Origin of the sequence: Pedobacter sp. UBA4863 (genome assembly GCF_002399615.1) — a bacterium.
Taxonomy (GTDB): Bacteria; Bacteroidota; Bacteroidia; order Sphingobacteriales; family Sphingobacteriaceae; genus Pedobacter.
This window is the reverse complement of the sequence record NZ_DHDZ01000015.1, coordinates 74,651-132,321: the sequence shown is the minus strand read 5'-3', so window position 1 is coordinate 132,321 and position 57,671 is coordinate 74,651. Positions and strand designations below refer to the sequence as shown.

Below are 57,671 nucleotides of genomic sequence, written 5' to 3'. Positions count from 1 at the left end.
AATGATGAGGGCTTTTTGGTTTAATTTTATTTTTCACAGCACCTCTACCTTAAGTTGATGTATATTAAGTCTTTAACAGCTATCAAGAACTTACATATGGTATTTTTCAATTGCTCAAAAAATCTTTTAAGGCTAAAAAACGTTAATTCTTAGTAAATTAGTCCTGTATTTTATTTGGAGCAAAACCTTAGCTAAAAAAGCATTGAAGCTTTAGGAAATAAGATATCAAAAAATAATAAACACCATATACATGAATAACTCTAATAACACCTACAGTTTCGGAATGATTGGTTTAGGAACTATGGGTAGAAACCTATTACTGAACATGGCAGATCATGGTTTTTCGGTAACTGGCCACGATAAAAGTGAGAAGATGCTTGCCTTGCTAGAAGAAGAAGGCAAAGCCCATAATCTAAAGGGTTTTGCTAAAGTAGAGGACTTCATTAATAGCCTTCAATCGCCAAGAACCGTTATTTTATTAGTTCCTGCTGGCAAAATTGTTGATGATGTTATTGCCGAAATAACACCATTATTAAACGAAGGCGATATTATTATAGATAGCGGAAACTCCTATTATACAGACACCAACAGAAGATCTAAAGAGCTAAAAGAAAAAGGATTGCATTTTTTTGGGATGGGAATTTCTGGTGGCGAAGAAGGTGCACGTTTTGGTCCTAGCTTAATGCCTGGCGGCGAAAAGGCGGCTTATACCGTGGTAAAAGATTTGTTAGAAGCCGTTGCTGCGAAAGTAAACGGTGAACCTTGTGTGGCTTACATTGGCCCCGGTGCAGCCGGTCATTTCGTTAAAATGACACACAATGGTATCGAGTACGCCATTATGCAATTGTTGGCAGAAACTTATGACATTCTTAAAAATGGCCTAGGTTATAATAACCAGCAAATTCAACAAGTATTCGAAAAATGGAATAACGGCCGCTTGAAATCATTCTTAATGGAAATTACCAAGGATGTATTTTTATTTAAGGACGAAAAAACTGACAATCTATTAGTAGATGAAATTAAAGATCAGGCAAAATCTAAAGGTACCGGCAAATGGACCTCACAAATTGCAATGGATCTAGAAGTTCCTTTAAATACAATTGATGCTTCTGTAGCGGCAAGAAACCTCTCTAAACTTAAAGATTTGCGTGTAGCATTAGAAAACTCTTTTGGCAAAGCTACTTCCCTTGAAAATAACGAAAGCTTTGAAACCCAATTAGAACAAGCATTTTATTTTGCCATGGTTTCTGCCTATGCACAAGGCATGCACCTGTTAAGCAAAGCTTCGCAAGAATATGGCTACGAATTAAATATGGCCGAAATTGCCAAAATCTGGAGAGGTGGCTGTATCATTCGTGCAGCGTTTTTACAAGACATTTACGAGGCTTATCAAAAACAACCCAATTTACCACATTTGTATCAAGACACAGCTATTCAATTAAAACTTCAAAGCGGATTAAAAGACACCAGAAATGTAATTGCCTCGGCTATTAGTGCCGGTATTGCGGTACCGTGTTTTGCTGCTGCAATTACTTATTTCGATACGTTAAAAACTGGCAGAATGCCCTCGAATTTAATCCAAGCACAACGAGATTATTTTGGAGCACACACCTTCGAGCGCATCGATAGCGAAGGTGTATTTCACGCAGAATGGAATAAATTAAGTTAAAAAGTAGAAATTCAAAAGTTAAAAATAAACAACTACAGATACAACGATTAATAATACTTATCAAATAAATTTGTGCATCTGTGGCAAAAAATAAAGCATAATAAAAGCTTTAAAAAATGAAAAAAGCAAGTAAACTTAATCCAACCATATTTGTAATATTTGGTGGCACTGGCGATTTAAATAAACGCAAGCTAGCCCCTGCTTTATATAATTTATACACCGAAGGTTATATGCCTGCCAAATTTTCGATTATTGGTACCGGCAGAACCGCATTTACCGACGGAGATTACCAAAAAGAGCTGCTGCACAGTGTTAACGAATTTTCTAGAAACGGAAAAGTAGTAAACGATAAATGGGATGTTTTCAGCAAAAATATTCATTACAGCGCTATCGATATCAAATCTCAACAAACTTTCGAAAATCTTAAAGTTGAAATAGAGAAATATCAGGCTGATTTTGGAGAAAAAACACAAGTAATTTTTTATTTGGCAGTGGCTCCTAACCTATTTTCGTTAATTGCACAATGCCTGCATCAATACAATTTAACAGGAAACGAAGACAATTGTCGTATTGTAATTGAAAAACCTTTTGGTAATGATTTAGATAGTGCTAAAGAATTAAACCTATTGCTAAGCGGTATATTTACCGAAAAACAAATTTATAGAATTGACCACTATTTAGGCAAAGAAACGGTTCAAAACATGATGGCTTTTCGCTTTGCCAATTCATTATTTGAGCCTTTGTGGAATAGAAATTACATTGAACACATTCAAATTTCGGTAACAGAACAATTAGGCGTTGGCGATAGAGGTGGTTATTACGAAGGCGCAGGTGCTTTACGTGACATGATTCAAAACCATTTGTTACAGTTACTATCAATTGTAGCTATGGAAGCTCCTATTTCTTTCAATGCTGATGAGATTAGGGATAGAAAAGTGGAAGTATTAAGAGCAGTTCGTCCGTTTAAACCAGAAGAAATTAGTTCACATGCCGTTCGTGGTCAGTATAGCAAGGGTTGGGTTGAAGGAAAAGAAGTACCTGGGTATCGTACCGAAAAAGGAGTAGATAGCCACTCTAACACCGAAACTTTTGCTGCAGTAAAATTCTTTATTGACAATTGGCGTTGGCAGGGCATTCCTTTTTACCTGCGCACAGGCAAAAGAATGAACCAAACTTCCTCTATCATTACTATTCAGTTTAAGGATGTTCCTCATCATATTTTCTCTAATAACGTAGCCGAAACATGGCAACAAAACCGGCTTATCATTAGTATTCAACCAGAAATGAGCATTAGGTTACAAGTACAGTCTAAACGCCCAGGCTTAGATATGGTACTAAACCCTGTAGATATGGTGTTTAATTACAAAGGTACTTACGAAAACGATTCGCCCGAAGCTTACGAAACCTTGTTACTAGATGCGATGACTGGAGATCAAACCTTGTTTATGCGTGGCGATCAGGTTGAAGCAGCTTGGGAGCTGGTAATGCCTATTATACATTCTTGGGAAAATAAAAAATCATTGAGCTTTCCTAATTATGCTGCCGATAGCTGGGGTCCAGAAGAGGCAGAAGCCTTAATTGCTAAAGATGGTTTTCATTGGTTTACTTTGCCAATTAAAAATTAACTAATAAAAACATTTAACTACACAAAATACTTGGCAGAGAGCTTTTTCTCTGCCATTTCTATTAAAAAATCAGTTAACCTTAACAAACTTTCTTTCTACGGTGCCCATTGTGATTAAAAATTGCGCCAACATGTAGGTTGCCATCACTAGTAAATCTCCTATTTCTAATCGTTCTACAAATTTATTATAAGCTAAAACCGAATCTGAAACAATAAAGAAAATAGCGCCTGTTAAAATCCATGCAAAACTTTTAAAATTGGTTTTGCCATACCTTAATGCTGCCATTATACCCATTAGGGTAATTACAAATGAATACACTAGCACAGGTATATTCATATTGCCCAAATGAGGGTGCAACAAGTAATAATACGACAAACAAAAGAAGCCGAACACCATAAAAATTGGCAAAATATATCTTTGTTGTACTTCCATTTTATTGGTACTATCTAAATAAAAAGCCGCAATATAAAACAGGTGTGCAATGAGAAAAGAGCCCAAACCTAACATAAAATAAAGCTGGTTGCTGTTTACAAAAAGTAAAAATACATCGCCCAATAGCGAAAAAAACAAACCCGTTATTATTTTACCTGTAAACCTGCTTTTACGCTTTATTGTAAAATAAAGGAATAACATTAACGACAAGGTGATTAATGGCTTTGTAACCAGCCTAATTTCCTTTAAATTATTAGTTACCGCCAAAAGCTCGGCGAAAAAAATAATTGCAAAGGCAAAAGTAAATTGAGGGTATTTTTTAAGCATTTTTATATTCAGATTTAATGAAAAGGAAATAAACAAACATCAAAAAATGAAAGGCAAACAATGCCATCAACCAGTTTATATTAAAATCTAGTTGATACATAAAACAGAGTGTAAAAGCCCCTAAAAAATAGCGCAACCACTCTACCACTACAAACCAATGCTTTTTCTCTAATAATGCACCACAAGTGATCATGCTTAAAATAGAAAGGGCAGCAATTAAAATGTTAGGCCACAAAGTCAGTTTATCAAAATAAAATAACTGATATGAACCTAAAGCCAAGGCTGCCAAAAACAACAAAACTGCATAAATCATTACTTTAAAAGCAGTTTCGGTATGAAACTTTCTATAATTAACTACATCTATTTCTGGTGCCGATTGAAAACCTCCCAATTTTTCGGGAAACCAGCCAGGGGGCTTTAAAAACACTTTTATTTTGTCGGTAATACTATCCGATTTTTTTGCCGTTTCAATTAAATCTTGCCAATAGTGTAAGTTTGCCCAAATGGGATTCCAACTTGCTAAAGGTTTTGTAATGCCATAATATACCTCTTCTTCTTCCTTTTGAAAGGTACCAAACAACCTATCCCAAATAATTAATGTACCTGCGTGGTTTTTATCAATATATTTTGGATTAGAACCGTGATGCACCCGATGATGCGAAGGTGTGTTTAAAATATACTCTAAAAACCCCATACTTTTAATGGTACGGGTATGTATCCAAAATTGATAAAGCGTGTTAAACGAACTTAGCGTAAGAAAAATTAAAGGATCGAAGCCAACTAATGCCAAAGGAAGATAGAAAACCCACGAAAACCATCCCTGAAACCACGACTGACGTAAAGCTACCGTTAAATTATATTCTTCGGACTGATGGTGTACAATATGTGCTGCCCATAACGCATTAACTTGGTGGCTCATTCTATGAAACCAATAATAAAAGAAATCTACCCCAATAAAAAGGATAATCCATGTCCAAATGGTATTGGCAATTTCAAATAAGCGCCAATGTTCATAAATGTACAAGTAGCCCATAAAAAGCACTGATTTCATAAACAAGCCAACCAATTGAGAACCAATTCCTTGACTAAGATTGGAAATAGAGTCGTTTAATCGATAATATTTTAGTTTCTTATAAAAAGTATAGGCTAGTTCAATACCTATAAGGATAAAGAAAATGGGCACCGAGAGGGCAATATAATTGGTCTTCATTGCCCTAATTTACTTATTTATTTGATAAACAAGTAAGTAAATTAAACGAAATAAAATAAAATCACTAGGTTAGGTAACTCTCAAAATATTTAATGATTTTACCCATTTATCTTTTTCGCAGCACGTACAGATAGCTTTAACACTTGGTTCCAAAAGTTTTGTTAACCCACAGAAACTACAAGAATAGTAATCTTTATACTTAATTTCCTGATGTTTATCGGCAAATAAAGCCGGTAATATGGGCAACCCATATTTTACCTCATTTTCTTTGTAGTAAAAAACACTGATACTTCCTGTGGTTTCTAAAATTGCCAATTTAACTTGCCCTAGATGCGAAACATTTTTTTGCCGTAGCTCTGCAAAAAACTCATCTTGCGCCAATGTTTCTTTTTTGAAGTTTTCGATAGTAAATCTACCATTTTCAATTAAGCAAGTGCATTTACCTTCTAAAAGTATTTCAAATTTCTTGCTTTTGTTTACAAAGTACGAGGTGGTTTTATAGGCAATAATTACTACTATGAAAACTGCTATTGCCGATAACATACCTACTTCTCGATAAAACATAGGATCACCAGCGGCCGAACCTAAACTAATAATGACCACCAATTCGAAAATGGAAAGTTGTTTAACTCCTCTTTTACCCAACACACGCAAACTAACAAGTACTACAAGGTACATCAGTAAAGTACGAAACATAATTTCGGGAATGAAACTCCAGTCTTCATTGCCCATTAAAATTTGCTCTACTTCTTTTAAGTTACTTGCCATCTTTCTAGGTTTAGGTATAAAACGTAAGAAAAGATGTTTTGTTTAAAATTAAGGATTAACCTCTAGCGGCCATCTTAATCATTCTGTGGGCTAAATCTTTCCCTAAATACCTATCAATAATTCCGTGAACTATATACAATATAGGAGTCATTGCCAAGGCAATTATAAATTTATAGGTGTAACCCACCAAACCAATTGCCGCCACCATTTGCCAGCTCCAATGGTATTGTGGATTAAGATAGAAAGCGATGAAAATAACCACAAAACTATCTATTAACTGAGAAAATACGGTGGAACCAGTGGCCCTTAACCAAAGAGCCCTTTCGCCTGTAAATTTCTTTATTTTATGAAAAATCAATACATCTACCATTTGCCCCAATAAAAAGGCGGTGATAGAGCCAACAATAATCCACATTCCTTGCCCAAAAATAGCATCAAAAGCTAGTGGCATACTTAATTGTTGCCCATTTACTTCTTGTGTTAACCAAAAGTCTGCAGGCTCTAGTTTTATGGCCATCCATACTACAAAAAAGGCAAAACCAATTAAAATAGCTGTTAATATAGAAAAAAAACGTACTTGCTTAACACCAAAGTATTCGTTAATAATATCTGTCATGATGAAAACAATTGGCCAAGTAAGTACACCAGCAGACATATTAAAAGAGAGGTTAGGCACATCAAATAGGTTGATGTCAAACTTTTTTATGCCTAAAACACCTTCAACAGAAAAAATTTTCACGCCAATAAACTCCGACATAAGAGTGTTTGCAACGAAAAATGCTCCCAAGATCAATAATAGTCTGCTTTCTTTGGTTTTATATGTCATAGCAACTAAAATAAAAAAATAATTTAGTCACAGAGGCACAAAAATTACAATAAACAAAAAAAATAGTTTCGAGCTGTACGTCTGTGACTTAAAAACTACAACAATTTTAGCTATTTTCGTAAACAGATGACAACTATTAACTCTAAACTACCTGCTGTTGGCACCACCATTTTTTCGGTAATGTCTAAACTTGCCACAGATCATCAAGCCATTAATTTATCGCAAGGCTTTCCAAATTATGGTACAGACGAGAAACTAATATCGGCCATATACCAAGCCATGACAGATGGGTTTAACCAGTATGCTCCTATGCCCGGCCTGTTATCTTTAAGAGAGTTAATTGCTGAAAAAATCGAGCATTTTTATAATGCGAAGTATAACCCAGAAACAGAAATCACCATTACAGCTGGCGGCACACAAGCCATATTTACAGCAATTAGCACTTTTATTACCGATGGTGATGAGGTGATTATTTTTGAACCTGCTTACGATTGCTATGCACCTACCATAAAGTTATTAGGTGGCGTGGCAAAACCTTTTGAGCTACAAGCACCCGATTACAAAATAAATTGGGAAATGGTAAAAAAGCTTTTTACAGCGAACACCAAAATGATCATCATCAATTCGCCACATAACCCAACCGGCAGTATTTTACAAAAAGAAGATATTGATGCTTTGATCCAGTTAACAAAAAATACCGACATCCTAATTTTAAGCGACGAAGTGTATGAGCATATCATTTTTGACGGACAACAACATCAAAGTGTAGCTTTATATCCCGAGTTGGCAGAAAGAAGCTTTATTGTAGCTTCTTTTGGTAAGCTTTTACATACCACCGGCTGGAAGATAGGTTACTGCCTCGCTCCTGCTAAATTAACGTCCGAATTTAGAAAGGTGCACCAATTTAATGTTTTCAGCGTTAGTACTCCTATGCAAGTAGGCATCGCTAATTATTTAAAAACAACCAATATCTATCCAGAAATACCCGTTTTTTTTCAGCAGAAAAGAGATTATTTTCAGCACTTACTTCGTGAAACTAATTTTGAACTACTGCCCTGCAAAGGCTCTTATTTTCAATGTGTAAGCTATAAAAATATTAGCAACGAAAAAGACAATGATTTTGCCCATAAATTAGTAACAGAATTTGGTGTTGCATCTATTCCTGTATCAGCATTTTATACCAGAAACTTAGATTATAAAGTATTGCGCTTTTGTTTTGCCAAAGAAAATAACACCTTAGAAAAAGCGGTAGAGAAATTAAAAAAATTGTAGATAGAAATAATAACAATTCGCTAATGGAACCACATTACCTCAATATTAAAAACCTAAAGATTACAATTTTCCAAGCCTATTTATTTTGGGAAAACATTGACAAGAATTTGCAAAATATAGGTTTGCGCTTACAAAGCGGTGTGCGTGAAAAAACCGATCTAATTGTATTGCCAGAAATGTTTAATACAGGGTTTACCATGCGTGCTAAAGAAATGGCAGAAGAAATGGATGGCAAAACCATGCAATGGATAAAAAATACTGCTGCCCATTACGATTGTGTAGTAACAGGAAGTTTAATTATCAAAGAAAACGGAAAATATTACAACCGCATGGTTTGGGTAAAACCCGATGGCGAATATCAGCATTATGACAAACACCATCTTTTTGGTCTAGGTGAAGAAGACAAACATTTTACGGCCGGAAGCGAGCCTGTAATTGTAGAACTAAAAGGATGGAAAATTAGATTAGCAATATGCTACGATTTACGTTTCCCTGTTTGGCTACGCAATAAAAACCCAAATTACGACCTGCTACTGTTAGTAGCAAGCTGGCCAGACAAACGTTCTTCGCATTGGAGAGCCTTAATTCATGCAAGAGCTATCGAAAACCAAAGCTATGTAATTGGCGTAAATCGTGTTGGTCACGATGGCAACCAAATTTACCACAGTGGACATTCGATGTGCATAGATCCTTTTGGCAATACCGTTTATTACAAACCTGAGGACGAAGACCTATATACCTTCAGCATTAATTATACAGAATTGGAAAAAATTAGGAGACAATTTCCTTTTTTGAAAGATTCTGACGATTTTGACATCAACTAACATAGTGGATGTACAACAGACGGAAATTTATACAAACCACTGCGCTATCTGCCGCTGCCGTAGCATTAAGCAAAGCCTGCACTATTAAAAATAGTGGTGTAAACAAACCTATTGTTATTGCTACCTGGGATTTTGGCGTAGCGGCAAATACCGATGCATGGAAAATTTTAAGTAAAAATGGTAATGCCTTAGATGCGGTAGAAAATGGCGTTAAAGTAGCAGAGGCTGACGTTAAAAATCAAACTGTGGGCTATGGTGGCCGTCCAGATAGAGATGGCATTGTTACCCTAGATGCCAGCATAATGGATCATAATGGCAACTGCGGTGCGGTTATGGCACTTCAGAACATCAAACATCCTATCTCTGTAGCACGTTTAGTAATGGAAAAAACACCTCATGTAATACTTGCTGGAGATGGAGCCTTACAATTTGCTTTAGAACAAGGTTTTAAAGCTGAAAACTTACTAACCAACCTCAGTAAAAAAGAATGGAAAGAATGGCTAAAAACAGCAAAATACAGCCCAGTAAGCAATATTGAGAACCAATCCTATCAACAAGCTGCGCCAGAAAAACTACCCGGCAATCAGTATAATCATGACACTATTGGCATGTTGGCTTTAGACGCTCATGGAAACTTAGCTGGTGCCTGCACTACTAGTGGCATGGCTTATAAACTACACGGCCGTGTAGGTGACAGTCCGGTTATTGGAGCTGGTTTATATATTGACAATGAAATTGGTGGAGCAACATCAACGGGTGTTGGCGAAGAAGTAGTGCGCAATGTAGGCTCTTTTTTAGTAGTAGAGTTGATGCGTCAAGGCTATTCGCCCGAAGAAGCTTGTAAAGAAGCAGTAATGCGGATTATCAAAAAGAAGAAAGATAGCGCCAAAAACCTACAAGTTGGCTTTTTGGCCATCAATAAAAACGGAGATTACGGTGCTTATGCGATACAAGAAGGCTTTACTTTTGCAGTTTGCGATAACCAAAAACAAGATTTAATTGTTAAAGGCAAAAGTTACTATTAACCCCTAAATCCCCTAAAGGGGACTTAATAACTAGATGATATAATTATGAATCATAATAACAAAAGCCCCTTTAGGGGTTTGGGGTTAGAAATCTGTGCCAATTCTATCCAATCGGCTATTGCGGCAGAACAAGGCGGTGCAGACCGCATTGAACTTTGTACCAATTTAGCCGAAGGCGGCACTACACCAAGCTACGGACAAATTAAATGGTGTGTCGAAAACCTTAGTATCGAAGTCTGGCCGCTAATGCGTCCGAGAGGTGGAGATTTCCTTTACACGGATGCAGAATATGAAAGTGTTTTAGAAGACATATTTTTTTGTAAAAAAATAGGTTGCCATGGCATAGTTACAGGAATACTAAATATAGATGGAAGTATTGATGAAGAGCGTTGTGCCAAAGTTATAGCAGCGGCCTCTCCTATGCCTGTAGCATTTCATCGAGCTTTTGACATGAGCAACAATTTAAGTAAATCTTTAGAAACTATTATTGCTTTAGGCTTTGTAAGAATTTTAACTTCTGGCGGAAAGGAAAATGCTTTTGTTGGCGCAAATGAATTGGCAAAATTGGTTTTACAGGCAAATGGAAGAATTGAAATTATGCCAGGAGCTGGAATTAACGCTCATAATATTTCGGAAATAACAAAAATTACTGCTGCTAAAAGCTTTCATACAACAGCTAAATCAGTTGTAGAAAGTAAAATGCAATTTAGGAACGAAGCAAGTAAAATGGGCGGTAAAGATGCTGATGAGTTTAGCCATGAACAAACAGATGTTGCCAAGGTAAAGGAATTGTCTAGAATATTGAAAGAATTATGAAAAAGCCTTTTTAAAATTGAAATGTTTTTTTAACTGTTATTAAACATCTTTAAAATGAGATTAGTTCTATTTTTTTTATTATCTCCCGTTTTTGCATGGTCGCAAAATACAGCCCCGAGTTTTGCAAAAGGAAATTTTACAGATGACTACGGCATCAAATACACCATTAACGATACACTTTGGATACAACATCCAAACATCAAATACCATATTATTAAGTGGAATGAAAAAAAGCAATACCTAATTGCTAAGAATGGCTCTGGCCACAAAGCTGATGAAAGCAAATATACTCGTATAGATTTGATAACTTTTGAGGGTATGGCACCTTGGCAATGGGGATTTTGCCTTACTTCTTATAAAGCCAAAACTGATATAGAAGCAGAACAAACTGCCACTGCTGATAGAAAAAATCCAAAAAAAGGCTGCAACGGTTTTCCATTTTCGAGGATGAAGGTGGTTAACGAGCAGTGATTCTTCGTTTCGATAATAGCAAAGGTTTTTGTGTAATAAACCGGATTGAAGTGGTTATCCTTTTTGGAGTAGGAATTGCTTAACATCGTAAGTTTTGAAAACTTACGATGTTTTTTGTAGAAATGATAACAAAAAGATAATAACGAAAAGCCGGAGTATTGGTACAAAAGAACAACGACAAATGCTTTTCCAATTAATATTTTGCTCCTATTTATTGCCCATTAAAATTTGCTTAAAAAAACTATCTTTGCACAAAGATGAAGCATATACGTAATTTCTGCATAATTGCACATATAGACCACGGTAAGAGTACTTTGGCCGACCGTTTATTAGAATATACCAATACCATTTCGCAGCGTGAAGCGCAAGCGCAGTTGTTGGACAATATGGATTTGGAACGTGAGCGTGGCATTACCATTAAAAGCCATGCCATACAGATGAACTATAAATTAGATGGTCAAGAGTATGTGTTTAACCTAATTGACACTCCCGGACACGTAGATTTCTCTTACGAAGTTTCGCGTTCTATTGCTGCCTGCGAAGGGGCATTGCTCATTGTGGATGCTTCTCAGGGCATACAGGCACAAACCATTTCTAACCTTTATTTGGCTTTAGAACATGATTTGGAAATTATTCCAATTTTAAATAAGATGGATTTACCTGGTGCCATGCCAGAAGAAGTAAAAGATCAAATTATTGATTTAATTGGCTGTAAACGTGAAGAAATTATCCCTGCATCTGGTAAAACGGGTATGGGCATTCCTGATATTTTACAAGCTATTGTTGACCGCGTGCCTGCGCCAGTTGGCGAACCAGAGGCACCGTTACAAGCCTTGATTTTCGACAGTGTTTTTAACTCTTTTAGGGGCATTATTGCCTACTATAAAGTAGTAAATGGCGAAATTAAAAAAGGTGACAAAGTAAAATTCATTAATACTGGTAGAGAATATTTAGCAGATGAAGTAGGTATTTTGAAGCTGGAAATGTCGCCAAGAAACTCGGTTAAAACAGGTGATGTAGGTTATATCATTTCGGGCATTAAAGAAGCCCGCGAAGTAAAAGTGGGCGATACAATTACTACGGTTGGCAGGCCATCTTTAGAAGCGATCCAAGGTTTTGAAGAGGTGAAACCAATGGTATTTGCGGGTATTTATCCGGTAGATACCGAAGATTACGAAGAACTACGCGAGGCAATGCATAAGCTGCAATTAAACGATGCTTCTATTGTTTTTGAGCCAGAAAGTTCTGCGGCTTTAGGCTTTGGTTTCCGTTGTGGTTTCTTAGGAATGCTGCACATGGAGATTATTCAAGAGCGTTTAGAACGTGAGTTCGACATGACGGTAATTACCACGGTTCCCAACGTATCTTACAAAGCTTATACTACTAAAAGCGATGAAATTGTGGTAAACAATCCATCAGATTTGCCAGACCCAAGTAAGCTAGATAGAGTTGAAGAGCCTTTTATTAAAGCAAATATTATCACCAAGGCCGAGTTTGTTGGTCCGGTAATGTCGCTATGTATCCAAAAGAGAGGCATTATTGTAAATCAATCTTATTTAACTTCTGACCGGGTTGAGCTGGTTTTTGAAATGCCAATGGGCGAAATTGTATTTGATTTCTACGATAAGTTGAAAACCATTTCTAAAGGCTATGCTTCTTTCGATTACCATCAAGTTGGTTACAGAAAATCTGATTTGGTGCGTTTAGATATGTTGCTGAACGAAGAACCAGTAGATGCGCTATCTTCATTAATTCACCGTAGCAATGCCTACGACTTTGGTAAAAAGATTTGCGAGAAACTGAAAGAGTTGATCCCTCGCCAGCAATTTGAAATTAAAATACAGGCTTCTATTGGTGCTAAAGTTATTGCCAGAGAAACTTTAAGTGCTTTACGTAAAGATGTAACTGCGAAATGTTATGGTGGTGATATCTCTCGTAAACGTAAATTATTAGAGAAACAGAAAAAAGGTAAAAAGCGTATGCGCCAGGTGGGTAACGTAGAAATTCCACAGACGGCGTTTATGGCTGTTTTAAAATTAGATTAATTTAGATTTTAGTAATTAGATTTGAGATTTGAGACATAGTTCGCAATCTTACATCTCATATCACAAATCTTACACCTCATATCTCATATGCAATTATTAGACGGAAAATACGTATCAGAAAAAGTTAAAGTACAAATAGCGGAAGAAGCTGCGCAATTTTTAGCAGACACAGGCAGAAAGCCTCATTTGGTTGCCATTTTAGTGGGTAACGATGGCGGTAGCGAAACTTATGTGGCTAGCAAAATGAAGAACTGCGAGAAAGTTGGCTTTAAATCTTCTTTATATCGTTATGATCATACTGTAACCGAAGCCGAACTTTTGGACAAGGTTAGAGAAATTAACGCTGATGCTGATGTTGACGGTCTAATTGTGCAATTACCTTTGCCTAAGCATATCGATCCGGAGAAAGTTACCGAAGCCATTGACTCGAAGAAAGATGTAGATGGTTTTCACCCTATTAACTTAGGTAGAATGATGCGTAATTTGCCTTGCTACATTCCGGCTACACCTTACGGTATTTTGTTAATGTTGCACGCTTATAATATTGATACCACCGGAATGCACTGCGTGGTAGTTGGCAGAAGCAACATTGTAGGCAGTCCTATGAGTGTTTTAATGGCCCGTAATGCCAATCCGGGCAACTGTACGGTAACATTAACCCACAGTAGAACTAAAGATTTAAAGGAGCAAGTTTTGCAAGGCGACATTATTATTGCTGCTATTGGTAAAAAGAACTTTATTACTGCCGATATGGTAAAACCAGGCGCTATTGTGATTGATGTAGGTATTAACAGAGAGAGTTCTACTGAAACTAAATCTGGCTTTAAACTTTATGGCGATGTAGATTTTGAAAATGTAGCACCTAAATCTTCCTATATTACGCCAGTTCCGGGTGGGGTTGGTTTAATGACTATTGTAGGTTTGCTTAAAAACACATTGGCATCGGCCAGAAAAGAAATTTATCCATAAACTTGCGTTTTTATGGCCGCTTGCTTACAAGCAGAAGTTTTTTTTACAGTTCCAGAAACTGTTTAATTTTTAACAGAACGTATGTTATTCCTTAAACAGTTTCTCAGAGATTTTCTTCAATTAGCAAATTGATAATTCCATCTACCATACCTACTTTAGGTACAAAAATTTGTTTAATACCGGCCCATTTCATTACCGTTAAATAAATTTCGCACGCCGGAATAATTACATCGGCCCTATCGTGATTTAATTTTAAAATAGAAATGCGCTCTTTTAACGAATAACCACTTAAATCGTTATACATGCTTTTTAACTTCAAAAAAGTTAAGGGCATATCTTCCTTTTCGCCACTCATTTTAAACAGCTTGTTTATATTTCCCCCTGTACCAATACCTGCCATTTGCTTTAAATCCTTGGCATGTTTCTTAATCCATTCTTTCATCTCGTTCCAGGTTTCTTCTTTATCTTGGTTATCAAGTATGCGAATAGTGCCTAAATTAAATGATTTTGAAGCGACAGGTTGCTTGTTTACAAAAATAGAGAGTTCGGTACTACCGCCACCAACGTCTATATACAAATAGCTTTTTTTAATATCTAAATTTTCTTCGATATGGTTTGAGTAGATAATGCTGGCTTCGCGTTGCCCTTCTACAATTTCGATGTCTATATTGGCTAGTGCTTTAATTTTTTCGATCACCAGCTTTCCATTTGTTGCTTCACGCATGGCAGAGGTAGCACAGGCCAAATAGGCTTTAACCTGATAAACATCCATCAAATTCCTGAAAGCCATCATCGTTTTCACCAAATCGTCAATTTTTCTATCAGATAGCTTTTGTTCTAAAAAAGCATCGTCGCCTAAACGTAACGGAACCCGTATTAAGGTGTTTTTCTTAAAGCCATTTCCTTTTTCATGCTGGTTAATATCGGCAATTAATAAGCGTACTGCATTTGAGCCTATATCTATGGCGGCGTATCTTAACATTATTAGTAGTTGTTTTTTAGATAATTGTAAGTTTGAAATTGTGCCCTAACCTTAGTATTAGCGTTATTTTTACGATAGCGATTATCATTGTTCTTGTTAATAATCCTAGCCTTTACATTGTCTTGTAATTGCAGGTTAATAATATCTTGTATTTCTTCTTTAATATCTTTATCCAATACCGGGAAGCCCACTTCTACCCTATGTTCAAAATTGCGTGACATTAAATCGCCAGAAGAAAGAAACATGTTGTCCTTACCAAAAATAAAAACACGGGCATGCTCCAGAAATTTATCTACAATACTAATTACCGTAATATTTTCACTAAAGCCTTTTATACCCGGAACTAAACAACAAATTCCCCTTACAATAAGCTGAATTTGTACTCCAGCGTTGCTCGCTTCGTATAATTTCTCAATAATGCCTTCATCTGCCAAGCTATTTACTTTAAAAAGAATATAAGCTGGTTTGCCTGCTTTGGCCTGCTTAATTTCTCTTTCAATTAGGCTGTACAGTTTAACTCTAGAGTCTATTGGCGAAACAATAAGATGTTTAAAACCTTTTGCAACAGTTTTTTTGTTTAGCGCATTAAACAGTTTTAAAAGCTCTAAAGTAATTTCCTTTTTTGCGGTAAAAATACTGTGATCGCAATAAATACGTGCCGTTTTTTCGTTAAAGTTACCTGTTGACAGGTTGGCATAATAAGTTACTTTCCTTTTATCTACACGTTTTATCAGGCAAATTTTAGAGTGTACCTTAAAATCTGTTAGGCCATAATTTACATTTACGCCGCCCTCTAATAAGCGGTTTGTCCAAAAAATATTGGCACTTTCGTCAAAACGAGCTTTCAACTCTAAAAAACAATTGACCACTTTGCCATTTTTAGCGGCATTAATTAAAGCGTTAATTACTTTTGAGTTCTCGGCCAAGCGGTACAAAGTGATGTTAATTTCTGTAACCTTTGGATCTATTGCGGCTTCGCGTAGAAAAAGAATAATATAGTCGAACGATTGGTAGGGCAAATGTACGGCATAGTCTTTCTCCGCTATTTTTTTGAACAGGCTTTCGGTTCTATGTAAGCCCTTAATTTTAAGCGGTACGGTTGCAGGGTATTCTAAACTTTTATCGCCCACATTCGGAAAAGCAATAAAATCTCCAAAACGATGGTATTTATTACCGGGTATCAGCCCATCGGCACCAACCTTTAGCTTACTTACCAAAAAGCTCAACATTTCCAAGGGCATATCACTGTCGTAAAGTAACCGCATAGGTTTGCCACGCTTGCGCTTATCTATACTTTTTTTAAGCTCTTCAATAAATTTATCACTGATATTTTTGTCTATATCCAATTCGGCATCTCTCGTTAACTGAATAGAATAAGCCTGTATTTCATAATAGTTAAACACATAGAAAATATCATCCAAACAATATTTAATAATATCCTCTAAAAGGATGATAAACTTTAAATCGTTGGTTTCTGGAAGCACTAAAAACCTTGAAATGTTATCGGGAAGCTCTAGAATAGCATATTTTTTATTCTTGCCCGAGTTATTGGAAAGCTGAACGAAGAAGTACAAGGCCCTATCTTTTAACTCAGGAAAAGGCTTGTTTACATCAATCATAATTGGCACTAAATTCGATAGAATTTTATCCCTAAAATGCTGACGAACAAACTCTCCTCTTGCTACGTTAAGCTGCGTATGATTAAGTATAAAAATTCGTTTTTGGGCCAGTTCTGTAATTAAAGTATGTTGGAAAAGTGTTTCGAAACGACGCTCTAACTTTACTACAAGGTTTTTAATCTCTTCTAATACTTTTTTGGGATTAAAGCCCAACAAGGCCTTCGCTTTATCGTTTAAGTTAACCAAACGATTTAAAGAAGCCACCCTTACCCTATAAAACTCATCAAGGTTAGAAGAAAAAATAGAAAGAAACCTAATACGCTCTATTAAAGGTACAGTTTCATCTGCCGCTTCTTGCAACACGCGTTCGTTAAAATACAGCCAACTTATTTCTCTATTTAAAAATGGAAACTTCTTTTTGGTCATTGGGCTAATTACAAAACCTAAAAATGGTTTTTCAAATTGAGTGTTTTAATGTTAATTAACAATTAAGTTCAAGTTAACAAAAATTGATTATTTAGGAATTTAATAAGTAAAAACTTAGGTAAGTGAGCCCTAGCTAAGCCAGACTGTTAAATAGCAGTATCGTTTTTAGCCGATTTCGCATTAGAACGTTTTACCGCTCCAGTTTTTACAGATTCCTTTTTAGCCACAACTTTAATGGATGCAGATTTTTCAGCTACTTTACCCGCGGTAGTTTTAACGGCAGTAGCTGCTTTTTTAACTAAAGGTTTTACCTCTTGGGCTTTATTGGTTGCTTTTTTAACGGTAGTTTTTGCTGCTGCAGTTGCTTTTTTAACGGGTGCATTAACGGCCTTTGCTACTTTTTCTTCGGTTTCTAAAGCAGTTACTTTTACACTGCTTAACACAGGCTTGGCTTTTTTCACTGCTTTCTTAACAATTTTACTGGCCGCTTTATCTGACTTTTCAATCAATTTTGCAGCATCTTTTTTAAATTCTTTTGCCTTTTTAACCGCTTTCTGTTTTTTCCCAGAAGGAATACTATCTATTTTTTGTTCAATGCTTGCTTTAACTCCGTTAAAAGTTTTGGCAATTTTTTTAGCTACGGTTTTACTAGCTTTTGCAATATCGCCTCCTAAATTATCCACATTGTGACCTAAATTTTTAACTGCTTCTAAAAATTTCTCTGTTAAACTTTGCTCTAGCTGCTTTTTAACAGATTTTTTTGAGGACTTAGTCTTATTCGTTTTCATGTTTTAATTGTTTTTAAGTTAACGGACGGTTATGATTTTAGTTTTCTTAAGTATTGTTCCTTAATTTAAAATCACAATGTTTCATGCGCTTTAGAATTTAGAAAGTAATGAAATCACGCTTAATTTTAACAAATGATGGTGATGTCCTATTTTTTGTGTTTTTTTGTATTTAAATAAAATTATCAATTCTTTTCAATTTAAGCACTACAATATGCCAAGTTTCGATATAGTAAGCAAAATAGATGCACAAACTTTAGATAATGCTATCAACAATGCTAAGAAAGAAATTTTAAACAGGTACGATTTTCACACTTCTAAAAGTAGCATTGAACTTGATAAAAAGACCAATGTGATTACCATTTTAACCGAAGATGATATGCGTTTAAAAGCCATTACCGATTCTATTATCTCTAGAATGATGAAACAACATTTAGACCCAAATAGTTTGGATTTTGGCAAGGAAACTATCGCTTCGGGCAATATGATTAGAAAAGAAATTACGGTAAAAGAAGGGATTGATAGAGAAACTGCCAAGAAAATTGTTGCTAAAATTAAAGATAGCAAAATTAAGGTACAGCCCGCTATGATGGACGATCAGGTACGTGTGCAAAGCAAAAACATTGACGATTTACAAAAAGTAATTCAACTATGTAAAGGTGAAGATTTTGGGCAACCTTTGCAGTTTATTAATATGAGGAATTAGGTGAACTGTTTAATTGCTTCGCAAGCAAGCCCTATAACTGATCACTAATCGGCTACTCCTATCCGCTAAAAAAATGGAAATCAAAGAAAACGATTTTATTTTTTCAGACGACCGCAGTTTGGTTGACGTAAAGGCGGTACATCATTATTTAAGCACACAATCTTATTGGGCCAAAGATATTCCGTTTGAATTGGTACAACGCGCTGTAGAAAATTCTTTATGCTTCGGTATTTATAAAGACCAACAACAAGTTGGCTTTGCCCGTTGGGTTACCGACAAGGCAACTTTTGCCTATTTATGCGATGTTTACGTATCCGAAGAGTTTAGAGGCTTAGGTTTATCCAAAAAACTGATGTCGCTCATGTTGTTTCACCCGGATTTACAAGGCTTACGCCGTTATCAGTTAACTACTTTAGATGCACATGGTCTTTATGAACAATTTGGTTTTAAAGCGTTAGAAAATCCAGAAAGGCAAATGAGCATTGTTTTTAAAAATTTATATAGCCAAATGAAAAACGATTAGACCGTTTTTACTTCGCCTTCGTTGTAATCCTGAATATCGGTAACATAGCCATTCAAAATCAAGAAATCGAACAGAGGCTTAGCTTCTGGAGATACAGGCATGTTTTTAGTAGTAATTACGGTATTGGTTTTCTTGTCTAAAAAAGGATAAGCAAACAACCTTACGTTTCTGCTAAACATATCATTTACATAACTCAATAAATGTCCGGTGTAGTTTTCGCCAAAATTAGCCGAATTAAATACAAACTTTAAGTTGTTGATGTTGGTTGACATCCCTACGCTTTTTGGTTTACACTTATCTAAATATTTAGCTAATCTATTTTTGCGGGTAAAGTTAGAAACGATAACAAAATTGCCTGTTTTACACATTTCTTCTGCCCTTTTTGCCACCACTTCTAAATCAATATCATCTGGAGTTTCTTGTGCCGCCGTTAGTACGTTGGTAATTAAAACCTCAATCATTACAATAAGGTTGTTATCATCAACTTTGTTTACCAATTTAAACTGGTCTGTGGCTTTGTTAAATAAATTAAAATGCGGATTTGATTTTTGCCCATACTTAGTCCGTAAAATCATCACGTCTTTTTTGTAAAGCAAATCCTTAGCCTGACGAGGATGCGCATCTGCATCGAAAATAGCGGCAGTAGAAAAGTCTTTAACAATTAAGTACAGATTTAGCAGTAAATTGTTGATACCTTTAAAATCAGGGCCTTTAACAGAAATCAAATCAATTTCTACCGAGCCAACATTTAGGTTGTCCACCAAAGATTCGATCATCTTTTTAGGATCGTTGGTATAGTAAAAAGCCGCATAAACCAAGTTAACACCAATCATTCCCAACACGCGTTGTTGCATTTGCACGTCGGTATCTAATAAACGTACGTGAAAATAAATTTCGTTGGGCAAGCCATCTGGCTCACTTTGAAAACGTAATCCAACCCAACCATGCGGATCGTTAGTACGGGTATAATTTAGCGTAGTAACGGTATTTGCAAATGCAAAAAAAGTTTTGTCTTTGTGCTTCTCTCCTTGTAAACGCTCAATTAGTAACGAGTATTCGTGGTCTAGCATCTTCAGTAAACGGGTTTGACTTACGTACCTTCCCGTTTCTTCAGCGCCATAAATTTCATCACTAAAAGTCATATCATAGGCTGATATGGTTTTTGCAACAGTACCCGATGCGGCACCCACATTAAAAAAGGCTCTCGAAACTTCCTGTCCTGCACCAATTTCTGCAAATGTGCCATAAATTTGAGGGTTCAAATTAATTTTAAGCGCCTTACGCTTAATATCTATAATTTCTTGTTGCATGCTGCAAAATTACTAAAATAGCTCGATTAGCCGAAAGTGTCTTCCAATTTGGTTTGTTTCTAAACAACAATTATAAAAGCCACTGCTGCATAGATAATTTTAAAAGGGCAAGAATTAAATAGCTGTTTATCTTATAAACAAACAAGGGCAACATTTCTCAATGCGCCCTTGCAACCTTAAACCAAATCCACAAAAGGGGTTAATCAAACCATTGTATTATGAAACTACAATTTCTTTATGCGTATCTTTAGCTTGTTCTTTTTTACCGATGGTGATATTCAATATACCATTTACATATTCTGCATTAATCTTTTCTGCATCAATATCTTCTGGCAATACAAACGACCTAGCAAATGAAGAATATTGGAACTCCCTACGCGTATAGTCTTCTTGTTCTTCGGTTTGCGCTACTTTCTTTTCTGCCCAAACAGAAAGGTTATCTTTTTTCAATTCAATTTTAAAATCCTCTTTGGTTAATCCAGGGGCAGCCAGCTCAATTTTATAACTATTCGGGGTTTCTAAAATATTAACATGCGGCATTTTGTTGATACCATAGTTTTTATTTAATGCATCGCTAAACAAAGAATCGAATACGTTGTTAAAGTAAGGTGCGGTGTTTCTTGTGCTGTTGTTAAATTTTACTAAGTTCATTGTTATATCTCCTTTTATATTTTTTAATTTTTAACTGTATTCTCACTTATTCAAACCACATTCCAATTCAAAAAAATATGATATTTAAGACATTTTGGCGTAAAAAAGAAAATAAAAAAGACAAAAAGTCAGCCATAGAAATAAAAACTGATGAATTCAAGTACAGAACCGACCTAGAAATGCGTTTTACCGATCTCGATATGATGGGACACGTAAATAATGCTGTTTATTTTACTTACATGGAAATTGGAAGAACAAAATATTGGCAACAAGCCATTAATTGGGATTGGGAAAAGACCGGAGTGGTAATTGGGAAAGCCGAAAACACTTACATAAAACCACTTCATTTAAATGATAAAATAAGCATGTATGTACGTACTTCTCGTATTGGCAACACCAGTTTCGACCTAGAATACATTCTAGTTAAAATTAAAAATGGAAAAGAAATTATTTGCAGCAAAGGCAAAACTGTTTGTGTAGTTTACGATTACGAAACCAAAAGCCCAGTAACAATCCCCGATAAAGAAAGAAGAAAAATAATTGCTTTTGAGCAACTAGCGACAAACTAAACAAGAAAAATTAAATATTTTAGGATGTGGCCAAAAGCAAGCCACATCCTTTAGTATAATTCGCCAAACTAAAAAATTACCATATTGCAAAAACCTCGACGCACCCGCCCTCATAATGCCTCCAATTTTTATCCACCACTAAAAGTTAAGATAAACTGCTCAAAAGTTTGATTAGCTGGCCAAACCGACAATCGTACTTTGTTCTACAAAAACCATAGATTTTATCAGTTCAAAAATGACTTTTATTAAGGATTTGTTACGATAATATCTGCTTTTAAATACTTACCTTTGCGGCATTAAAAATGCTAGCATTCAATGAGCTTAAACATCCATTATCAAGAGAACTTTAAAGACCGGCATATTGCGCCAAATGAGGCCGATACTAAGGCGATGTTACAAACTGTAGGTGTAAACTCTATCGACGAGTTAATTGAGCAGACAGTTCCGGCGACTATCAGGTTAAAGCAAGGTTTAAATTTGCCCGAAGCAAAATCTGAGGTTGATTACCTGACAAGCTTAAAACAAACAGCTTCTTTAAACAAAGTTTTCAAATCTTATATCGGACAGGGATATTACGACAACATCACCCCTGGTGTAATTTTACGTAACGTTTTCGAAAACCCAGGATGGTACACGCAGTACACGCCTTACCAAGCAGAAATTGCGCAAGGTCGTTTACAGGCTTTGTTAAATTTCCAAACCATGGTAATTGACCTAACGGGAATGGAGATTGCAAATGCTTCTTTGTTAGACGAAGGTACGGCTGCTGCTGAGGCGATGTTTATGCAATACAGCTTGCGTAAAAAAGAGCAGGGCAATAAGTACTTCGTTTCTGAAGCTATTTTCGCTCAAACTATTGATATTTTAAAAACTAGAGCTAATCCTTTCGGTATTGAATTGGTAATTGGCAACCACGAAACTTTTAAGCCTACGGCTGAGTTTTTCGGTGCAATTGTACAATATCCGGCAGGTAACGGCGAAGTTTATAACTATAGCAATTTAGCAACTGCTTTACACGCACAAAATGTGAAGTTAACGGTAATTGCAGATTTATTAAGCTTAACGCTATTAACTCCTCCAGGAGAATGGGGCGCTGATGTGGTAGTTGGTACAACTCAGCGTTTCGGTATCCCAATGGGATTTGGCGGCCCACACGCTGCTTTCTTTGCAACTAAAGACGAGTACAAGCGCTCAATTCCAGGTCGTATTATTGGCGTAACCATAGATAGCAACGACAATTATGCTTTACGTATGGCCTTGCAAACCCGCGAGCAACACATTCGTAGAGATAAAGCAACTTCGAACATTTGCACAGCGCAAGCTTTATTGGCAATCATGGCTGGTTTTTATGCTGCATACCACGGTCCAAAAGGCTTAAAGTTAATTGCAGAACGCACACACGGTTTAACTATTTCTCTAGCAGAATCGTTAAAAGCAATTGGTTACAGCGTAAGCAACCAAGCATATTTCGATACTATTGAAGTTGAACTAGGCGATTTAAAAGGTGCTATCCATAAAGATTGCTTAGACAACAACATTAACTTAAACTATCAAGGCACCAAAGTAACAATCTCACTAGACGAAACTACCAACTTCGAAGACGTAAGTTTATTGGTTCGTATCTTCTCTAAAGTTAAAGCCATTGCTACTGATAGCGTAGTTGTAGTTGATAAAGTAAGCACTACTATTCCAGCTGAATTACAACGTACTTCTGCATATTTAACACACCCAGTGTTTAACTCGCACCACTCAGAGCACGAGATGTTGCGTTACATAAAATCATTAGAAACTAAGGATTTATCACTTTGTCACTCGATGATTGCTTTAGGTTCATGCACCATGAAATTAAATGCAACCACAGAGATGATCCCGGTAACTTGGCCAGAGTTTGGAAAAATCCATCCTTTTGCTCCTGCCGATCAAGTTTTAGGATACTACACTGCATTTGATGAGTTAGATAAATGGTTAAGCGAAATCACAGGCTTTGCTGCGATGAGTTTCCAACCAAACGCTGGTGCGCAAGGTGAGTACGCAGGTTTAATGGTAATTAGAGCTTACCACCAAGATCGTGGCGACCACCACCGTAACATAGCCTTAATTCCTGCTTCTGCACACGGTACCAACCCTGCTTCTGCAGCCATGGCCGGTATGAAAATCGTAGTGGTAAAATCTACCGAGAAAGGTGAAATTGACGTAGAAGACTTGAAAGCAAAAGCCACAGAGCATGCAGAAAATCTTTCTTGCTTAATGGTAACTTACCCATCTACCCACGGTGTGTTCGAAGAAAGTATCATCGAAATTTGTAAAGTAATTCACGAAAACGGCGGACAGGTTTACATGGATGGTGCCAACATGAACGCTCAGGTAGGTTTAACTAGCCCTGCTAATATCGGTGCCGATGTTTGCCACCTGAACTTACACAAAACCTTCTGTATTCCTCACGGTGGCGGTGGTCCTGGTATGGGTCCAATTGGTGTGGCAGCACATCTAGTGCCTTACTTACCTGGTCACGCAGTGGTTGATATTGATAAAGGGAAATCTATCCCTGCAGTATCTTCTGCACCTTGGGGTTCGGCAAGTATCTTGTTAATTTCTCATGCTTACATCGCTATGATGGGTGCTGAAGGTTTAACCAATGCTACCAAATATGCCATCTTAAACGCCAACTACATGAAAGCTCGTTTAGAGCAACACTATCCAGTTTTATATGCTGGTGCAAATGGTCGTTGCGCACACGAGATGATTTTAGATTGTCGTGGTTTCAAAAACTTCGGTATCGAGGTAGTTGATATCGCTAAACGTTTAATGGATTATGGTTTCCACGCTCCTACGGTTTCTTTCCCAGTGGCTGGAACCTTAATGGTTGAGCCTACGGAAAGTGAGCCTAAGCACGAGTTAGACCGTTTCTGCGATGCTTTAATTGCCATCAGAAATGAAATTAGCGAAGTTGAAGCTGGTACTTTAGATAAAGTAGATAATCCATTGAAAAATGCACCACACACTGCTGCTGTCGTAACCGGAAACGATTGGAACCACGGTTACAGCCGTCAAACTGCTGCTTTTCCGCTACCTTACGTAGCTGCTTACAAATTCTGGCCTTCGGTAGGTAGAGTAAACGATAGTCATGGAGACCGTTCTTTGATTTGCGCTTGCCCTCCGCTAGAAAGCTACATGGAAGAAGAAGCAATGGTTTAAACTCAACACGTCATTGCGAGGAGGAACGACGCGGCAATCTATATCGTCGAAACTCTTAAATGAATAAAACATCAATAGCCCGGACAATTTGTTCGGGCTATTTTTTTAGACTTTCTTGCGTCATTTCGAACGCATGTGAGAACCACGAAGTGCTCAGCGAAGCTAAATCTGAAAGTTAAACGCATCTCCTGAGCAAATTAGTAACGATCTCAAATGTTTGTCGCCCTACTTTTGAGGTATTTCTATTTCTTGAAAAGCAATAGCAACATTTCATTTTAATGTTCGTCCTGTCTGTCCGGATTTTCATCGGGGCTGTACGCTACTATCTTTTTATTTCTACTGCCTTTCACTATTTGTAATGCTGGCTATCGAAGCATTCACTAACGTACAATCTTTCGACAAGCTCAAGATGACACCCACAAAAAGTATATCCGCTTCCATCAGGTTTAGAAAAATATAAGTTGTGCAGGAAACTCGGATTTAATAGAAATACCGCTAGTTTTAACTAGATTAGTTTTTATTACCTATTATTATAAGATTAACACTTAAACATCTTAATAAACTTCTATGACAAACAATGTTTATTTTAGATATAAAGAACATCCTGGTGATTTATTCAGGAGCACGGAACTAATTAAACTTCCAAATCCTGATGAAGATTTAGAAAGCTTTCTTATTCAATTTTTAAATAATTATCAATCCGATCAGAGGATTGCCTATCTCAATGATTTGTACAAACTCGAAGACGAACAATTTTATGATGAAATACCCCAAGAAGGATCTTCAAGTGACTTACCGTATAAATCGAATCAAGAAATAAAAAGCGAAATTTTACTTTTAGAGAATAAACTAATAAATGAAGCTTTTTAAAATTTTTATCACTTCATTTTACTCAAAAAAATTGATTTAATTACTAATATAAGGAATGTTTAAACATTACAAATTTTTATGCTTTTTGCGATTTTAAATTAATATGACGAATCCAATTAGAGTAACTTGTGCAATTATAGTTCATAAGAATAAAACACTTGTAGTTCAAAGAAGCAAAACTATGAAGCTCCCACTAAAATGGGAATTTCCCGGAGGTAAAATTGATTTTGGTGAAACAGAAGAAGAATGTATATTGAGAGAAATAAAAGAAGAACTAAATATAAATATCGATATAGTTTCACGATTGACACCCTCACCACATAAATATCCAAACATTTCGATAGAACTTATACCATTTATTGCTCAATTTAAAAATGGTTCAATAAGCTTAACTGAGCATAAAAAATATCTTTGGCTAAAAAAGGGAAACCTAACTGATTTAGATTGGGCGGAAGCTGATTTACCTATTTTAAAAGAATACTTAACCTTATGAATGAAGGAATTTACGAAGAACTGGTTACCAAACTTGTTTCCCTGAAGCTTGAAGAAGTTAATAAGAATACATTTTATGTTAACAAGGCATCCATAGATAAAGAAGAAGCTGCAACTATTCTTTCAAAACATCTTGGCCAGACTATAAAAACCGCTCTAAAATCTGTTAGTGGAGAAAATCAAATTGAAGTTCAGATTGATATAGCCAATAAAATTATTTTATTTCTAAAGCAAGAGTTAAATAAAGAAGATTTTACAAATGATTTAATCGAAATCGAAGGTGAAATTTTAAAAGCTGTTTTTTCAAAAGTTGATGCTCATTTTGCAGATTTTAATCTGCATTTAAAGGAGATTACCCCTTATACAAGGCTAACGCATAGTGAGTTGTTTACTGGGGGAAATGCTGGGTTATCTTTGGAAAGCGAACTAAAAAAGGAAATTTTATCATCCAACCAAATAGATTTATTGGTTTCTTTTATAAAATTTAAAGGGATTATTATTTTAGAAAGAGAGTTAAAAGAATTTACCAATAGAGGCGGGAAATTGAGGGTAATTACCACAACATACATGGGAGCGTCCGACTATAAGGCGATTCAACTTTTATCAAATCTTGAAAATACAGAGGTGAAAATATCTTACAATTCAGGCAACGAAAGACTTCACGCAAAAGCATATTTGTTTAAACGCAAAACTGGTTTTCATACAGGGTATATAGGTTCTTCTAACTTTTCTCGATCTGCACTAACTGATGGTCTAGAATGGAATCTGAAAATCACAACGAAAGAAGTTAGCCATATCATTGATAAATTTCAGAAAACATTTGATTCCTATTGGCAAAGTGATGACTTTGAAATATTTGATGATAGTATACACAAAGAGAAATTAATTACTGCTCTTAATCAAGGAAGGATAAATAAAATAGGTGATTTAAACATATCTTTTTTTGAGATTAAACCCTTCCCATTCCAATCTGAAATATTAGAAAAATTAGAGGTTGAACGCACTTTACATAACCGAAATAGAAATCTAGTTGTAGCTGCAACTGGAACAGGAAAGACAATTATTTCCGCTTTTGATTATAAAAGATTTAAAAACGAAAATAAAAGAGCTAAGCTACTTTTCTTAGCACATAGAAAAGAAATTCTAGTACAATCTATTACAGCTTACAGAGGAGTTTTACGAGATAATAATTTTGGCGAATTATGGGTTGATGGTCTAGTGCCTGACAATTTTGAATATGTTTTTGCTTCTATTCAAACTTTAAACAATCGCCTAAACGAATTAAATCTATCTCCAGACTATTATGACTACATCGTTATAGATGAATGTCATCACTTAACTGCTAGCAGTTACAGGAGCATAATTAACTATTTTAAACCAAAAGTACTTCTAGGTTTAACAGCTACGCCAGAAAGATTGGATGGTGGAGACATTCAGGAAGATTTCCACCATAAAATTGCTGCTGAAATTAGATTACCTGAAGCACTAAACAGAAAACTGTTGTCTCCTTTTCAGTATTTCGGAATTACTGATAGTATTGATTTATCTAAAGTTGGGTGGGAAAAAGGTAAATATATAGCTAGTGAATTGACCTCGCTTTACACAGCGAATAATAGAAGAGTTAGAGAGATTATTGATGCGTTAGATAAATACACAAAAGATGTTAACGATGTTTGTGCCTTAGGCTTTTGCGTAACTATGGAACACGCCAAGTTCATGGCTGAAAAATTTAGTTTAGCCGGACTAAAAGCGGATTACTTAACAAGCGCTAATAATGGAAATAGAAATGAAATAAGAAGCAAATTATTGAAAAAAGAAATCAACTATTTATTTGTAGTTGACATTTTTAATGAAGGAGTTGATATTCCAGAAATTGACACGGTATTATTTCTTAGACCAACCGAAAGCCTTACTATATTTTTACAACAGCTTGGTCGTGGCTTGCGTCTTTCTGATAATAAAGAATGCTTAACTGTTTTAGATTTTGTAGGAAACTCAAGACCAGAATACGATTTCGAAAATAAGTTTAGGGCTTTAATTGGTAAAACTGCTACAACTGTAAAAAAAGAGATTGAAGACAATTTCCCCCACTTGCCTTTAGGTTGTTCCATTATTTTGGAGAAAAAGGCTAAACAAACCATACTCGAAAATATTACTGCTGCAACATCGCTGAACCGAAACCAATTGATAAAGAAAATTCAAAATTTTCAGCATCAAACAACCTTAGAACTCAATTTGAAGAACTTTGTGGAATTTCACAATATTCCACTACAGACAATTTATAAAAAAGGTGGATGGAAAAGACTTTGTCAAGAAGCAGGTAAGATTGAGAATTTTGAACAAACTAACGAAAAACAAATCATTAGTGCCATAGGAAATAAATGGTTATCGTCTGCGTCTGCAAGCTATTTTCAATTCATTTTAAGTTTAGCGAAAGGGGACTTTCAATTTTCAACTAATGATTTTGATGAAAAGGAAACAAAGATGCTTTTGATGTTGCATTATGATATATGGTACAATGCTGGCGGCTTTACTTCTTTAGAAAATAGCATAAAAGCCATTGGGGCCAACAAAACACTAGTTGCTGAAATAATAGAGGTACTTGAGTTGATGATTGATAAAATTGATTTTAAAGAACTAGAAATTCCATTGCCTTACAATCAGCCATTAAAAATACATTCGAGGTATACGAGAGATCAAGTTTTAGCTGCTTTTAATCTTAGTACATTTGAAAGAAAATCACCAAGCAGAGAAGGTGTTGCAGAAAATAAAGATTTAAACACAGAATTACTTTTTATCAATTTAGTTAAATCTGAGGAAAATTTCTCTCCAACAACGATGTATGATGACTATGCAATTGATGAAATCCTTTTTCACTGGCAAAGTCAAAACTCAGCTGGACCTGAAACGACAAAGGGCATTTCATACATCAATCACCTAAAACACGATAAGAAAATACTTCTCTTTATTCGCGAGAAAAACAAAGATGAGTTTGGAAATACAATGGGGTATGTATTTGTGGGTGAAGGTAAATTGAAAGAGCATTATGGTGCTAAACCCATGAACATCAAATGGGAATTACAGGAACCCCTACCCAACTACCTTTGGAAAGATGCAGCAAAATTAAGAATAGGATAATGTCAAATTAAACCTTTAATAAACTCATTTCCCTCTTATTATTATATTTTTGTAAAAATAGGCTTTATTTTTCATGCTTATTTTTACCTTTTTGGTAAGAATAAGAGAATTTTAAACAATTTTTAGTCTTATTTTAGCATGTGAGGAATAATCAGTCGTCAAACAACGATTAATGTTTTAATGAATTGAAAATAACTAAAAGTACTTAATTCCTCCCCCTGCCCCCTCGCAGAGGGGGATATGCAAAACGCTTAAACTACATGTGTCCACCGCTGGCGGGGGAATTAAAGGGGGTGGTAAAGATGTGGGTATATGGTAGTACCCTATCCAAAGAACAAGTAAGATTTACACCTTTATAATTACTTAAACAATATTTCGAACCTTATGAAATAACCTTACTTGGCACCTACAAAGTGGTCAGCATTAAGCAACGATCAAGGATACAACAAATACTTCTTCCTCATTTCCTTGTAAGCCTTCAAACCTGGCTCCCAGCCTGCTCTTATGGTTTCAATAGGCACGCCATCAATGATCTGCTGTCTAAAATCACCACGGCCAATTTGAATTTCGATGTTGTTCATTTGGTTGCTGAACTTCGATTCAAAGAACTGCTCTTTTTTAGGATGTGCTTTGTAGAGTTCCATTATCCATTCGAAATTGATTTTTTTGCTTTTCACCAACTTCTGCGTGTCGTAGTTGCGCAGATCGATACCGTAGCAAACTTCATCCATAAAAATTGGTGTTTCGGCCATACCTTTGATGCTTTTTGGCGTAAAGCTGAATTCGTAAATTCCCTTGTATGCAGGGCTTCCCAAAATTGTAAAAGGATTATAGGTACCCCTACCGTGGTTAACATACACTCCTTCGAACATGCATACACTTGGATACAATAAAATAGCCTGTTGTGTATTCAAATTTGGTGATGGTGGCACTGGCAAAGTGTAAGGCATATCGTGGTTATAGTTGGCCACAGGAATGATTTTCAAATCAGCTTTTACTCTGTTTTTTAACCAACCTTCGCCATTTGCCATTTGTGCAAACTCGGCCACCGTTAAACCATGCGACATAGGAATTGGAAACATGCCAATACCAGATTTGTATTTCATATCTAACACTGGTCCATCAATTAAATACCTATTTGGATTTGGTCGATCTAAAATCAACAATGTTTTTTTACTTTCTTCGCAAGCCTCCATTAAACGTGATAAAGCATTAATATTGGTGTAAAAACGTACGCCAACATCTTGCAAGTCGTAAATTAAAATATCTACATCGGCTAAATCTTCCTTACTTGGCTTGTTCTTTTTACCGTATAACGAGATAATTGGAATGCCTGTGCGTTGATCAATCTCGTCAGAAACTTTTGCACCCGCACTTGCATTACCTCTAAAACCATGCTCAGGACCAAACACTTTTACAATGTTTACTCCTAGCTTCTGCAAACTATCTACCAAATGTGTTTTTCCAATTATAGATGTCTGATTAGCTAGTATGGCTACTCGCTTTCCCTTAATCAAAGGCAAATACAATTCAGTTTGTTCTGCACCAGTTTTAATGCCCGCGTTAGTGGTATCAACTTTGGTGGCCTTAATTTTTGGCGAACAAGAGAATAATAGGCCGGTAAGCGCTATTAGGGAAAACAATTTCATCATGATTTATTTTTGTCAACTGTAAAGATAAACAATAGATTTTATCATTTGTAATAATGTTTAAACACTAATTTGTGGTACAACATAGAATTAGCAATAAAAAAAGGGAACAATTTTCATTGCTCCCTTTTCATTAAAATATTTCAGTATCTTATTTTACTGCATCAATAACAGCTTTAAAAGCTTCTTTATTGTTCATAGCTAAATCAGCTAAAACTTTACGGTTTAAACCGATGTTTTTTGCAGCTAACTTACCAATTAATTGAGAGTAAGATATGCCGTACTCACGAGCACCGGCGTTGATACGTTGGATCCATAAAGCACGGAATTCTCTTTTCTTAGCTTTACGGTCACGGTATGCATATTGCAAACCTTTTTCTACTGTGTTTTTAGCAATGGTAAAAACCTTGCTTCTTGATCCCCAATAGCCTTTGGCCATGTTAAGGACTTTTTTTCTTCTGCGTCTAGCAGCTACTACGTTTACCGAACGAGGCATAATGTGTTAAATTTTGATAAGCGGTGTTGCTTGTTGCAGCAATCTTGAAACCGAGTATCGGGTTAAAAATTAATTACTTACCGATGCAAAGCATACGTTTAACGTTGCCCATATCTGCATCATTTACCATGCTAGTGGTGGTTAAGTTACGCTTACGTTTTGTGCTTTTCTTTGTTAAGATGTGGCTTTTGTATGCGTTCTTTCTTGCAATTTTACCTGTTCCAGTAAGCGAAAAACGCTTTTTAGCACTGGAATTGGTTTTCATTTTTGGCATAACCTGTGTTTATTTATATAATTTATTGTTTTTTCGCTGCTTTAGGTGCTAATGTTAAAAACATACGCTTACCTTCTAATTTAGGTAGAAGTTCTACTTTACCTATTTCTTCCAACGCTTGAGCAAATTTCAACAGTAAGATTTCACCTTGTTCCTTGTAAACAATAGCTCTACCTTTAAAGTGTACATAAGCTCTTACTTTCTCGCCTGCTTCCAAAAAACCAATAGCATGTTTCAATTTAAATTGAAAATCGTGTTCGTTGGTATTAGGTCCGAAACGGATTTCTTTAATAACCGTTTGCTTAGCATTAGCTTTGATTTCCTTTTGCTTTTTCTTTTGCTCGTACATAAACTTGCTATAGTCCATGATACGGCAAACTGGTGGATTTGCATTTGGGGAAATCTCTACTAAATCAAGCTCTAGCTCATCGGCAATTGCCAATGCTTTTGACAAAGGATAAATACCTTGCTCTACATTATCCCCAGCTAGCCTAACCTCTTGAGCACGGATATGCTCGTTAATATTATGTTCTGCTTCTTTTTTCTTAAAAGGTGGACGTGGTCCCCTGTTAAATCCTGGTCTTCCTAATGCCAAATGCTTTCCTTGTTTAAACTGTTATTTCTTTGTTAATTAATTCACTAAATGCTGCTAAAGTCATGCTTCCCAAATCTCCTTCGCCATGTTTACGAACAGAAACCTTGCCTTCTTCCATCTCCTTTTCGCCAATTATCAGCATATAAGGCAACTTTTTAACTTCAGCATCTCTAATTTTCCTTCCAATCTTCTCATCACGGAAGTCAATTAGACCGCGAATATCGGAAATATTTAGTTCTTCTGAAACTTTTTTTGCATATTCTTCATACTTTTCTGAAATAGGAAGAATGATGTATTGCTCAGGAGAAAGCCATAATGGGAAATTTCCACCGCAATGTTCGATCAGTACAGCCACAAAGCGCTCCATAGAACCAAATGGGGCACGGTGTATCATTACAGGCCGATGTTTTTGATTATCGCTTCCAGTATATTCCAATTCGAAACGCTCTGGCAGGTTATAATCTACTTGGATAGTACCTAATTGCCATTTTCTACCCAAAGCATCACGCACCATAAAATCTAACTTTGGCCCGTAAAAAGCCGCCTCACCGTATTCTACAACAGTTGGCAAACCTTTTTCTTCTGCAGCTTCTATAATTGCAGTTTCGGCCAATTTCCAATTCTCATCAGAACCGATATATTTTGCTTTATTTTCTGGATCACGTAAAGAAACCTGAGCTACATAGCTATCAAAACCTAAAGATTTGAACACGTAAAGCACCAAATCGATAACTTTTTTAAATTCTTCTTTTACTTGGTCTGGACGGCAGAATAAGTGGGCATCATCTTGGGTAAAACCACGCACACGAGTTAAACCGTGCAACTCCCCACTTTGCTCATAACGGTAAACCGTACCAAATTCTGCAAAGCGAACTGGCAAATCTTTATAAGAACGTGGCTTAAATTTGTACAACTCGCAGTGGTGCGGGCAGTTCATCGGTTTTAAGAAGAACTCCTCTCCTTCTTGTGGTGTTTTTATAGGTTGGAAACTATCTTTACCATATTTTTCATAGTGGCCAGAAGTGATGTACAGGTTCTTATGCCCAATATGCGGTGTAATTACTTGGTCATAACCCGATTTTTGTTGTGCTTTAGTTAAGAATTGAACTAAACGCTCACGTAACGCCGTTCCCTTTGGCAACCACATTGGCAGGCCCATGCCTACTTTTTCTGAGAAAGTGAAAAGCTCTAATTCTTTACCCAATTTACGGTGGTCACGTTTTTTAGCTTCTTCAATCATATGAAGATACTCTGTTAACTCACTTGCTTTAGGAAAAGTAACACCGTAAATACGCGTTAATTGTTTTTTAGTTTCATCACCTCTCCAATAAGCACCTGCTACGTTCATCAATTTTATAGCTTTGATTGAGCCTGTGTTTGGAATATGTGGGCCACGACATAAATCAGTAAAACTACCTTGTGTATAGAAAGTAATTTTTCCGTCTTCCAACCCTTCTAGTAAATCTAATTTATATTCGTCGCCTTTTTCAGTGAAATACTTAATAGCATCTGCTTTACTTACGCTTTTACGTTCGAAAACTTCCTTCTGCTTAGCCAATTCCAACATCTTGTCTTCAATTTTCTTGAAGTCGTCTGATGAAAATTCTATATCGCCAAAGTCAACATCGTAGTAAAAACCTGTTTCAATTGCAGGGCCAATACCGAATTTAGTGCCTGGATAAAGCGCTTCTAAAGCCTCGGCCATTAAGTGTGCAGACGAGTGCCAGAAAGTTGCTTTACCCTCTGTATCGTTCCAGGTCAATAATTTAACTGCAGAGTCAGCTTCGATTGGACGTGAACTGTCCCAAACTTCTCCATTTACTTCTGCTGCTAAAACGTTTCTTGCTAAGCCTTCTGAAATTGACAAGGCAATTTGATGGGCACTTACGCCCTTTTCATACTGACGTACCGAACCGTCAGGTAATGTAATGTTAATCATCTACAACTATGATTTAGAGTTTATAAAATTGTTATGCAAAATCACTTACATGTGTGATTTTATTTTGTGCAAAGATAGGACTTTATACTGAAGTTTCAAGGTTAAGTTTAACCCGTTTTCGTGGTTTCTTCTAGCGATGAGTATAGCTTAAACAAAAAATGTCTCGACCAAGGTCGAGACATTTCAGAAAATTATTAAAATGGAATTTCTTAGTTTATCCTACCGGTTGCACCTTGACGGTTATTTCTAAACCTATTACCCATAGCAGCCATTTTTGCTTGGTATTCTTCTTGAGTAATTGAAACTGCTTTTTTGGGGGCAGTTACATCTCTAGTGCTTACATTTCTATATTCGATACTTTTTGCGGTAGTACCTCCACCTTTAATCTCGATAGCCAACACAGCTCCTTCTGTCCATAAATTTGGCATTGGCGAAAAATTGAAGCCTAAATCATTGGTGTACCAAAGTACGGTTTCATCTACCACATCTTTTTCCATACCTAACACATTGGCTTTACGTGTGGTTTTTACAGTTACTTTTTTGCAATCAAGGTTAACTATTTTCTTTGTTTCGTCAGACTTTATGATTTCTACTGTTGGTGGCACGTCTAAAAATTGTACTGCACTGTTGTTTTGGTTATTATTTCTTCCAGCATTACCACCTCCAAACTGGTTGATTGACGCCACGGTTAATTTAGAAGGCATTACATAAGTGGTGTCCATTAAATCAAAAACCTCCACCACTTTCTGATCGGCGAAGGTATAGAAATATTCACGGTTTCCGCCGCCAAATCCACCAAATGCGAACCTCATGCCACCAGGCCTACCACCTCCAGAGTTACTGTCTTCCACCTCTGTAACTGGCATATAACTCGCATTGGTAGCGTTGTAAAGCAATTCGTAATTAGTTTTTACCGATCTGGGCATACGAGCCTTCATTTCTTCAGAAATTTGACGGCCACTAGCCTCGGCAATAGCAACAGGATCAACCACTGTTTCGAATTGAATGGCTCCTGATTTTTTTTGCGCTTGCGCAGTAATTGTAAAGGTTAAAACGCTTAAAAAAGCGATAAATATTTTTTTCATTTATAATATCTTCTAAATTAATAGTACACAAAGGTAGTTTAGAATAAACGTATCTTATGTTAAAAAGAGTTAAATTATTTCGTTTATAACTAGAGTTTTACATTGTAATAAATTACTAATATTCAGTACTTTCAAGCCAACCATTAGCCAAAACATCTGCCAGGTGCATTGTTTTAATGGCTAGGTTGTTTTTCTTGATGTAGCCGTCTAAGTGCATTAGGCAAGATAAATCGGTAGAGATGATATAATCCGCATCCATTTCTAAGGCATTATTAACTTTTTGCTCGGCCATTGCCGAAGAAATTGCATCGAATTTAACGGCAAAAGTACCGCCAAAGCCGCAACACATATCGGTGTCTTTCATTTCTACCATTTCCAAACCAATAACCCTTGATAACAATTGGCGAGGCTCTTCTTTAATTTTACATTCTCTTAAACCACTGCAAGAGTCGTGATAAACTGCTTTCCCTTCTAACTCTGCCCCGAAATAATCTTTCTTTAATACATTGACCAAGAAATCTGAGAGTTCAAAGATATTTGATTGTAAACTACGACATTTATTATGCACCATGGTATTGGTAAACAAATCGTTATAACCTGTTTTTACCATACCTACGCAAGATGCAGATGGCGCTACGATGTATTTCGTTTCCGAAAAATCGGCTAAAAACTTAGTGCCTATTTCTTTAGCCTGCTCCCAATAACCCGCGTTATAGGCTGGTTGTCCGCAACAGGTTTGCTTGGAGTTATAGGTAATTTCGCAACCTGCTTTTTCCAAAACTTTGATGGTATTAAAAGCTGTTTCTGGATATAACTGATCTATAAAACAAGGGATAAATAATTCAATTTTCATGCTATATTTTTAAGTACCTGCCCTTAACTAAACCTACTCTACTACCACAGCTTTGGGCGCTACCTTTTTTAAGAGCAGCAAAAATACTAAACCAAAAACAAAAAATAGTGCTAATGCAATAACCGAATTACGCATACTGCCGCTAAGCACCTCAATATAACCGAAACTGAACATACCGAAAACCAATGCAACTTTCTCTGTTACATCGTAAAAGCTAAAAAAAGAGGTGTGGTCTGGACTTGATTGTGGTAAAAATTTTGAATACGTAGAACGTGATAATGATTGTATGCCACCCATAATTAAACCAATTACTGCCGCGAGTGCATAAAATTGATATTCGGTATGGATGAAATAAGCGGCAATGCAACTACCAATCCAAATAACTACTACACCAATCAGCACATTAACATTACCAAATTTCTTTGACGATAGGTAAGACATGAGCATTGCACCGGGGATAGCTACCAATTGCAATATCAGAATAGTTGCGATTAGTTTTTCTGTAGGCAAGTGCAGTATTTTCTCGCCAAAAATGGTTGCCACTAACATTACCGTTTGTACGCCCATTGAATAGAAAAAGAAAGCGAACAAAAATCGTTTCAAATACTTCATTTGCTTTACTTGTTTCCAAACTTTGTTGAGCTCTTGGAAACCACTACTCATGATATTTTTCTTTTCTGTTTTGAAATTAGGGCTACCTTTTGGTAAGTTTTTGAAAGGAATTTGGGCAAAGCCGATCCACCAAATACCCACCAACAGGAATGATAAACGGGCCGGAATTGAAGCATCGACAATACCAAACCACTCTGGCTTAAATACAAACACAAAACAGATGATTTGTAGTACAATACTACCCACATAGCCGTAGGCAAAACCTTTTGCACTCACCTTATCTTGCGTTTCTACCGTTGCTATTTCGGGTAGGTAAGAATTATAAAACACCAAACTTCCCCAAAAACCAATAGCTGCAATTACAAACATAATTACACTAAAATTTAAGGTATTTATCCCTTTATCGGCATTAATCTCGAAGAAAAAAAGCGCACTACAAGCAATTGCACCAAGGTAGGTAAACATTTTCATGAAGATTTTCTTGTTACCACGAGTATCGGCAATAGAAGATAATATTGGAGATAACAGCGCAATTACTAAAAAAGCAAATGCCATGGCGTAACTGTACAGAGCAGAATTAATGATTTTATAGCCAAAGAAATAAACATAATCAATGGTATTATCGTCTTTGTCTGAAGTGATTACCGTATAGTAAGCCGGAAATATAGTTGAAGTGATAACTAAGTTATATGCCGAATTCGCCCAATCGAAAAAGGCCCAAGAACGAATTGTCTTTTTGTTGTTTAACCCCAAACCCCTAAAGGGGCTTTCATTACTAGCATTCATGTATTTGTTTTAGTTTTGGCTAAGATATAAAAATTGATGTAACGGTTAATTGGTTGTTTAGATGAAAAAAACGTAAATCGAATTACAAATAATACTTCTTCCCATCAGTCTTAATCTTTCCAGCATCTAGCAATTCCCTAATTCGGTCTATTTTATTGTTATCCGTACCTGTTTGCACGTTTTTCACCAATTCATCTAAATCAAAATGCCCACCTTGCAGTACCGTGCTAATTTCATAATCTATTCTGTCTGTATAAGCCGCTGCATCTTCTCGTTTTTTCTCCTCCAAGCAAACATCGCAAACGCCACACTTATCGGCATTGGTTTCGCCAAAATAAGCTAACAACTGTACACTCCTACAGCAATCACTTGCGGCATAGGCCAATACCGCTTCTATTTGCTTGCGCTGTGTTTCCTTCCGTAACTGGATAAACTTTGCATCCACATCTAAATGTAGCATGTCCATTCGAGGTGTTATAAATTGCAGTTGAGGTTGGTCTGTTTGGGGCAAATAAGAAATAATATTGTATTCCTGTAATTTCTTTAAATAAGCAATCACATCGTTGTAGGAAATCTTCAATCGGTTCGACAAATCACTTTCCTTAATTTTAACATAACCATCAAAAGCGCCCCCATAAGAGCGCTGTATGGTTTTTACAATAGGATCGAAAGCTACATTTTCAATCTGAAAACGATAAACATCTTCATGTCCAACAGCAAACATCAGCCTCGATTGAATGAATATATTTTCCGAAAGCGTCAAATAACCATCGCGTTCTAAAAACTTTAGTGCCGCCATTGTTTTAATAACACCAATATTGAAACGTTTGCAAAAGTCTGCCAAATCGAACTCAAAGCTCAGACCTTCGCCTGCGCCATAAGCTAACTGATAGTAATTGCCCAAATAATGATAAACTTTCTTGATCTCCTCAACCGAGGGAAAACTGTCGGTATATTTTGCTTCGAGTACTGACCTATCACCTTTATTGGTCAACAACACTGCAAACGCCCGTTTTTCATCCCGTCCTGCCCTCCCCGCTTCTTGGTAATAGGCTTCTAAACTTTCGGGCAAATCCAAATGCACTACAAATCGCACATTAGGTTTATCAATCCCCATCCCGAAAGCATTGGTGGCCACCATCACTCGCGTCTTATCTTGCTTCCAATCTTCCTGTTTCTGAAAACGGACGTCCTTTTCTAAACCTGCGTGATAAAAATCTGCCGAGATTTTATTGCGCTGCAAAAACATGGCTATTTCGGCAGTTTCACGTCGGTTTCGTACATAAACCAAACCACAACCTTTTACATTTTTACAAATATCGATCAGTTTTTTATGCTTGTCATCGAGGTTAAAAACCACATAACTGAGGTTCTTTCTCGAAAAACTTTTAACGAAAACCTGCGCATCTTTCAACTCGAGTTTTTCAATAATATCTTTCCTAACCTCGGGCGTAGCAGTTGCCGTTAAAGCTAAAACAGGTACTTCTGGATGAATTTCCCGTAATTCTTTAATTTTCAAATAAGGTGGCCGAAAATCGTAACCCCATTGCGAAATACAATGTGCCTCATCAATGGCAATTAAATTTACATTCATGTACGAAATACGTACTCGAACCAACTCTGAAAGTAATCTTTCTGGAGATAAATAAAGAAATTTTATTTTACCGTAAATGCAATTATCCAATAAAATATCTATCTCTCGCTTGCCCATACCGGCATAAATGGCAATAGCTTCTATCCCCCTAGCTTTGAGATTTTCTACTTGGTCTTTCATTAAGGCTATCAAAGGCGAAACCACAATGCAAATACCTTCCTTCATTAGCGCCGGAACCTGAAAACAGATAGATTTTCCTCCACCAGTTGGTAACAATGCTAAGCTATCTTGTCCTTTAATTACCGTTTGAATGATCTCTTCCTGCAACGGACGAAAGACGTCAAACCCCCAATATTTCTTTAAAATTGCTGTTGCAGTCATAAAAGTTAAGCTCAAAACTATGAAACAGCGGCCGTTTTTCAAAAAGGGTTTAGCCGCAGATGCACAGATTACATTTAGTTCCTATATTATTTTACATCAATCATAAAGAATTTATTACCAAATAAATAATAATTCTAAAAAAGCACATCTGTACATCTGTGGCAATAAATACTTAAATTGCAGCCTTTAGTTGTTAAGATAAAATTAGAATGAAGAAGTACGTTTTTGCCTCAGCACTATTATTTACCTTGAGTTCTGTTAACGCCCAAGAGAAAAAAGAAGCTCCAAAATGGGATGTAGAAAAATACAGAGGACCTAGCAAAAGTTTCAGTATTACCACCAACGAAGGCACTTGGATGAACTTAGATGTTAGTCCAGATGGGAAAGAAATTGTTTTTGACCTATTGGGCGATATTTATGTGATGCCAATTACAGGCGGCACCGCAAAATTGCTAAGTGGCGGTATTGCATACGAAGTTCAACCTCGTTTTAGCCCCAACGGCAAGTATATTTCTTTTACGAGCGATAGAAACGGTGCCGATAATATCTGGATCATGGATAGGCAGGGCAACAACAAAAAACAAATTACCAAAGAAACTTTTAGGTTACTTAATAATGCTACTTGGATGCCAAATAGCGATTATTTAATTGCCAGAAAGCACTTTACTGCTGCTCGTTCTTTAGGTGCGGGCGAAATGTGGATGTATAGCATTTACGGCGGTGATGGCGTGCAACTAACCAAACGCAAAAACGACCAACAAGATGCAGGCGAGCCCAATGTATCGCCAGATGGCAAGTACCTTTATTTTAGCGAAGATGTTTCTCCTGGCCCATCTTTTCAATACAGCAAGGATCCAAATGGCTTAATTTACGCTATCCGTCAATTAGATTTAACAAGTGGGAAACTAACAAATTTAATAGCCGAACAAGGTGGTTCTGTTCGTCCACAAGTATCTCCCGATGGAAAATATATAGCTTATGTAAAAAGGGTAAGGTTAAAATCTGTCTTGTTCATACAAAACTTAAAAACTGGCGAAGAATATCCATTGTATGATGACCTATCGAAAGATCAACAGGAAACTTGGGCCATCTTTGGTGTATATCCAAATTTCGCATGGACACCCGATAGCAAAAAAATTATTTTTTACGCCAAAGGTAAAATCAAACAAATTGAGCTTAATAGCTTATTGGTAAGCGATATTCCGTTTGAAGTAACCAGCAACCAAACAGTACAAGATGCCTTGCATTTTAACCAACAGGTCTATACGCCAGAGTTTACAGCAAAAATGCTTAGGCAACTGGCTACAGCACCCGATGGCAAAATGGTAATTTTTAATGCTGCCGGATATTTATACAAAAAAGAATTGCCTAACGGCACACCAGAACGGCTAACCAACGGTTTAGATTTCGAATTTGACCCTAAGTTTAGTCCAGATGGCAAGTTTGTGGTTTACACCACTTGGAGTGATGAGTTTAAAGGAACAATTAAACGCACTGATTTAAAAACAGGAAAAACCATCAGCCTAACCGACGAAAAAGGCTATTACTACTCTCCTAGCTATTCTAACAAAGGCGACAAAATTGTATTTAGAAAAGGTGTTGGCAACGAAGTGTTGGGTTTAACCTACGGAAAAAACACAGGAATTTTTGTAATGCCAGCCAATGGTGGCACTAAAACATTGGTATTAGATAACGGCATTAAACCTCAATTTAACCATGATGATACCCGTATCTATTATCAAGGTTACGAAGCAGGCAAAAAAGCCTTTAAAAGTGTAGATTTGAATGGTTGCAACGAACGTACGCACTATACCTCACAATATGCTACGCAATTTTGCCCTAGCCCAGATGGCAAGTGGATGGCATTTACAGAACTCTTTAATGCCTACATTACGCCAATGGTTACTACCGGAATTGCTTTAGATTTATCTGCAGGCAATAAGGCCATTCCTTTGGCCAGGGTAACCAAAGATGCGGGAACTTACTTGCATTGGAGTGCCGATAGCAAAAAGCTACTGTGGACCTTAGGCGAGAAATATTATAATAGGGAAATTAAAAACACTTTCTCTTTTGTTGAAGGAGCCCCAAAAATACTTCCAGAACTTGATACCGCCGGTATTTCTATTGGTTTAAAATTAAAAGCTGATGCACCAACCGGATTAATTGCTTTAAAAGGTGCCAGAATTATTACCGTAAAAGGCGAACAAGTAATTGAGGAAGGAACAATCTTGGTAGAAAACAATAAAATTAAAGCCGTTGGAAAAGTAGAAGAAATACAAATTCCGGCAGAAGCCAAGGTAGTAGATGTAACCGGAAAAACAATTATGCCCGGCATAGTTGATGTTCATGCACATTTACGAACCAGCCCCGATGGGGTTAGCCCACAACAAGATTGGTCGTACTTGGCCAATTTAAGCTTTGGCGTAACCACTTCACATGATCCATCGAGCAATACAGAAATGGTGTTTAGCCAGAGTGAAATGCTAAAAGCTGGTAGAATGATTGGTCCTCGTTTGTATTCTACAGGTTCTATTTTATACGGTGCCGACGGCGATTTCAAGGTAACCATTAATAGTTTAGACGATGCACTTTCGCATTTGAACCGTTTAAAAGCCGTAGGTGCATTTTCGGTAAAATCATACAACCAACCTCGAAGAGACCAGCGCCAACAGATTTTGGAAGCTGCCTGTCAACTAAAAATGGAAGTGGTACCAGAAGGCGGCTCAACTTTCTTTCACAACATGACCCAAATTGCCGATGGCCACACCGGTATTGAGCACAGCATTCCGATTGCACCAGTTTATAAAGATGTAATTAGTTTTTGGAATAACACTAAAGTGGCCTATACCCCTACTTTAATTGTTGCCTATGGTGGCCAGTGGGGCGAAAATTATTGGTACGATAGGACCAATGTTTGGGAGAACGAACGTTTATTAAACTTTACGCCAAGAGCGATTATAGATGCTAGAGCTAGACGCAGAACCACTTCTGAATATGGAGATTATGGGCATATCGAAGTGGCGAGAACTACTAAACAAATTGCCGACGGCGGCACAAAAATAAACTTGGGCGCTCACGGACAAATACAAGGTTTAGGTGCGCATTGGGAATTATGGATGTTTGTTCAGGGCGGTATGTCGCCTTTGCATGCCATTAAAGCAGCTACCCTTAATGGTGCCGAGTATTTAGGCATGGGCAAAGAGCTGGGTTCGTTAGAAACTGGTAAACTAGCCGATTTAATTATATTGGAAGATAACCCGCTAGATGATATCAGAAACTCTGAGAAAATTAAATACGTGATGATTAACGGCCGTATTTACGATAGTTTAACAATGAACGAAACCATTAGCCGTGAAAAACTACGTCAGAAATTATGGTTTGAAATGGATAAAGGTGTAGCTTTTTCACTGCCTTACAAAACCGCAGAAACTTGGACCTTTACTGTTCCGCAATGCGATTAGTTGCCTAATGAATTACAAACTGTTATTAAAAAGAAAATCCCGAATAATTCGGGATTTTCTTTTTAATATTCATCTTCATTAAAGAAGAAATCATCTTTGGTTGGATAATCTGGCCAAATCTCTTCGATGGTTTCATAAGGCTCGCCATCATCTTCTAAAGCCTGTAAATTTTCAATTACTTCTACAGGTGCTCCAGAACGGATAGCATAATCAATTAATTCATCTTTAGTTGCAGGCCATGGTGCGTCTTCCAAATGCGATGCTAATTCTAAGGTCCAATACATATCTTAACAATTATTAATTCGTTCAATATTCTATTTCCGCAAAGCATGTGAAAAAAATTGAGCTATGCAAATATTTTTTTCAACTATTTACACGCGGTATCCAAATGTTTTCTGCAGCCTTGGTATCGTTTCCTAATTTTCGGCCTAAAACAAATAGGTAATCACTTAGTCTATTCAAATACACTGTAACTTTATTATCCACAAAACTGCTTTCTGCCAATGCTACGGTTAACCGCTCGGCCCTTCTACATACGCATCTAGCAATATGGCAATAAGACACAATGGTATTTCCGCCAGGCAAGATAAAATGTTTCAATTCTGGCAAAGTGTCATTCATTTGGTCTATTTCCGTTTCTAGTAACGTAATGTCGTCTTCCACTAAATCAGGGGTTTTCATTTTAGATTTTTCTGGGTCTGCGGCCAAAGAAGCACCAATGGTAAATAACCTGTCTTGTACTTCTTTTAAAATGCCTTTGCTGTGCAAATCAATTTCTTGGCAAGCAATTAGGCCTATATAAGAATTTAGTTCATCTACAGTGCCATAACTTTCAATACGAATATGATGTTTGGCTACTCTAATACCTCCTATTAGCGAAGTAAGGCCTTTATCTCCAGTTTTAGTGTAAATTTTCATACCCCTAGCCCCTAAAGGGAAATTTATTGTGATTTATACCCAAGTCCCCTTTAGGGGATTTAGGGGTTAATTAATATGCTCAAAATCGTTACCGCTCTCTTGTATTGCTTTTAATCGTGGCGAAACAGATTTTACATCTTCGTTTAAATAGTCTTTTTCCACTAAACCATCACGCATACGTACAATTCGGTGTGCATGCTGTGCAATATCTTCTTCGTGGGTTACCAAAATAATAGTGTTGCCCTTGCTATGTATTTCTTCTAGCAAACCCATAATTTCTATCGATGTTTTGGTATCCAAATTCCCGGTAGGTTCATCGGCCAATATAATAGATGGGTTATTGATTAAAGCCCTTGCCACAGCTACTCGCTGACGTTGACCGCCTGATAATTCATTTGGTTTATGGTGCACCCTATTGCCCAGTCCCACATTCTCTAAAGCTTGCTGCGCTCTGGCATCGCGTTCTTTTTTACCAGCACCTGCATAAATTAAGGGCAATGCTACGTTGTCTAACGAGGTTGATCGGGGCAGCAGGTTAAATGTTTGAAAAACAAAACCAATTTCTTTGTTCCTAACCTCGGCCAACTCGTTGTCAGTCATGTGACTTACATTAACTCCGTTTAAAATATAAGTTCCTTTACTGGGCGTATCTAAGCAACCTAAAATATTCATCAAAGTAGATTTGCCAGACCCAGATGGCCCCATTAAAGCAACGAATTCGCCTTTATTAATAGTTAAACTTACTTCTTTAAGTGCATGGATAACCTCGGTACCGATGACGTACTTGCGGCCAATATCTTTAATGGTAATGAGTTCTTTTTGCATTGCTCTTTTTGTTTTAGACGATAGCTTTTACCGCAATGTTACAAACCAATTTAAGAATATAGGTTTACGAATTACGCTTTATTGTACTAGCTAGTTAATTGGCTAACTGAAAACGACCTGCTACTTCTCTATAATTTTCGGTACTAAGAAAAAATTCTCGTTATGTACGGCCGAGTTTTTTAAACCGTCGGCAACACTAATTTCATTCTTAACCACATCTTCACGCCACACATTTGCTTCTTCGTTCATATAAACCAAAGGCTTTACCCCTTCGGTATCAAGCGCATTCAGTTTTTCCATAAAGGCAAGTATTTTGTTCATTTCCTGCGTTAGGTGATCAACTTCGTTCTCCTTTATCTCAATTCTAGCTAAATCAGCTACTTTATAAACCGTATTTTTATCAATTACCATTTTTTTATCAGTTTTCAGTTAGCAGTAGGCAACTTTATAACGTTTCAATCTTTCAACAATACAATAATTCAGTCCCCATTCTTCTACCTTTCTCTCTTCAATTCTCTTTCAATTTTTCCATAAACCTCGTCCCTTAAAACTTCATCATTTTCAACCGCTAAGATACTGGTTAAAATTGGTTCGTGCACATAAACGTCAACAATACCCGGTCTAGTGCCATATTTTGCCCCGTCATCCCACATCACTTGCCACAGGTTTTTAATACTCACAGGCACAATAGGAATATTTTTTTCAATAGCCAACCTAAACGGACCACTTTTAAAATCCTGAAGCACTGGCGGATAAGCATCGTCTATCTTCCCTTCTGGGAAAATAATCAAGCTCATACCTTTCTCAAGGTTTTCGGCCGCTTTTTTAAACGCTTTAAACGATGAGATTTTACTCGCTCTAGCTACAGCAATATCTATCGTTTTAAAGAAAATACCTAAAACAGCGTTTTTCGTCAGTTCCTCTTTTCCCATAAAATGATACCTTCCTCTAGCCAAAATGCAGAAAATAATGATATCCAGATTAGAAGTATGGTTGGCGCAAAAAATATAAGTTTGGTTTTTATCTAATCTCTTTTCGAATTCAAATTTGAAAAAAATTCCAGAAAACGCAGAGGCCAAAACAGAATGTAGCGTTCTAAATTTATTTAAAATACCATAGTAACGCGGATGTCTGGTAAACCAATAATAAAAGGGCCAAAAGAGCACAAAAAATAAGAGCAGGCATAAAAGGCAATAGACCCAATGTAACTTACGGAACAGCTTAATCATCTTACCAAAAATACAATTTTCAAGGAAATGACAAATCTTTTTTAAAAAATTGAAATTGGGCTAATTTATTATACCCACAGATGCACAGATGTTGGTTAACTGTTTTACATATTCTTCTCCGATGATAGCAGCTGTATATTTAGAAAATTGGGACAGCTACTGTGTTTTTCCTTCTTCATTTTGTCAAACACATCTAATTTAAAATTCCAACTTTCAACATTCTTTACAGTTTTCAGTTTTTTAGTTAATTTCGGCCATTATGAAAGAAACGGTTGTTAGCGGGATCAGATCCACAGGAAAACTCCATTTGGGAAATTATTATGGTGCGGTAAAAAACTTCATCAAAATGCAGGAAGAATATAATTGTTACTTCTTTATCGCCGATTGGCATTCGCTAACAACACATCCTACGCCAGAAAACCTACACGGCAATATCAGAAATGTATTAGTAGATTATTTGGCTTGCGGCCTAAACCCAGAAGAAAGCACTATTTACGTACAATCTGATGTGCCTGAAATTATAGAACTGTACTTGTATTTAAACATGAATGCTTATTTGGGAGAGTTGGAAAGAGCTACCTCCTTTAAAGACAAAGTTCGTGGTAATCCCGACAACGTAAATGCAGGTTTATTAACTTATCCGGTGTTAATGGCTGCCGATATTCTAATTCACAAAGCTACCAAAGTACCCGTGGGCAAAGACCAAGAGCAACATTTAGAAATGGCCCGTACATTCGGAAACCGTTTTAACCGTTTGTACAATCAAGAATATTTTCCGGAGCCTTATGCCTTTAGTTATACCGAAAAACTGGTGAAAGTGCCGGGTTTAGATGGTAAGGGAAAAATGGGCAAATCTGAAGGTGATGCCAATTGTGTTTACCTTTCAGATACTCCAGAGGCTATTCGTAAGAAAGTTTCTAGAGCAGTAACAGATAGCGGACCAACGGCAGAAAACCAAGAAAAACCAGAAGCAATTCAAAACCTGTTCGATTTGATGAAAATTGTTTCTTCGGCAGATACGGTAACCCATTTCGACGATTTGTACAACAAAATGGCTATCCGTTACGGCGATTTTAAAAAGCAATTGGCCGAGGATATGATTATTGCTACCAATCCGGTAAGAGAACGAATTAACGATATTGCCAACGATAATGCTTATCTTCAAAAAGTTACTCGTTTAGGTGCTGAGAAAGCCAGGGAAAGTGCTCAAAAAACACTTAAAGAAGTACGCGAATTAATAGGTTTTAAAAGTTTTTAATTAATATTGTGATAAACGGTTAACGCAATCCATTCGTAAATCGTAAATCTAAAATCGTAAATCATTTTATGCATATAGCAGTAGTAGGCAACATAGGTGCTGGAAAAACAACCTTAACAGGTTTATTGGCAAAAAATTACGGATGGGAAGCACTTTATGAGGCTGTAGATAACAATCCTTATTTAGAGGATTTTTACAGCGACATGAAGCGTTGGAGCTTTAACCTGCAAATTTATTTTTTAAATAGCCGCTTTCAGCAAATTGTAGAAATAGAAAACAAAAAGCGTAATGTAATACAAGACCGTACCATTTATGAAGATGCGCACATTTTTGCCGATAACCTGCATGAAATGGGATTGATGACCAGTCGCGATCACGATAATTACAGAGCTATTTTTGACAACATTACCTCTTTCATTAAACCTCCAGATTTATTGGTTTATTTAAGGGCATCGGTACCTACCTTGGTAAATAACATACAACGTCGTGGTAGAGAGTACGAAGCGAGTATCCGTATTGATTATCTTTCTAAATTAAACGAGAAGTACGAAACTTGGATTAAAAACTACAAATTAGGAAAGTTGCTAATTTTAGATAAAGACAAATTAGATTTCACCAATAACCCAGAAGATCTAGGAACGGTAATACAAGCCATCGAAGCAGAAATTAACGGTTTGTTTTAGCACACATCTCCTAAAAGGGCCTCTAAGCAACTAATGATATGAGTAAAGATTTCCAACATGAAGACCCTGAAAATTGGAAATGGGGAATTTTTTACTTTAACAGAGCAGATTACCGCTTTATTGTGCCCAAAAGAAATCCTGTAATGGGCTGGACATTTAATTTTGCGCACCCGGCAGGCTATATCTTCTTAATTATAATCATTTTGCTTATCGTTTTCCAAATCGCCTCTGCTTAAAAAGCAATTTATTTTGTAGCTACGCTTGGCTAATTATAATAGTGTTTTAAACAATTGTAATTTTTGCTATCTTAAAGCCACAAATACATCTAAAATGAAAAAAACTATTGTAGCTGTACTAGCCCTTACAGGTTTTCTTTATGCCTGCAACTCCCCTAGTTCCGATAAGGCTAACAACAATGCCGAAGATTTGCAAAAAACAAGCACTTTCCATTTTTCTAACGCATCGAAATTAGACACGTTTAAAGTGGCTTTGATAGGTAAAGACACTAAAGACATGCAGCTTTTATTTATCATCAAATCTTTTGAAGGAAAAGAAATTTATAGAGAAGAAATAAGTGCTGATGAATTGTTAAAGAACTATATTGCTACGGCAGACCTCAAAAAAGAAAGCGAAAAATTAAAGTTCTTAAAAGAAGAAATTGCTTATTTTTTTGAAGAACAGCACTTTTTGGAACCCGCCGTTACGCCAAACGAGCAGCCTGATAAAAATGTACCCGATAAAGTATTTTACAACGAACTTAAACAAAGCGGCTTAAACGGTTTCGATTATCGCTTAGGCAAAGACCATAATGTTTACATTGCCTGGTCGGCGAAAGAGCAAAAAGTAAAGATTTACTACAAATGCTGCTAATTATTTAAAATATTACTGCTGCTAACTTAAAAAACATCCTAACTTTGCGGCAATGAAAATCTGTAGAAAATTAATTGCAGGGTTATTGTTAGTTGGCATTTTAGCCAATTGCTTTAACTATTGGATTGTTTCTACCTCCTACCATTTCAATAAATCATACATTTCGGCAGTTTTGTGTACCAACAAAGACAAACCAGAGCGTCATTGTGAAGGTAAATGTTTCTTAGACATCAAGCTGAAAGAGCTTGAGCAGAAAAACAAACAAGAGCAAGAGCACATGAAACGTGTGATAGAAACAGTAGCACCAGAAAAAGCCTTATTGGTTTTCAAAACTTTTGAAACCGAGGTAGAAACTACTATCCCCAACTACTTACAGCAAAAGCCTGTAGGTAAAACTAGCGTGATTTTTCACCCTCCAAAACAAGCCTAGTTAATTTCCTGGTGGCTTATCATAACTAATTGTTCCAGATTATTGGAATGAATATGTTGTGTTATGGTATACACTTTTAAAATTCGTCATTTCGAGGCACGGAGCAATCTTACAAATTGTAAGTAAAAACATTGCTTTAGGATTGCTTCGTACCTCGCAATGACGCCCCTAGTCACACAAACTTTCTTTATTTACATGCCAAGTAAGCACTAACGGTGTCACATTGAGCTTGTCGAAATGTATGCTTTAAGGGCTTCGACAGGATCAGCTTGACAATGTGTTAATGCTTTGCTATGGTGTATTCACAATTAAAAATCAAAATGAAAAAGATTTTAAGTACTATCATTATAACTTCTATCCTATTTACCGCTTGTAAAAAAGATAATGCAACACCTGATTTTGACGAGCAAAACCTAGCTTCGCTTTCAGTAGAATTCGATAATATCGTTGGCGGCAGGACATTAACCTTCGATAACACAGCAGTTCCCTACACTAATGCAACTGGCGAAAAATTTACCATTAGTTCTATTCAGTACTTTATCAGTAATATTCAAGTAACCACCACAGCAGGCAAGCAATTTACCGTTCCACAAGACAGTTCTTATTTCTTGATTAAAGGAGCCGATAGAGCTACTCGTTTTGCCAAAGTAAAAGTACCAGAAGGAGATTACAGCAAACTGACTTTTGTTTTAGGTGTAGATAGTTTACGCAGTACAATGTCGGTAGACAAAAGAACGGGCGTACTTGACCCAGCAGCTGGTGGTCACGATGGCGGCGGAATGTATTGGGGCTGGAATTCGGGTTATATTTTCTTCAAGTTTGAAGGAAATTCAGAAGTCATTACCAACGATCAGCTAGGAGACCCAACAGGTAAAAAACAATTCAAATACCACATCGGTGGATTTGGTGGTTACAGTGCTCCAACCATCAATAACATTAGAACTATTACGGTAGATTTAACTAACGCAGGTATCGCCAAAGTAAGAAAAGACAGACAGAGCAATATCCACCTGTTTGTTGATTTGATGAAGTTTTTTAACGGTACAAACACCTTTAGCATTAAAACACATCCTACTGTAATGTTTAGCGAATATTCTACCAGCATCGCAAATAATTTTAAGGATTTATTTACTCACGATCATACCGAAAACTAGCGATGAAACTAAGATATATCAAATATTTTTTGGTGATCATAGTGTTTGCGTACGCCTGTAAAAAAAGCGAGGATATAGAAGAAAAGGTAGAAACATTTTTGGGCTTTCAAACGCCCAAAAATTTCCCTGAAACAGCTTACAATTTTGCAAATAATCCTATAACCAAAGAAGGCTTCGAATTGGGAAGAATGTTGTTTTACGAGCCGAGATTATCAAGAGACAATACCATTACTTGTGGCTCTTGCCATATCCAAGCTTCAGCTTTTACCCAACACGGGCATGATGTAAGCCATGGTATAGACGACCGATTGGGCACACGCAACTCTCCTCCTATTATGAATTTAGCTTGGAGCAAAGCTTTTATGTGGGGTGGCGGCATTTACGATCTGGATTTATTCCCTATCTCTCCCATTACCGCACATGAAGAAATGGACGAAAGCTTAGAAAATGTGCTGAACAAATTGAGCGCCATGGACAAATACAAAAGCAAGTTCAAAGCTGCTTTTGGTAAAGCCAATATTACTACAGCAAATTTCTTGAAAGCGCTGTCGCAATTCATGCTAATGTGTGTAAGTAGCAATGCTAAATACGATAAAGTAATGAGAAAAGATGATAATGTCAGTTTTACCGCAGTAGAATTGGAAGGCTACGAACTCTTTACGCAGAAATGTGCTAGCTGCCATACCGAACCGCTTTTTACTGATAATGGATTTAGAAATAATGGGCTTGCTCCTAGCGCAATTAACGATTTAGGTTTGTATACCGCTACGTTGCTAAACGCAGATAAGTATAAATTTAAAGTACCATCCTTAAGAAACCTCAAATATACGGCACCGTATATGCACGATGGCAGGTTTTTAACACTTGATGCTGTTTTTATGCATTACACTCACGAAGTACAAGCTACAGAAAACCTCGATCCTCTATTAAACAAGAATGGTGCTAGAGGAATTAGCATTAATAACGATGAAAAAACAAAGTTGATGGCTTTTCTAAACACCCTTAACGATGAAGATTTTATCAATAACAAATTATTAGCAGAACAATAATGAATTTCAAAAAGATCATATTATTTACACTTTTATTTAGTCCACTAAGCTTATTGGCATGCGACATTTGTGGTTGTGGTGTAGGCAGTTACTACATCGGAATTTTGCCCGAATACAACAAACGTTTTATCGGTTTACGGTATCAATATAAACAACTACAAACACATTTAGGGCCGCAGGGAAATGTTACACCATTAACCACCGATGAAACCTATCAAACCGCAGAACTTTGGGGCGGCTGGAATTTCGGGAAGAAGTTTAGAGTACTGGCTTTTGTACCTTACAATTTTAATGAGCGAAGTTCGCAAGCTAGTTCTGGTTCAAAAAGTGGTTTGGGCGATATCGCGGTGATGGGTTACTACAACCTTTTCACCAAAAATACAAGCTTAAGCAGCAAGTTGTTGGTTCACTCGCTTTGGTTAGGCGCAGGTGTGAAAGCGCCCACTGGAAAATATGAGCCTAGCGAAAGATTAGCAGTAACCGAAACACCAAACAATTTTCAATTAGGCACAGCTAGTACAGATTTCACCCTAAATGCCGCTTATGATGTCCGTTTAAATGATTTGGGAGTAAACTTGAACGTCAATTACAAAATCAATACCGCTAACAAATACGAGTATCGTTATGGAAACAAACTGACTACCAATGCACTATTGTATTATAAATTTAGGCTGTTCCACAAATTAACCTTCGCTCCTAATGCGGGTATTTTGTACGAAACCGCTAACAAAGACATCGAAAACAACAAATATGAAGTAGCTGTTTCTGGCGGTCATTCGGCTTCTCTAGTGACTGGCTTTGAGTTGGCGGTGAACAAATTTTCTGTTGGAGCGAACTATCAAACTATTGTATCACAAGAACTGGCAAACCAACGAGCAAAAGCAGGTAATCGTTTAATGCTTCACGTTTCTGTACCATTTTAATTTTTAATACCATGAATAAGATAAAATATTTAATTCTATTCACAGGCTTGGCTTTTACTGCTTGTCAACAAGAAGATAACGAAGAAGCTATCAAGAAAACCATCGATGATTTGCATAATGAAGCCATGGTCATCAATGAAAAAGCTATCAAAACCACATTCAAGTTAGATAGCTTACTGGCAGATAAACGCAAGCAAAACAATGCAGATACCATCGAATTGAAAAAATCGATACATCAACTCAATTTAGCAGATGAAAAAATGATGGATTGGATGCATGATTTCCAACTTGATTTCAAAGGTTCAAAAACAGAAGCTTTAAAATACTTCCAAGGTCAATTGGATAGTGTTAAACAAGTACAAATTCAGCTGGAAAAAGCAATTGAGCAGGCGAAACCTTTCATAAATAAGTAATTAATTAGCCACAGATGCGCAGATAGCTTTGAAATACCTAAAAAGATTGTTTCGCAAAGCTCGCAATGACGAACTATTTTATTCTGTGCATCTGTGGCGTAAAAACCCTATTCACAACATGAAAACAACTTTAATAATGTGTATTTTTGCCCTAAGTTTTGGAACATTATACGCCAGCAGTGCTACAGAGCCCATTAAACAAACTATTTTAGCAGATAGCGTTAAAATAGATCCTATTTGTAAAATGAAGGTAAAACAACCGGCCAATTACAAAAGCACCTACAAAAAACAAGAATATTGGTTTTGTGCCAAAGGCTGTAAAGTAAAATTTGATAAAAACCCAGTAAAATATTTAAAAAACAACTAATGAAAAAGATTGTAAGATATACCCTAGTTGCCAGTTTAATAGCGCTTGGCACCTCGTGTAAACAAGAGAAAAAACTACCTATTTATGGTGATCGTGAAGCAAAAATAATTAAAGATGCCAGTGGTAACGAGAAAATTGACACCATCTATAAAACCATCCCCAACTTTAAGTTCTTAAACCAAGATAGTATTGAGATTACGCAAAATACCTTTAAGAACAAGGTTTATGTGGCCGATTTCTTTTTTACCTCGTGCAGCACTATTTGCCCTACCATGCACCGTCACATGAAAACGATTTACGAAAAGTTTAAATCGAATCCTGAGGTAATGTTCTTATCTCATACTATTGATTTTAAATACGACAAACCTTCGGTACTGAAAAAATATGCACAAAAACTAGGGGTCGATGTTCCGCAGTGGCAATTTGTTTGGGGCAACAAAGAAGAAGTTTATAAAATTGCCGAAAAAGACTATTTAGTTGCCGTACAAGAAGATAATACCGCAACAGATGGTTATATACACCAAGGTTGGTTAGTTTTAATAGACAAGCACAAACGCATTAGAGGTGCCTATGATGGCACTAAACCAGAAGAGGTTGAAAAGCTGAAAAACGACATCAGTATTTTATTGGCAGAAAAAGAATAACAAAATTTGAACCTTAGAAGCCAAAAGCAATAAATCAAACAAATGACTCTAAAAAAGATAGTGCTCTATTCCCTGTTTTTGGGCGCCATTGCCATGGTTATTCACGCCTGCCAAAGCGCTAGCGAAATAGAACTGGCTAAATATCATAGCAATGGTAAAGATATTTACAAAACGAAATGTCAAAACTGCCACGGTGAAAATGGCGAAGGTTTAGGAGAGTTAACACCACCACTAACGGATACTATTTTCTTGCAGCAAAATAAACAAAAGCTAGCCTGCTATATTAAAAATGGCGTAAACGAACCCATGGAAATTAATGGTAAAATTTACCACGAAAAGATGGCAGGCTTTAAAGATATGCACGATATTGACATTGCGCAGGTCATTGTTTATATCACCAATTCATTTGAAAATAAACAAGGCATGTACACTTATGAGCAAGTGGCTAACGATTTAAAAAACTGCAAATAAGACAACTTACACGCTAAAATTTCAACTATAATCCCCATGAGCGGGCAACAATGTCAGCTCATGGATTTATTTTGAATTGAAATTAAACAAGCCCTATTATATATAGCCGGCGCTAAAATAGCTACAAAAAAAAACGAGAAACCTGGTTTTAAACAAACCAAATCTCTCGTCTATTAAATATCAAAATTTAAAAATTTTTCACAATCTGTTCATCTAATGGCTTTATCGCCGAGCGGTAACGATGTATCAATTCCCCTTTTTCGTTAATTAAAAACTTTTCAAAATTCCATTTAATATCTCCTGTAAAATCTGGATTAGCTTGAGTAGTTAGGTATTGAAATAATGGGGAAATTTCTTCGCCTTTAACTTCGCTTTTCTCTGCAATTAAAAAAGTAGTGGCAAATTTGCTAGTGCAAAATTCTTTAATCTCGGTGTTGGTGCCAAATTCCTGTCCGCCAAAATTGGCAGAAGGAAATCCAATAAGCACCACATTTTTGCCATATTGCTGATGTAATTTTTCTAAATCTTCGTACTGTTTAGTATAGCCACATTTAGAAGCTGTATTTACAATCAGCATCTTTTTTCCTTTAAATTTAGCAAGCTTTATTTCTTTCCCATCTAAGGTTTTAAAAGAAAAATCGTAAACGGTTTTCGGTGGGTTTGGAGCTACAAATAAGCCCAACAATATCAATAATGTATTCATCATAGCTTTAATATTTATACTTTAACGAATATACGAAGAAAAGCATTCTTTTGCCGCTGTAATTATCATAAAAAAACATTTATTTATCATTTTATGCCAAGCCAACAGTAATCAAATTCATTTTAAGTAGATTCGCAGGTATCCACCTGCTCGTTTATGAAATCCGAACAATCCATCCTTCCAGATTTACAATTGTTACTTAGCCCAAAAGACAAAGAAACAGACAGTAACATTATATGCTCGCTAACAGACCGTAAAGGGAACATTCTATATGTTAACGATAAATTCTGCAAAATTTCGGGCTATCAAAAAAATGAACTCATAGGTTCAAATCATAACATCATCAATTCTGGGCTACATTCTAAAGATTTTTTTAAAGAAATGTGGCGTACCGTTGGCAACGGAAACATTTGGCAAGGCGAAATTAGAAACAAAACTAAGAACGGCGATTTTTATTGGGTAGATACCATCATTTTCCCAGTTCATAACAGCACGCTATCAACCAAACAATATTTTTCGGTAAGAACACTTATTAACGAGAAAAAGAAAGCAGAACTAGAAAGAACCAAAAGAATAGAAGAACTACAATCGCTTTTATTTAAGGTCTCTCATGGTTTGCGTCAACCTATTACTCAATTAATGGGCATTACCGAGTTATTGGGCTTAGCTACCGAAGAAGAAATAACAAACCTTGAAGAGATTGTGCAATTCATGAATGTTTCTACCAAAATGCTAGATAGTTACACCAGAGAACTTAGCCAACACATTGAGCATATTGCCAAACACGAGCAACACATTAAAAACAAGGAGAAATAGCAAAGTGTAGCTGTTCCATTTCCATCATTTCTCTTTCTTTCCATCTATATAATAATTTGTTTCTTTATTGCGTATCGTGATAATTCTGCATTTTTATGTAAGTTTGAATGTCGATGAAATTAATAAGCTATATACGTTGCAAATTAATAGTTGGGCTTAGCTGTTGCCTACTGTTGCTGGCTTGCGATAAATCTGAGAATATGCCTATGCCGGATATGAATTCTGGCTACTTCCCTTTAAAATTAAATAGTGAAGTAATTTACGATGTAGACTCTACAGTGTATAGCGATTTTAATAATTCGACTACAAACTTCACTTTTCAGTTAAAAGATATAGTTACCAATAAATTTACCGATATACAGGGCGACGAAGCTTATCGTATAGAACGCTATAAGAAAACAGCTACCCAAGATTGGTTTTTCCAAAAGGTAATTACCAGAAAAATAACCAAAAACAGGGCCGAAGAATTTATAGACAATAAACGCTATGTAAGGTTGGTTTTCCCTACCACTTTACAGGCTACTTGGAACGGCAATTTATACAACGATTTGGGCGAATGGCGACACGAGGTAAAAGAGCTGGATGTTCCCTTAACTATTGGTGGTAACCAATTAGACTCTACTATTTCCATCAATCAGTACCAAGAAATAAATTTAATTAGGGAAGACATTTACGATGAAACCTACGCAAAAAACATTGGCTTGGTAATTAAAAAAGTAAAAGCCATCGATAAAAATATCAGCACAGGAAAAATCATCAGAGGTTTTTCTTATAAAATGCAACTATCAAGCTGGAAGTAAATCAGTTTCCAACTCAAAATTTTTAGTTTTCTGCTATAAAAACGATAGCTAGCAAACGGACAACGAAACACTACTAAAACCCTGTTTTTCTAAAAAAAACTCGTTCAATTTTGATATTGGCAGTTTTTATAGTTTTATTTGCACAAAAACCTAGTTAATGGCAAAAAATTTATTGATAGTAGAGTCGCCCGCAAAAGCGAAAACCATAGAAGGATATTTAGGAAAAGATTTTTTAGTAAAATCTAGCTATGGCCACATTCGCGATTTGGTAAAGGGCGATATGGGCATAGATGTAAACAATGATTTTTCGCAAACTTATGAGGTGCCTGCCGACAAGAAGCAGGTAGTATCAGAATTAAAAAAATTAGCCAAGGGAGCCGAAACGGTATGGCTAGCATCCGATGAAGACCGTGAAGGAGAAGCCATTTCTTGGCATTTATTTGAAACTTTAGGCTTAAAGAAAGAAAACACCAAACGTATTGTTTTTCACGAGATTACTAAACCGGCTATATTAAAAGCTATAGAAACGCCACGAGGTATCGATTATAATTTAGTATATGCACAACAAGCCCGTAGGGTTTTAGACCGTTTGGTAGGTTTTGAGCTTTCTCCTGTACTTTGGAAAAAGATAAAACCCTCTTTATCTGCTGGCCGGGTACAGTCTGTTGCGGTACGTTTAATTGTTGATAGAGAACGTGAAGTAAATAAGTTTAATGCTACCGCGGCTTTTAAAATTACCGCCCAATTTACCACCGGCAAAGGCAAAGAAACTGTAAAAGCAGAATTGCCACAGCGTTTTGAAAAAGCAGAAGAAGCAGAAAAATTTCTTCAAGATTGTATAGGCGCCA

The 57,671-nt window shown here is 36.5% G+C and carries 56 protein-coding genes (1 of these 56 cut by a window edge); 32 read left to right on the top strand and 24 right to left on the bottom strand.

Annotated elements, in window-relative coordinates:
• Positions 1-250 precede the first annotated feature (250 nt).
• Positions 251-1,669, top strand: a complete 1,419-nt coding sequence (gndA, locus tag B3I52_RS02405) for an NADP-dependent phosphogluconate dehydrogenase (protein WP_293298228.1) — start codon at positions 251-253, stop codon at positions 1,667-1,669.
• Between the two features lie 116 nt (positions 1,670-1,785).
• Entirely contained in the window at positions 1,786-3,294 is a 1,509-nt protein-coding gene (gene zwf, locus B3I52_RS02400; protein WP_293298226.1) for a glucose-6-phosphate dehydrogenase, read from the top strand.
• Positions 3,295-3,363: 69 nt separating this feature from the next.
• Here zwf and B3I52_RS02395 read toward each other — a convergent pair whose 3' ends face one another.
• The 4 genes from B3I52_RS02395 to B3I52_RS02380 form a co-directional block, all read right to left on the bottom strand.
• On the bottom strand, positions 3,364-4,053 hold the full coding sequence (locus B3I52_RS02395) for a lysoplasmalogenase (RefSeq protein ID WP_293298224.1): 690 nt from the start codon (positions 4,051-4,053) through the stop codon (positions 3,364-3,366).
• Positions 4,046-5,263 carry a sterol desaturase family protein gene (locus B3I52_RS02390; RefSeq protein ID WP_293298222.1) on the bottom strand — a complete coding sequence of 406 codons (1,218 nt, stop codon included), beginning with the start codon at positions 5,261-5,263 and terminating at the stop codon, positions 4,046-4,048. Before B3I52_RS02390 ends, B3I52_RS02395 begins: the two co-directional genes overlap by 8 nt.
• A 69-nt stretch (positions 5,264-5,332) precedes the next feature.
• On the bottom strand, positions 5,333-6,031 hold the full coding sequence (locus B3I52_RS02385; RefSeq protein WP_293298221.1) for a DUF421 domain-containing protein: 699 nt from the start codon (positions 6,029-6,031) through the stop codon (positions 5,333-5,335).
• A gap of 55 nt (positions 6,032-6,086) precedes the next feature.
• On the bottom strand, positions 6,087-6,788 hold the full coding sequence (locus tag B3I52_RS02380; protein ID WP_293298219.1) for a queuosine precursor transporter: 702 nt from the start codon (positions 6,786-6,788) through the stop codon (positions 6,087-6,089).
• Positions 6,789-6,983: 195 nt separating this feature from the next.
• Here B3I52_RS02380 and B3I52_RS02375 point away from each other — a divergent pair, with 195 nt between their 5' ends.
• The 7 genes from B3I52_RS02375 (at position 6,984) to B3I52_RS02345 (ending at position 14,279) form a co-directional block, all read left to right on the top strand.
• Positions 6,984-8,129 carry a methionine aminotransferase gene (locus tag B3I52_RS02375; protein ID WP_293298217.1) on the top strand — a complete coding sequence of 382 codons (1,146 nt, stop codon included), beginning with the start codon at positions 6,984-6,986 and terminating at the stop codon, positions 8,127-8,129.
• 23 nt (positions 8,130-8,152) lie between these two features.
• On the top strand, positions 8,153-8,953 hold the full coding sequence (locus B3I52_RS02370; RefSeq protein ID WP_293298214.1) for a nitrilase family protein: 801 nt from the start codon (positions 8,153-8,155) through the stop codon (positions 8,951-8,953).
• Positions 8,954-8,961: 8 nt separating this feature from the next.
• Positions 8,962-9,978: a N(4)-(beta-N-acetylglucosaminyl)-L-asparaginase gene (locus B3I52_RS02365; RefSeq protein WP_293298211.1), complete on the top strand. Its 1,017-nt coding sequence runs from the start codon at positions 8,962-8,964 to the stop codon at positions 9,976-9,978.
• 45 nt (positions 9,979-10,023) lie between these two features.
• A complete protein-coding gene (locus tag B3I52_RS02360; protein WP_293298208.1) occupies positions 10,024-10,794 on the top strand; it encodes a copper homeostasis protein CutC in 771 nt (256 codons plus the stop codon).
• 54 nt (positions 10,795-10,848) lie between these two features.
• The gene (locus B3I52_RS02355) at positions 10,849-11,265 is read left to right on the top strand and encodes a hypothetical protein (protein ID WP_293298205.1); all 417 of its coding nucleotides are present in this window, start codon (positions 10,849-10,851) and stop codon (positions 11,263-11,265) included.
• A 257-nt stretch (positions 11,266-11,522) separates the two neighbouring features.
• Positions 11,523-13,310, top strand: coding sequence for a translation elongation factor 4 (gene lepA / locus B3I52_RS02350; RefSeq protein ID WP_293298202.1), 1,788 nt, complete (start codon positions 11,523-11,525; stop codon positions 13,308-13,310).
• An 87-nt stretch (positions 13,311-13,397) separates the two neighbouring features.
• Positions 13,398-14,279, top strand: a complete 882-nt coding sequence (locus B3I52_RS02345) for a bifunctional 5,10-methylenetetrahydrofolate dehydrogenase/5,10-methenyltetrahydrofolate cyclohydrolase (protein WP_293298199.1) — start codon at positions 13,398-13,400, stop codon at positions 14,277-14,279.
• Positions 14,280-14,382: 103 nt separating this feature from the next.
• Here the strand turns inward: B3I52_RS02345 and B3I52_RS02340 are convergent, their stop codons facing one another.
• The 3 genes from B3I52_RS02340 to B3I52_RS02330 form a co-directional block, all read right to left on the bottom strand.
• The gene (locus B3I52_RS02340) at positions 14,383-15,261 is read right to left on the bottom strand and encodes an exopolyphosphatase (protein WP_293298196.1); all 879 of its coding nucleotides are present in this window, start codon (positions 15,259-15,261) and stop codon (positions 14,383-14,385) included.
• Between the two features lie 2 nt (positions 15,262-15,263).
• Entirely contained in the window at positions 15,264-17,306 is a 2,043-nt protein-coding gene (gene ppk1 / locus B3I52_RS02335) for a polyphosphate kinase 1 (protein WP_293298193.1), read from the bottom strand.
• A gap of 146 nt (positions 17,307-17,452) precedes the next feature.
• Positions 17,453-18,094: a hypothetical protein gene (locus B3I52_RS02330; protein ID WP_293298190.1), complete on the bottom strand. Its 642-nt coding sequence runs from the start codon at positions 18,092-18,094 to the stop codon at positions 17,453-17,455.
• Positions 18,095-18,305: 211 nt separating this feature from the next.
• Between B3I52_RS02330 and B3I52_RS02325 the strand changes: the two genes are divergently transcribed.
• Positions 18,306-18,797: a YajQ family cyclic di-GMP-binding protein gene (locus tag B3I52_RS02325; protein ID WP_293298187.1), complete on the top strand. Its 492-nt coding sequence runs from the start codon at positions 18,306-18,308 to the stop codon at positions 18,795-18,797.
• Between the two features lie 73 nt (positions 18,798-18,870).
• The gene (locus B3I52_RS02320) at positions 18,871-19,320 is read left to right on the top strand and encodes a GNAT family N-acetyltransferase (protein ID WP_293298184.1); all 450 of its coding nucleotides are present in this window, start codon (positions 18,871-18,873) and stop codon (positions 19,318-19,320) included.
• Here B3I52_RS02320 and B3I52_RS02315 read toward each other — a convergent pair.
• On the bottom strand, positions 19,317-20,630 hold the full coding sequence (locus tag B3I52_RS02315; protein ID WP_293298181.1) for a nicotinamide mononucleotide adenylyltransferase: 1,314 nt from the start codon (positions 20,628-20,630) through the stop codon (positions 19,317-19,319). The genes B3I52_RS02320 and B3I52_RS02315 overlap by 4 nt on opposite strands.
• A 216-nt stretch (positions 20,631-20,846) precedes the next feature.
• The gene (locus B3I52_RS02310; protein ID WP_293298179.1) at positions 20,847-21,281 is read right to left on the bottom strand and encodes an Hsp20/alpha crystallin family protein; all 435 of its coding nucleotides are present in this window, start codon (positions 21,279-21,281) and stop codon (positions 20,847-20,849) included.
• A 77-nt stretch (positions 21,282-21,358) separates the two neighbouring features.
• Between B3I52_RS02310 and B3I52_RS02305 the strand changes: the two genes are divergently transcribed.
• The 5 genes from B3I52_RS02305 (at position 21,359) to B3I52_RS02285 (ending at position 29,545) form a co-directional block, all read left to right on the top strand.
• The gene (locus B3I52_RS02305; RefSeq protein ID WP_293298176.1) at positions 21,359-21,850 is read left to right on the top strand and encodes an acyl-CoA thioesterase; all 492 of its coding nucleotides are present in this window, start codon (positions 21,359-21,361) and stop codon (positions 21,848-21,850) included.
• 315 nt (positions 21,851-22,165) lie between these two features.
• The gene (gcvP, locus tag B3I52_RS02300) at positions 22,166-25,045 is read left to right on the top strand and encodes an aminomethyl-transferring glycine dehydrogenase (protein WP_293298174.1); all 2,880 of its coding nucleotides are present in this window, start codon (positions 22,166-22,168) and stop codon (positions 25,043-25,045) included.
• A gap of 567 nt (positions 25,046-25,612) precedes the next feature.
• Complete coding sequence (locus B3I52_RS02295) at positions 25,613-25,915, top strand: hypothetical protein (protein ID WP_293298172.1); 303 nt, start codon at positions 25,613-25,615, stop codon at positions 25,913-25,915.
• A gap of 103 nt (positions 25,916-26,018) precedes the next feature.
• The gene (locus B3I52_RS02290) at positions 26,019-26,408 is read left to right on the top strand and encodes a (deoxy)nucleoside triphosphate pyrophosphohydrolase (RefSeq protein ID WP_293298169.1); all 390 of its coding nucleotides are present in this window, start codon (positions 26,019-26,021) and stop codon (positions 26,406-26,408) included.
• Positions 26,405-29,545: a DUF3427 domain-containing protein gene (locus B3I52_RS02285; protein ID WP_293298166.1), complete on the top strand. Its 3,141-nt coding sequence runs from the start codon at positions 26,405-26,407 to the stop codon at positions 29,543-29,545. The genes B3I52_RS02290 and B3I52_RS02285 overlap by 4 nt, the downstream gene beginning before the upstream one ends.
• Positions 29,546-29,979: 434 nt before the next feature.
• Here the strand turns inward: B3I52_RS02285 and B3I52_RS02280 are convergent, their stop codons facing one another.
• The 9 genes from B3I52_RS02280 to B3I52_RS02240 all read right to left on the bottom strand — a co-directional run bounded on the left by B3I52_RS02280 (position 29,980) and on the right by B3I52_RS02240 (position 39,809).
• The gene (locus tag B3I52_RS02280; protein ID WP_293298163.1) at positions 29,980-31,197 is read right to left on the bottom strand and encodes an exo-beta-N-acetylmuramidase NamZ family protein; all 1,218 of its coding nucleotides are present in this window, start codon (positions 31,195-31,197) and stop codon (positions 29,980-29,982) included.
• Positions 31,198-31,345: 148 nt separating this feature from the next.
• The gene (gene rplT, locus B3I52_RS02275) at positions 31,346-31,690 is read right to left on the bottom strand and encodes a 50S ribosomal protein L20 (protein WP_293298161.1); all 345 of its coding nucleotides are present in this window, start codon (positions 31,688-31,690) and stop codon (positions 31,346-31,348) included.
• 73 nt (positions 31,691-31,763) lie between these two features.
• A complete protein-coding gene (gene rpmI, locus B3I52_RS02270; protein WP_097129443.1) occupies positions 31,764-31,964 on the bottom strand; it encodes a 50S ribosomal protein L35 in 201 nt (66 codons plus the stop codon).
• Between the two features lie 22 nt (positions 31,965-31,986).
• Positions 31,987-32,559: a translation initiation factor IF-3 gene (gene infC, locus B3I52_RS02265; RefSeq protein ID WP_293298158.1), complete on the bottom strand. Its 573-nt coding sequence runs from the start codon at positions 32,557-32,559 to the stop codon at positions 31,987-31,989.
• A gap of 13 nt (positions 32,560-32,572) precedes the next feature.
• Entirely contained in the window at positions 32,573-34,498 is a 1,926-nt protein-coding gene (thrS, locus tag B3I52_RS02260; protein WP_293298155.1) for a threonine--tRNA ligase, read from the bottom strand.
• Positions 34,499-34,707: 209 nt separating this feature from the next.
• The gene (locus B3I52_RS02255; RefSeq protein WP_293298152.1) at positions 34,708-35,583 is read right to left on the bottom strand and encodes a hypothetical protein; all 876 of its coding nucleotides are present in this window, start codon (positions 35,581-35,583) and stop codon (positions 34,708-34,710) included.
• Positions 35,584-35,698: 115 nt separating this feature from the next.
• The gene (locus B3I52_RS02250; protein ID WP_293298149.1) at positions 35,699-36,436 is read right to left on the bottom strand and encodes a (Fe-S)-binding protein; all 738 of its coding nucleotides are present in this window, start codon (positions 36,434-36,436) and stop codon (positions 35,699-35,701) included.
• Positions 36,437-36,469: 33 nt separating this feature from the next.
• A complete protein-coding gene (locus B3I52_RS02245) occupies positions 36,470-37,834 on the bottom strand; it encodes an MFS transporter (RefSeq protein ID WP_293298146.1) in 1,365 nt (454 codons plus the stop codon).
• Between the two features lie 82 nt (positions 37,835-37,916).
• Entirely contained in the window at positions 37,917-39,809 is a 1,893-nt protein-coding gene (locus B3I52_RS02240) for a RecQ family ATP-dependent DNA helicase (protein ID WP_293298143.1), read from the bottom strand.
• Between the two features lie 209 nt (positions 39,810-40,018).
• Between B3I52_RS02240 and B3I52_RS02235 the strand changes: the two genes are divergently transcribed.
• The gene (locus B3I52_RS02235) at positions 40,019-43,270 is read left to right on the top strand and encodes an amidohydrolase family protein (RefSeq protein WP_293298141.1); all 3,252 of its coding nucleotides are present in this window, start codon (positions 40,019-40,021) and stop codon (positions 43,268-43,270) included.
• Positions 43,271-43,332: 62 nt separating this feature from the next.
• On the opposite strand, the gene B3I52_RS02230 is transcribed toward B3I52_RS02235, so the two are convergent.
• The 5 genes from B3I52_RS02230 to B3I52_RS02210 form a co-directional block, all read right to left on the bottom strand.
• Positions 43,333-43,554: a DUF2795 domain-containing protein gene (locus B3I52_RS02230; protein WP_097129232.1), complete on the bottom strand. Its 222-nt coding sequence runs from the start codon at positions 43,552-43,554 to the stop codon at positions 43,333-43,335.
• A 79-nt stretch (positions 43,555-43,633) separates the two neighbouring features.
• A complete protein-coding gene (locus B3I52_RS02225; RefSeq protein ID WP_293298139.1) occupies positions 43,634-44,188 on the bottom strand; it encodes a cob(I)yrinic acid a,c-diamide adenosyltransferase in 555 nt (184 codons plus the stop codon).
• Between the two features lie 66 nt (positions 44,189-44,254).
• The gene (locus B3I52_RS02220; RefSeq protein WP_293298137.1) at positions 44,255-45,013 is read right to left on the bottom strand and encodes an ABC transporter ATP-binding protein; all 759 of its coding nucleotides are present in this window, start codon (positions 45,011-45,013) and stop codon (positions 44,255-44,257) included.
• Between the two features lie 120 nt (positions 45,014-45,133).
• A complete protein-coding gene (gene gatC / locus B3I52_RS02215; protein ID WP_293298135.1) occupies positions 45,134-45,424 on the bottom strand; it encodes an Asp-tRNA(Asn)/Glu-tRNA(Gln) amidotransferase subunit GatC in 291 nt (96 codons plus the stop codon).
• Between the two features lie 83 nt (positions 45,425-45,507).
• Positions 45,508-46,242: a lysophospholipid acyltransferase family protein gene (locus tag B3I52_RS02210; protein ID WP_293298133.1), complete on the bottom strand. Its 735-nt coding sequence runs from the start codon at positions 46,240-46,242 to the stop codon at positions 45,508-45,510.
• Positions 46,243-46,501: 259 nt separating this feature from the next.
• Here B3I52_RS02210 and trpS point away from each other — a divergent pair, with 259 nt between their 5' ends.
• The 12 genes from trpS to B3I52_RS02150 all read left to right on the top strand — a co-directional run bounded on the left by trpS (position 46,502) and on the right by B3I52_RS02150 (position 54,504).
• The gene (gene trpS / locus B3I52_RS02205; RefSeq protein ID WP_293298131.1) at positions 46,502-47,500 is read left to right on the top strand and encodes a tryptophan--tRNA ligase; all 999 of its coding nucleotides are present in this window, start codon (positions 46,502-46,504) and stop codon (positions 47,498-47,500) included.
• Between the two features lie 68 nt (positions 47,501-47,568).
• The gene (locus B3I52_RS02200) at positions 47,569-48,183 is read left to right on the top strand and encodes a deoxynucleoside kinase (RefSeq protein ID WP_293298129.1); all 615 of its coding nucleotides are present in this window, start codon (positions 47,569-47,571) and stop codon (positions 48,181-48,183) included.
• Between the two features lie 38 nt (positions 48,184-48,221).
• The gene (locus B3I52_RS02195; RefSeq protein ID WP_293298127.1) at positions 48,222-48,419 is read left to right on the top strand and encodes a DUF5808 domain-containing protein; all 198 of its coding nucleotides are present in this window, start codon (positions 48,222-48,224) and stop codon (positions 48,417-48,419) included.
• Positions 48,420-48,513: 94 nt separating this feature from the next.
• Entirely contained in the window at positions 48,514-49,053 is a 540-nt protein-coding gene (locus B3I52_RS02190) for a hypothetical protein (RefSeq protein ID WP_293298125.1), read from the top strand.
• A 52-nt stretch (positions 49,054-49,105) separates the two neighbouring features.
• The gene (locus tag B3I52_RS02185; protein ID WP_293298123.1) at positions 49,106-49,483 is read left to right on the top strand and encodes a hypothetical protein; all 378 of its coding nucleotides are present in this window, start codon (positions 49,106-49,108) and stop codon (positions 49,481-49,483) included.
• A 320-nt stretch (positions 49,484-49,803) separates the two neighbouring features.
• Positions 49,804-50,637: an MbnP family protein gene (locus tag B3I52_RS02180; protein WP_293298121.1), complete on the top strand. Its 834-nt coding sequence runs from the start codon at positions 49,804-49,806 to the stop codon at positions 50,635-50,637.
• Positions 50,638-50,639: 2 nt separating this feature from the next.
• Complete coding sequence (locus B3I52_RS02175) at positions 50,640-51,686, top strand: cytochrome-c peroxidase (RefSeq protein WP_293298119.1); 1,047 nt, start codon at positions 50,640-50,642, stop codon at positions 51,684-51,686.
• Positions 51,686-52,609, top strand: a complete 924-nt coding sequence (locus B3I52_RS02170) for a transporter (RefSeq protein ID WP_293298117.1) — start codon at positions 51,686-51,688, stop codon at positions 52,607-52,609. Before B3I52_RS02175 ends, B3I52_RS02170 begins: the two co-directional genes overlap by 1 nt.
• A gap of 11 nt (positions 52,610-52,620) precedes the next feature.
• A complete protein-coding gene (locus B3I52_RS02165) occupies positions 52,621-53,022 on the top strand; it encodes a hypothetical protein (protein ID WP_293298116.1) in 402 nt (133 codons plus the stop codon).
• A 118-nt stretch (positions 53,023-53,140) separates the two neighbouring features.
• Complete coding sequence (locus tag B3I52_RS02160; protein ID WP_293298115.1) at positions 53,141-53,389, top strand: YHS domain-containing protein; 249 nt, start codon at positions 53,141-53,143, stop codon at positions 53,387-53,389.
• Positions 53,389-54,033, top strand: coding sequence for an SCO family protein (locus tag B3I52_RS02155; protein ID WP_293298113.1), 645 nt, complete (start codon positions 53,389-53,391; stop codon positions 54,031-54,033). The genes B3I52_RS02160 and B3I52_RS02155 overlap by 1 nt, the downstream gene beginning before the upstream one ends.
• Before the next feature lie 42 nt (positions 54,034-54,075).
• Positions 54,076-54,504, top strand: a complete 429-nt coding sequence (locus B3I52_RS02150; RefSeq protein ID WP_293298111.1) for a c-type cytochrome — start codon at positions 54,076-54,078, stop codon at positions 54,502-54,504.
• A 187-nt stretch (positions 54,505-54,691) separates the two neighbouring features.
• On the opposite strand, the gene B3I52_RS02145 is transcribed toward B3I52_RS02150, so the two are convergent.
• Positions 54,692-55,207, bottom strand: coding sequence for a glutathione peroxidase (locus B3I52_RS02145; RefSeq protein WP_293298355.1), 516 nt, complete (start codon positions 55,205-55,207; stop codon positions 54,692-54,694).
• Between the two features lie 156 nt (positions 55,208-55,363).
• Between B3I52_RS02145 and B3I52_RS02140 the strand changes: the two genes are divergently transcribed.
• The 3 genes from B3I52_RS02140 to topA all read left to right on the top strand — a co-directional run.
• Positions 55,364-56,023, top strand: coding sequence for a PAS domain-containing protein (locus tag B3I52_RS02140; protein ID WP_293298109.1), 660 nt, complete (start codon positions 55,364-55,366; stop codon positions 56,021-56,023).
• Positions 56,024-56,238: 215 nt separating this feature from the next.
• Positions 56,239-56,823, top strand: a complete 585-nt coding sequence (locus B3I52_RS02135; protein WP_293298107.1) for a hypothetical protein — start codon at positions 56,239-56,241, stop codon at positions 56,821-56,823.
• 157 nt (positions 56,824-56,980) lie between these two features.
• Positions 56,981-57,671, top strand: the start of a protein-coding gene (gene topA / locus B3I52_RS02130) for a type I DNA topoisomerase (protein WP_293298106.1). Its footprint extends 1,850 nt past the window's final position; 691 of the gene's 2,541 nt are visible here — the first part of the coding sequence; it begins with the start codon at positions 56,981-56,983; the stop codon falls past the right edge of the window.

Bases quoted from the DNA above. Each gene is read 5' to 3' on its own strand.
- B3I52_RS02155 (WP_293298113.1), top strand. From the start codon at position 53,389: ATGAAAAAGATTGTAAGATATACCCTAGTTGCCAGTTTAATAGCGCTT.
- gcvP (WP_293298174.1), top strand. From the start codon at position 22,166: ATGAGCTTAAACATCCATTATCAAGAGAACTTTAAAGACCGGCATATT.
- B3I52_RS02365 (WP_293298211.1), top strand. From the start codon at position 8,962: ATGTACAACAGACGGAAATTTATACAAACCACTGCGCTATCTGCCGCT.
- B3I52_RS02315 (WP_293298181.1), bottom strand. From the start codon at position 20,630: ATGCAACAAGAAATTATAGATATTAAGCGTAAGGCGCTTAAAATTAAT.
- B3I52_RS02330 (WP_293298190.1), bottom strand. From the start codon at position 18,094: ATGAAAACGAATAAGACTAAGTCCTCAAAAAAATCTGTTAAAAAGCAG.
- B3I52_RS02150 (WP_293298111.1), top strand. From the start codon at position 54,076: ATGACTCTAAAAAAGATAGTGCTCTATTCCCTGTTTTTGGGCGCCATT.
- lepA (WP_293298202.1), top strand. From the start codon at position 11,523: ATGAAGCATATACGTAATTTCTGCATAATTGCACATATAGACCACGGT.
- B3I52_RS02255 (WP_293298152.1), bottom strand. From the start codon at position 35,583: ATGAAAAAAATATTTATCGCTTTTTTAAGCGTTTTAACCTTTACAATT.
- gndA (WP_293298228.1), top strand. From the start codon at position 251: ATGAATAACTCTAATAACACCTACAGTTTCGGAATGATTGGTTTAGGA.
- B3I52_RS02390 (WP_293298222.1), bottom strand. From the start codon at position 5,263: ATGAAGACCAATTATATTGCCCTCTCGGTGCCCATTTTCTTTATCCTT.
- B3I52_RS02225 (WP_293298139.1), bottom strand. From the start codon at position 44,188: ATGAAAATTTACACTAAAACTGGAGATAAAGGCCTTACTTCGCTAATA.
- B3I52_RS02220 (WP_293298137.1), bottom strand. From the start codon at position 45,013: ATGCAAAAAGAACTCATTACCATTAAAGATATTGGCCGCAAGTACGTC.
- B3I52_RS02340 (WP_293298196.1), bottom strand. From the start codon at position 15,261: ATGTTAAGATACGCCGCCATAGATATAGGCTCAAATGCAGTACGCTTA.
- B3I52_RS02165 (WP_293298116.1), top strand. From the start codon at position 52,621: ATGAATAAGATAAAATATTTAATTCTATTCACAGGCTTGGCTTTTACT.
- B3I52_RS02380 (WP_293298219.1), bottom strand. From the start codon at position 6,788: ATGTCGGAGTTTATTGGCGTGAAAATTTTTTCTGTTGAAGGTGTTTTA.
- B3I52_RS02245 (WP_293298146.1), bottom strand. From the start codon at position 37,834: ATGAATGCTAGTAATGAAAGCCCCTTTAGGGGTTTGGGGTTAAACAAC.
- B3I52_RS02355 (WP_293298205.1), top strand. From the start codon at position 10,849: ATGAGATTAGTTCTATTTTTTTTATTATCTCCCGTTTTTGCATGGTCG.
- B3I52_RS02310 (WP_293298179.1), bottom strand. From the start codon at position 21,281: ATGAACTTAGTAAAATTTAACAACAGCACAAGAAACACCGCACCTTAC.
- B3I52_RS02305 (WP_293298176.1), top strand. From the start codon at position 21,359: ATGATATTTAAGACATTTTGGCGTAAAAAAGAAAATAAAAAAGACAAA.
- B3I52_RS02170 (WP_293298117.1), top strand. From the start codon at position 51,686: ATGAATTTCAAAAAGATCATATTATTTACACTTTTATTTAGTCCACTA.
- B3I52_RS02200 (WP_293298129.1), top strand. From the start codon at position 47,569: ATGCATATAGCAGTAGTAGGCAACATAGGTGCTGGAAAAACAACCTTA.
- thrS (WP_293298155.1), bottom strand. From the start codon at position 34,498: ATGATTAACATTACATTACCTGACGGTTCGGTACGTCAGTATGAAAAG.
- B3I52_RS02250 (WP_293298149.1), bottom strand. From the start codon at position 36,436: ATGAAAATTGAATTATTTATCCCTTGTTTTATAGATCAGTTATATCCA.
- B3I52_RS02240 (WP_293298143.1), bottom strand. From the start codon at position 39,809: ATGACTGCAACAGCAATTTTAAAGAAATATTGGGGGTTTGACGTCTTT.
- B3I52_RS02185 (WP_293298123.1), top strand. From the start codon at position 49,106: ATGAAAATCTGTAGAAAATTAATTGCAGGGTTATTGTTAGTTGGCATT.
- B3I52_RS02190 (WP_293298125.1), top strand. From the start codon at position 48,514: ATGAAAAAAACTATTGTAGCTGTACTAGCCCTTACAGGTTTTCTTTAT.
- zwf (WP_293298226.1), top strand. From the start codon at position 1,786: ATGAAAAAAGCAAGTAAACTTAATCCAACCATATTTGTAATATTTGGT.
- B3I52_RS02345 (WP_293298199.1), top strand. From the start codon at position 13,398: ATGCAATTATTAGACGGAAAATACGTATCAGAAAAAGTTAAAGTACAA.
- B3I52_RS02325 (WP_293298187.1), top strand. From the start codon at position 18,306: ATGCCAAGTTTCGATATAGTAAGCAAAATAGATGCACAAACTTTAGAT.
- B3I52_RS02295 (WP_293298172.1), top strand. From the start codon at position 25,613: ATGACAAACAATGTTTATTTTAGATATAAAGAACATCCTGGTGATTTA.
- B3I52_RS02230 (WP_097129232.1), bottom strand. From the start codon at position 43,554: ATGTATTGGACCTTAGAATTAGCATCGCATTTGGAAGACGCACCATGG.
- B3I52_RS02235 (WP_293298141.1), top strand. From the start codon at position 40,019: ATGAAGAAGTACGTTTTTGCCTCAGCACTATTATTTACCTTGAGTTCT.
- B3I52_RS02175 (WP_293298119.1), top strand. From the start codon at position 50,640: ATGAAACTAAGATATATCAAATATTTTTTGGTGATCATAGTGTTTGCG.
- B3I52_RS02195 (WP_293298127.1), top strand. From the start codon at position 48,222: ATGAGTAAAGATTTCCAACATGAAGACCCTGAAAATTGGAAATGGGGA.
- B3I52_RS02180 (WP_293298121.1), top strand. From the start codon at position 49,804: ATGAAAAAGATTTTAAGTACTATCATTATAACTTCTATCCTATTTACC.
- B3I52_RS02145 (WP_293298355.1), bottom strand. From the start codon at position 55,207: ATGAATACATTATTGATATTGTTGGGCTTATTTGTAGCTCCAAACCCA.
- gatC (WP_293298135.1), bottom strand. From the start codon at position 45,424: ATGGTAATTGATAAAAATACGGTTTATAAAGTAGCTGATTTAGCTAGA.
- B3I52_RS02395 (WP_293298224.1), bottom strand. From the start codon at position 4,053: ATGCTTAAAAAATACCCTCAATTTACTTTTGCCTTTGCAATTATTTTT.
- B3I52_RS02385 (WP_293298221.1), bottom strand. From the start codon at position 6,031: ATGGCAAGTAACTTAAAAGAAGTAGAGCAAATTTTAATGGGCAATGAA.
- B3I52_RS02210 (WP_293298133.1), bottom strand. From the start codon at position 46,242: ATGATTAAGCTGTTCCGTAAGTTACATTGGGTCTATTGCCTTTTATGC.
- B3I52_RS02280 (WP_293298163.1), bottom strand. From the start codon at position 31,197: ATGATGAAATTGTTTTCCCTAATAGCGCTTACCGGCCTATTATTCTCT.
- ppk1 (WP_293298193.1), bottom strand. From the start codon at position 17,306: ATGACCAAAAAGAAGTTTCCATTTTTAAATAGAGAAATAAGTTGGCTG.
- B3I52_RS02285 (WP_293298166.1), top strand. From the start codon at position 26,405: ATGAATGAAGGAATTTACGAAGAACTGGTTACCAAACTTGTTTCCCTG.
- B3I52_RS02135 (WP_293298107.1), top strand. From the start codon at position 56,239: ATGAATTCTGGCTACTTCCCTTTAAAATTAAATAGTGAAGTAATTTAC.
- B3I52_RS02290 (WP_293298169.1), top strand. From the start codon at position 26,019: ATGACGAATCCAATTAGAGTAACTTGTGCAATTATAGTTCATAAGAAT.
- B3I52_RS02375 (WP_293298217.1), top strand. From the start codon at position 6,984: ATGACAACTATTAACTCTAAACTACCTGCTGTTGGCACCACCATTTTT.
- trpS (WP_293298131.1), top strand. From the start codon at position 46,502: ATGAAAGAAACGGTTGTTAGCGGGATCAGATCCACAGGAAAACTCCAT.
- B3I52_RS02160 (WP_293298115.1), top strand. From the start codon at position 53,141: ATGAAAACAACTTTAATAATGTGTATTTTTGCCCTAAGTTTTGGAACA.
- rplT (WP_293298161.1), bottom strand. From the start codon at position 31,690: ATGCCTCGTTCGGTAAACGTAGTAGCTGCTAGACGCAGAAGAAAAAAA.
- B3I52_RS02320 (WP_293298184.1), top strand. From the start codon at position 18,871: ATGGAAATCAAAGAAAACGATTTTATTTTTTCAGACGACCGCAGTTTG.
- rpmI (WP_097129443.1), bottom strand. From the start codon at position 31,964: ATGCCAAAAATGAAAACCAATTCCAGTGCTAAAAAGCGTTTTTCGCTT.
- B3I52_RS02360 (WP_293298208.1), top strand. From the start codon at position 10,024: ATGAATCATAATAACAAAAGCCCCTTTAGGGGTTTGGGGTTAGAAATC.
- B3I52_RS02140 (WP_293298109.1), top strand. From the start codon at position 55,364: ATGAAATCCGAACAATCCATCCTTCCAGATTTACAATTGTTACTTAGC.
- B3I52_RS02370 (WP_293298214.1), top strand. From the start codon at position 8,153: ATGGAACCACATTACCTCAATATTAAAAACCTAAAGATTACAATTTTC.